Below are 57,671 nucleotides of genomic sequence, written 5' to 3'. Positions count from 1 at the left end.
TTAGCGTAGCACAGCAACTGCGCCATTGGTTTTATGAAAATTTAGCTCTGGGTCTTCCTTTTAAAAGTGCTGACGAAGTGAAAGAGTGCTTGTATCTCCTACTTTTCCAAGAAATTGTGCAATTCATGCAGTTTTACTGTAAGACATGGGGTATTCAAATTGCAGGGAATAAAAGCTTTCAAGTGTTCTGTTATCGCCTACTCGACCATCTAGCGGTTGGGCAGATTTACTATATGATTCAGTCAGCACTCGAATACCTACACAAACAAAAAGCTCTGCAAGTACGTAATGAAAACTTCATTAATACTAATCTGTTAAAAAAGACCTTACAGCAATACCGTGAACGTGGCTTACAGGAAAAATGGGAAACCTTTACCCTCCCTCGTCCGCCACAATTACCGTTTAGTAAAATGAGTGAAATTTTGCTCTTTAACTTTTTAGGACTCGATGAAAGTATCTTTGTGCAACCGATACGCCATGCTTGGAAAAAAATCGAACCTCGATTAAATTTTTATTCCACAAAGCGCTGCATGTACTGTGGTTCACAAGAGCTCTCTGTCGATTATGATGCCGCAGATTATGTGACCCTGTTCTGCCGTAATTGTAAACATCAAGACCATTACTTCACCCGCTAAGGGAGAAAACGATGAATCAATCTGAAAATTTCGAAACGACCATGAACAGTGAATTAACTGACTTAAATAGCCCGCTTTTACAAAGCGTCATTAATGCGTGGATTGAACTTCAATCCAAACAACCTTTGGTGCATATCCTCACCAATGCAGTTGCGAGCAATTATGTCGCCAATGTCCTTTTAGCTGCGGGTGCTTCTCCTGCAATGATTGATAATCCCTTTGAAGCCGAAAGCTTTGCCTCTATTGCCAGTGCATTGAATATCAATTTAGGTACGCCAACGTCTGAACAAATGCAGGCCATGCAAATTGCTGCACAAACAGCACAAAATTTAAATAAACCTTGGGTGCTTGACCCTGTCGGTTATGGCCCCGTTTTGCCGTGGCGATCTGAAATGGTTGATCAATTACTCCAGTACAAGCCAAGCATAATCCGTGGCAATGCATCAGAAATCAGTGGTCTTGCAGGGAATCAAGGTGAATCACGCGGTGTCGATAGCACGCTAAATAGTGCCGAGATTTATTTAAATGCCGTACCCTTATTAGAACACTGTGAATGTGTGGCAATTTCAGGCGAATCAGATTTCATCTTGTCGAAAGAAATGAATGCGGTGATACAAATTAATGGTGGATCTTACTTACAACCCAAAGTAACGGCTTCTGGCTGCGCTTTAGGTGCGTTAACAGCAGCGTATTGCGCCGTGAGTGAAACACTAACTGCCGGTACAGTCGCAGCGCATTTGCACTTTGCGATTGCGGGTCAAAAAGCCTATGAACTTAGCTCAAGTGTCGGCAGTTTTAATGTTGCATTTTTAGATGAAATTTATAATCTCAATGAAGACGATTTCAATCAACTTGCCAACATGCAAATTTATGCACTATGAAGCTATGATAACTTGAGGAAAACAAAACAGCTTGAGTAAAGCACTCAAGCTGTTCAGGGTTTCATGCTGTTTTTGAATAATTAGAACGCGTCAAAAAGTTTAATGTGCCGTACTGTCACTTGCAGCATTGGCATCAAACATTTCTGAATCTTCGATCGTTTCTGTTGGATTACTCAAAATCATGTCGAGGTCATAGTCCCCCGCATAAACAATATTTTTGATTTTTGAACAGTCGCCATCACTCATTTCATAATTTAAGACTTTGGCTTCATCACCAATTTTAAACTCAGCACGAACGACGTTTTTATTTTCATCAAAACTCAGTTTAGGCTGAACACCTTTTTTCGAATCTTGCTGCGGATCTTGGCTATCCGTGAAAATATCAAAATCCACATTACACGCTTGTTGCGACTGCTTACAGTTAATTTCTGCTTGCATACGTTCCGCTAACGATGGCTCAAAATAGGCAGTAAGTTGATCTTTACTCAAAGCATGCAATTTCAACTCTTGATCATAAATTTGTTTGACCAGTTTTTCGGGGGCAACACATTTCTGCGATTGCTCCTGTACTTTTTGCTCTGCTGGCTGACAAGCCGTTAAAAAGATCGCCGCGCCGAAACCGAATAATCGATATATCGTCATTTGTCGCATAACACATCCATGTCCATCATTAAACTGCCCGCCCAACTGCCAGATTCATACTTGCTTCAAAAATAGTTGAAACATTTAATTTACAAATACACATTAAACCCATGCCATCAAAATAATCTGGCACGTGCTGCATAAAAAATTGAACATGTTCATCAGATTTGTTCCGTAGCCGAACCAACTGCTCAGGCGTCACCTTCGGTAAATCACAACGATGAACAAAAATATCCTCAGCCCGATGCTGCACATCATGCAGACGGATTTTATAACTATTTAAAACATCCACATACTCAGTGGGCATCGGGATACCGTGCCTTGGATAAAACTTAACAGAGCGCGAAGCAAATAATGTATATACCTTTGGTTGTGCCAATGTAGCCACAAACCACATCGGAATCGCTGGAAATCGAATCTGATGCTGCATCGCCACTTTAATCGCCGAATTTAAGGTCAGGTTTTTTCGACGATAATCAACCAATACCCCTGCCCGTGAATTAAAAATAAAAATCGGTCGATTGTTATGCATAATTTTTAATATACGCACAATGTTTTGCCCGATCAGTTTATCTTGCTCAAAATACTGAATAATTGGTAATGCGACAATATCGGGGTCGTGCATGTATTGATAGAGTTGCTCAATTTTCGAAGTCGGGAAAATACATTGATCAAACTCCCAGAGCCGTTGAAACAACTCATGTTTTTCTTCAGTCGTGAGTTTACTAAAATCAATGATATTCTCAGTGATCGCCATACCAACACCCATTTTTTTAATGGATTAACTTTGAATTTCTTCAAAGTACCTAGTTATAAAGTTTTCAAAAACGATATTTAAAATGAAATAAAATTATTAATAGATCATCTATGATGATTAAAACCCCGAGTTAAAAATGAATCGCTATTTAACCTCATGCTTTTTTAAAACCAACCCTATCAATATTTTTTACTTTTGAACCGTTTTAGCCCTCTAAAAGCTCAAAAGTTGCAGCGTTTTTTGACTGTTACATCATGTAAATATAATACGTTTTAACATCGTGAATTACAGCCCCCTTGGATAGGATTTCTTATACTTTCTAGTCATACAAAAAAGACAGCTTCGAAAAGCTGTCTTTGAGTTATTTTAAAATTTAAGCATTAAGCTTGGTAATAGATATCAACTGTTTTAATGCGGTTTTCATCCATTGCCGTAACTTTAAATTGGATGCCTTTAAAATCAACCACAGTACCCACTTCTACATTGCCGTGGGTCTGATCTAAAATAAGGCCTGAAACACTGATATAACCATCATCTTCTTCGATCAAGTCCAGCATTTCCAATTCAAGTTCTAACTGATACAGATCGAGCATGCCTGAAGCTTTCCAATGTTCATCATCGATTTTAATCAAATCAAGTTGTTCATCCGCATCAGGGAATTCACCAGCAATCGCTTCAAACACATCGAGTGGTGAAATCAGACCTTGTACCGCACCAAATTCATCCGTAACCAGTACCAAAGAACCTTTAGAAGTCCGCAAGGTATTAATCGCATCAATCACCTTCATCTTTTGGAAAATAAAGATCGGACGATGACGTTTAATCAATGCTTTTAGATCATCTTCGCTATCTAGAACATCAATAAGTTCTTTCGCGCGGACAATACTAATGACTTTATCCAAGCTACCACGACACACAGGGAATAAACTGTGCGGTACTGAAAGGACTTGCTCACGAATTTGCTCAGGTGTGTCATTTAAATCCACCCAAGAAATTTGATTACGAGGAGTCATGATCGACGCAACTGAACGCTCTGCAAGCGTCAATACACCACCAATCATGTAACGCTCTTCGTCTGCAAAGGTTTCTTGCGCTTGATTACCGACTTGATCGGCTTCTAAGCGTCCACCCATCAGCTTTAAAATACTGTCCGCAGTACGATGACGTAATGGAATTTTCGCTTCGTGTTTTTGAGCATTACGCTGACTAAATTGGTTAAAGGCTTCGATGATAATCGCAACACCAATACCTGAGTAGATATAGCCTTTCGGAATGTGGAAACCAAAACCTTCTGCAATCAAACTAATACCGATAAGCAATAAGAAGCTTAAGCATAGGATCACGACGGTCGGATGTCGGTTCACAAAAGCCGTTAACGGTTTAGATGCAAGTAACATCACTGCCATTGCCACAATCATTGCAGCCATCATGACAAAAATGTTGTCGACCATACCGATTGCTGTAATAACAGAATCCAGAGAGAAAACTGCATCTAAGACAACAATTTGCGCCACGACTGCCGTAAAGCTCGCATAAGCCACTTTTGTTGTCACTTGAACTTCTGGTTTACCTTCTAATTTCTCATGCAGCTCTGTGACCGCCTTATAGACTAAGAACAATCCACCGAACAATAAAATGAGATCTCGACCAGAGAATGTCCAATTAAAAACGGTAATCAGGGGCTTTGTTAATGTGACCAACCAAGAGATTGCAAATAACAATCCTAATCGCATAAATAATGCGAGTGAAAGACCAAGTACGCGGGCTTTATCACGTTGTTCTGGAGGGAGTTTTTCTGCCAAAATGGCAATAAAGACTAGGTTATCAATACCTAGTACAATTTCTAAAATAATTAATGTAAGTAAACCAACCCAGATTCCGGGATCTAACAAAAATTCCATTAGCTCTCTTCCTCATTCTGGATTGTAAGAATATCTTCAATCAGACCAACGCACGGCGACGGATCCATAAATTTAACCTGTGTAACTAGAGACCATTCCATTATGCACAATCTTGCGCATTTGTAATGTATTCAAGCATATTTTTTCTCATCAACTATATGACAAAATGTTAAGAAACGCTGAATGCATTACAAATCGAATGGGCGATATAAAATACACATCTAGATGTTAAAACCTACTTTTTGAGATCTCCTCTTCCACTTTAAAAAAAGTATGAATTCACCTGACTTTTAATTAAATGTGATTAACGACGTTGTAATAGATTGTATGACAAATCTAATGAATTATTTATTTCAACCTTTTGGTAAAATATATTAATATTCAATTTGAATTAAAAACTTATTTATTTTCACTACACTATCTCTCTATAGCAAAAATTACTTTTATTCTTTTTTAATCGCTTGGACAGAATATCAATATAATCTATTAAGATAATCTAAAAATGAGATATCTTCTACTTTCTATTTTTTTATTGTGAACTCTTGCTATTACCCTCTATTTTTCAATAGAATGTTAAAACATTAAATAAAATTAAAACAAATATTCAGGGGACTCCTTTATGACAAAAAAGTATTCAAAATTTTTACCATCCACCGATGACTTTAGCTTAGAAAATTTTCCTTTCTACTGGGTCACTCAGGTTCATGCTCAATACGTTTTAAACGTTGACCATGCGTTGAAAAAATATGGTGTTGATAATTCACGTCGCCGTATCCTTCTCGCACTCAAGTCTAAGCCACATGCGAGCGTTTCGGATTTATCTGAAATGGTCGTGTCTAAAATGTCGACGACAACCAAAATTGTTTATCGCTTAAAAGATGAAGGCTTAGTAGATACCTATTCTTGTGAAGATGATGCGCGTATTACCCGCGTCGTGTTAACCGATAAAGGCACTGCAATGACGCAGAAGATTAACGATCTAACGAATGTCGTTCTCGAGCAATCTTTTGAAGGCTTAACACCGCTACAAATTGAAAAAACCATGGAAAGCTTAAAGCACATCTTCAAAAACTTAGCGCGCTAAGCATTCTGCATCACCGAAGTATTAATCGAAAAAGTTCAGTTGGGGACTGATTTTTTCGATTTTTATTTTAGGTGCATGCGCGCATTCAAATTCATCAACGGGAAAACCCTGTACAAAACTTTGGATATTGGGTGATTTCCAGCTTAACCATTCCTCTAATCGCGCATGCGGAATCACAATCACCGAGCGTTTTATATTTCCTGGCTCATGAAAGTGTTTCATCATTTCATGATCGATAGCATCCATCGTAATCATGGTTGCAGAACGTACAATCTCATCACCTTGCCGACAAATGTCATATAAGGCAGCGATATAAAACGCTTCTCCATCTTTGCGTTTAACACTCCAACGCTGCGGTTTATTGTCGATATACATAGACTCATAAAATTCAGACACTGGAATTACGCCAAACTTACATTTTGAGATCGCATTGATAAAAGACGGCTTTTGATACAAAGTTTCATTTCGGGCATTATAGGTTTTTAGTGCAATAGATTTGTCTTCGGCCCATTTAGGCACCATGCCAAAACCCACTTTTCGCCACTCTAGCCCTTGCTCAGACTTAAAGAGCAGCGGCAAATCATAATTTGGATAGACTTCCTCAGGATATTCAAAACTGATTTCAGGCAAGTTTTGCGACTTTAATTGCGCTAAGGTAATCGGTTTGAAATTGGCACACATATTTGCCATAATCCGCAAAAATTCAATCTTTATAATAAATGAAAAATCTAGACCGAAGTCGCTTTATCGTTTTAATTCTCAGTTTAAGTCTATATCCAACTGCAAAGCAGCAAAAGTTTCTGTACATACCGTTTCATTTCTACCTTTTAGTCTCGACGCGCTCTATCTCAATGAATATCCATTTAAACAAAGCCTGATCAATGAAATCGAGATCCCTGCAGGCAAATACCGCATTCAATATAAGCATTTTCGCAATCAGCAAATGATCAGTACACATCATTGGGTCACGGTCAAAAATCTTCCCAACACCCAAGAGCAGCAATTCTCATTAGTCATCCTGCCCTATGGTGAAATGATCAATGTCTCTGACTTTAAAATTACATCTCCAGAAATGTTTCCTGAAATCCGTTTTGCAAAACATGCTCAAAATAGTTATCGCTTGATGCAAAATCAGCAAAGACAACGAGATCAATTTGGCGTGATTCTTCCTGACGCAGATGAAGCCCACACGACAGAATTAGAAGATCAATTTGACTGGTTTACAGTGAACGCAGATGAAGGCCGTGTCAGGACAGATTGTACAGGCACTTTTAAGATCAATCCTCTGGATGCGCTCCCCTATTTCACCACTGCAAATTCAGCTATTCAGTTTAATTATCAACAAGGAAAACAAAAACATAATGCATATTTAGCGTTTAGTGATAACAATCCGGTTATTCCAATCGAAGATCGAACAATTCATGAGGCAACGGATTACAAAAATGGCTTGAAGTTTGATGTGTATATTAACAATATCCAAAAAATGAAAACCGAGACTATTTCTTCTAATTATTCAATCTACAATTATAAAGTGCAGGTAAAGCTGTATATAACGACCTTGCAACGTAAGCCTATGCTGTTGATGAATCAGCAAATGTACTATCAGAATAATTGTTCAAGTCAGGATATTGGCGCTTTTCTGTATTACAAAACACGTTGGAGTCGTTTTTGGGACTATATACTTCCTGATATTTCATGGAAATAAACTAGAGAGGTCCTGCTCCTGCGCAACAGAACCTGTTGTGAAGTCTATTGCACAAGATAAAATAGACTTCATTTTGTGTATTTTAAGCGGGGAAAGTCTGCCAATGGGTGCGGGTAAATTCCTCAAATATCCACTCACCATTAAAACGGCCAAGGCCTGAATTACGTTCACCACCAAAGGGTGCATTAGAATGATCCGCCACACTGATGCCATTGATATGCGTCATGCCTATATCGAGTTTGGCAGCAAACTCTCCGCCGCGCGCTAAGTTTGACGTACATACCGCACTCGATAAACCAAATCGGGTTGAATTCGCCAATTCTAGTGCATGTGCTTCATCTCGCGCTTTTAAAATCGGCAAGATTGGCCCAAAGTTTTCTTCCAATGCAATATCAGCGTGTGCATCCACATGGGTGAAAATATGCGGTGCAACCAATTGACCTTCAATACCCCCCGCGTAGGCTAAAATTGCATCTTGCTGAATGGCATTTTGAATAATAGTTTTTAATTTATCGATTTGCGACTTATTGATAATGGGCCCTATCAGGGTTTCAGCATCATTCGGATCACCGACCACAATGCTTTTTACCCGTTTAATTAATTTTTCAACATAAGCATCGTGCAAGGATTCATCCACAATCACTCGATTGGTACTCATGCAAATTTGTCCTTGATGCAAAAAACGCCCCATCACGGTCAGTTCAACGGCTAAATTTAAATCTGCATCATCTAAAATGACCAAAGGCGCATTGCCGCCAAGTTCCAGCGCTAAACGCTTAATCCGTGAACTTCCTAGCGCTTTCACCCCCACCTGTTGACCCACTTCAGTTGAACCTGTAAATGAAATCAATTTAGGTACAGGATGCTCTACAAAATAGTCGCCAATTTCACTGCCGCTGCCTGCAACGACATTTAACACACCATGCGGTAAACCCGCTTCTTCAAATAACTTTCCGAGCAACGTTCCACCTGTGACTGGCGTGTCACTTGCAGGCTTCAGCACCACACTATTGCCGCAAGCAATCGCAGTCACCACAGAACGTATCGACAAATGAAATGGAAAATTCCAAGGGCTAATCACTGCTATGACTCCCAAGGGTTTGCGCAGTACAAAACTCTTGCGGCTAGGGTCTTTACTCTCTAGCTTCATAGTTTGCATTTTTTCAGGAAAACACAACGATTCTTGGATAATGCCGAGCGCAGCATCAACTTCAATATTGGCTTTTAAACGTGTACTCCCAGATTCATCTATCAGCCATTGAATAATTTCTTCTCTGCGTTGCTGAATGGTTTGAGCTAATTTGTTGATAACTTGCTGACGTACTTTAATAGACTTGGTCATTTCTAATTTAAAGGCAGCTTCTGCCGCACTATAAGCACTGTCTACATCGACACTGCTGGCTGCCTGCAATTCAAAAATCTCTGCTTGGCTAAAAGGATTGATATTTTTGATGTGGCGGGTTGACGTCCCTGCCCGCCACTGCCCACCAATATATTGCAAATCTAATGCGGTATATGTTGACATCGCTTCTATCCCATTTTTATCATTCATTCCAATGTAAAGGCTTCAGCATCGAAAAGCTATGAGAAAAACAGGATGAAACTTTAAGAAATAATTTCGGGTGCAGCCCTTTAATCTAAACCGGCTGATGAATCTGCCGCATCGCTTTATAGATTCGCCAATAAATATAACAGCTAATAATGACTTCAAAACTCAGGTCTTTAACTGTGGTGAGTTGCTCAAGTGCAGCCTCCTCCATGTTTAGGGTCAACATAGGTAACAGCCCTTCGACAACAACAGCGATCAAGATAAAGAGGACTAAACTCTGAATCGTTACGGGCAAATACAATGCAATAAAGCGCTTTAAAAAATCTCGGCCTTGCTCGCCGCCATTGGCTTTAAATATGGCATTTACCCAGCTAATCAGCAGACCAACTTGTAAAACAAACGAAGCCCAAGCTTCTGTAGGTTTGGATTCTGGGGTTAAGGTCAGTGCTAAGTAGCTAAAGAAAATCAATATTGAACTGGCAATATAATAGTTTTTATAATGGCTTTCAGAGACTTTATTCAGTCTTATATCATCCACTAACCGATTTACATTCCATAAATACATGGAGTTTCCTTTTCATTTTTTATGTCGACATTCTAACTTTCTCAAGCAATAAAAAAAGCCTCCGAAGAGGCTTTTTTTGATTTACAGATTAGTCACCTGTATAACCTTTTAATTTTAAACGGTAAGCATGAAGAAGCGGCTCTGTATAACCAGAAGGCTGCTCGCCACCTTTGAATACTAGGTCATATGCAGCTTTGTATGCATAGCCATCAAAGCTTGGTGCCATTGGTGTGTAAAGTGGATCGTTGGCATTTTGCTCGTCCACAACTTTCGCCATGCGCTTAAATACTTCTTCAACTTGCTCAGCAGTTACGATACCGTGACGTAACCAGTTTGCAACGTGTTGAGAAGAAATACGTAAAGTTGCACGGTCTTCCATCAAACCAACGTTGTTGATGTCTAGAACTTTTGAACAACCTACACCCAAATCAACCCAACGAACTACATAACCCAAGATACCTTGAAGGTTATTTTCGAGCTCTTTGGTTTTCTCTTCTTCAGACCAGTTTGTATCTGTCGCTAAAGGCGGTGTTAACAAGTCATCTAAAGATAGCGGTTGAGTATTCAACAACTCTTTTTGACGCTCAGAAACATTGCACTGATGGTAATGGATCGCGTGAATAACAGCGCCAGATGGAGACGGAACCCATGCACAGCTTGCGCCAGCTTCTGGATGCTCAATTTTAGTTTTGTACATATCAAGCAACATATCTGGTTTTGGCCACATGCCTTTACCGATTTGCGCTTTACCACGTAAACCTGCTTGAAGACCGATCATCACGTTACGGTTTTCATATGCAGGGAACCAGATTTGAGACTTCACTTCGCCTTTACGAACGAATGGACCTGCTTCCATGAAAGTATGGATTTCATCACCCGTACGGTCCATGAAACCTGTATTAATAAAGATCGTACGATCTTTCGCTTGCGCGATACAGTTTTTCAAGTTCACAGAAGTACGACGTTCTTCGTCCATGATACCGATTTTCAAAGTCTTCGCAGGTAGACCAAGCGCTTGTTCAGCACGCTCAAATAATTCAACTGCAAATGCAACTTCTTCTGGACCGTGCATTTTTGGCTTAACGATATACATAGAACCTTTACGAGAGTTCTTGTTTTCGTTTTCGCCTTTAATATCTGCAAACGTCAATAACGGTGTGATCAATGCATCCATGATGCCTTCGTAGATTTCAGCACCATCTACAAGGATCGCAGGGTTTGTCATCAAATGACCTACGTTACGAAGCAACATCAATGAACGACCGTGAAGCGTAGTTTCACCACCGATTAAATTTTTGTGCGTACGATCTTTATTTAATGTACGAGTAACAGTTTTACCATTTTTCTCGATAGACTCAGAAAGTGTACCTTTCATTAAGCCTAACCAGTTACGGTAGCCTTCAACTTTCTCTTCAGCATCAACTGCAGCAATTGAGTCTTCCAAGTCTTGAATGGTCGTTACCGCAGCTTCAAGTACTAAATCTTTAACGCCAGCAGCATCTGTTGAACCAATTGGGCTCGTCGCATCAACTTCAATGATTACATGTAAGCCATTGTTTAAAAGTACGATTTCAGTTGGTGCAGCTTCGTCACCATTAAAACCAACAAACTGAGCTTCTTTCGCTAAAGTTGCAGTTGAACCGTCTTTTAGGCTTACAACTAACTTTTTGCCTTCTACCGCATATTTAGTTGCATCTGCATGCGAACCATTAGCTAGCGGGAAAGTTTCATTTAAGAAGTTTTTAGCAAATTCGATAACTTTTGCGCCACGAGCTGGGTTATAGCCCTTACCTTTTTCCGCGCCGCCTTCTTCAGGGATCACGTCAAAACCGTAAAGAGCATCGTAGAGTGAACCCCAACGTGCGTTCGCAGCGTTTAAGCAGTAACGTGCATTACGCACAGGTACTACCAATTGCGCACCAGCCAATAATGCGATTTCTTCGTCTACATTTTCTGTGCTGATTTGGAAATCTTCTACTTCTGGTAATAAGTAGCCAATTTCAGTAAGGAAAGCTTTGTAAGCTTCGAGTTCAAATTTGTTGTTGCGGTGCCATTCATCAATTTTAGCTTGAATGTCGTCACGCTTAGCCAATAGTGCTTTGTTCTTTGGGCTAAGATCGACAACGACTTGTTCAAAGTTTTTCCAGTAAGTTTCACTGTCTAAACCTGAACCCGGTAGTGCTTCATTTTCGATGAAATCGTAAAGTTCTTTAGCAATCGCTAACTTGCCTTTTTGAATACGTGCAGTCATTGTCTTTCCTGATATTGCTATTTTTTATAACAAGAGATTCTAGTATACCCATTTATACTTTGCTGAATAGTACTATCACATTCCTAAATAATGATCATTTTCTATGTAATGAAATACCCTCATCATTCAACATAATAAAGATCAGAAATACGACGTCATCATCAGCCTGAATACCTTTTTACAGTGTATAAAGTTTTTGAAATGTCGAAATTAGACTTAAGTGCAGAATTTTGTTCTAAAACTGAACAAATAGACCCAAGCGTCAAACAAACTCACTCGATTAAGCCATGAAATGCTGACAATGTCGATGCTACAACTTCAACCAATCAGTTTAAATTTAACGCTTTTATCGATGAATTATTAAACAACCCTACTTCTTATTTAATGATGCTTTTATCTTGAGACTTCGCTTTAACTTCTATTGTTCGTTCCACAGCTTTTCTTAATTTATACATGTTATCTAAAACTAAAAATCAAAAAAAAAGAACGCCATCAAGACGTTCTTTTTTCATTCCAACAGAAACGCTTAATTTTCTGCGGTAGATTCTGGTGCATTGATTTGACGGTGAGAGGTATGTAGATAATCATCAGATTGCATTTCCAATAAGCGCGAACGTGTACGCTCAATTTCAAATGCCAATTTTTCACCTTGATATAATTCAATAATCGTATCTTCTGAAGTAAGCAACAACTTCACCCCACGGTCATAAAATTCATCAACCAAGTAGATAAAACGACGTGTCCCTTCAGACAAATAATCGGTCATGTGCGGCACATTACTTACCAAGACCGTATTATAAATATTGGCAATTTCAATAAAGTCCGCTGGACTACGTGGTTTTAGGCAAAGCTCAGAATATTCACACCACAGTACATCTTCCGTATGACCAATGGTTTCTACAATACGCTGATTAATAATAATTGGCTCTTGTGAAACCGTTTGGGTTTGCGTTAATGCTGTAAAACGCTGTGCCATCCACAACTTATGTTCATGTGTTAAAGGCGACTTAAACAACTGCGCTTGTTTCAATACACGTAAACGATAGTCTACGCCTGAGTCTACATTTAAAATCACACAGTTCTTTTTTACCATTTCGATGGTTGGGATAAAACGGTCACGGTGGATCCCGTTTTTATATAAACCATCTGGTGCGATGTTAGATGTTGCAACAAGGGTGATCCCACGCGTAAATAATTTTTGGAATAGATCACTCAAAATCATTGCATCCGTGACATTGGATACAAAGAATTCATCAAAGCAGATCACGACTGCTTCTTTATAAATTTGGTCGGCAACAAGGTCTAGTGGATTACGCTGACCTGAAAGCTTATTTAATTCACGGTGTACGTACTGCATAAAGTGATGGAAATGCATACGAGTTTTGCGTCGAAATGGCACAGAATCATAAAACTGATCCATCAGCCACGTTTTACCACGTCCTACACCGCCCCACATATACACCCCTTTCGGTGCAGTTTGACGACGGAAACGACGAAACGCTTTTTTAGAAGCCTTAAAACGTTGGATTAATTCTTGCCAAACTCGATCCAACTCATGCACCGCTTGCGCCTGTTCCTGATCTGGTAAAAACTGACCAGATGCTAAGGCTTGAGCATAACGCTCAGCCGGTGAAATCGGAGTAAATGCGGTGTTGTGTGGTGACTGAAAATCTGACATATCATTAAATACTTTTTTGGGCTAAATGAATTATAACGAAGAATAAACTCGAAGATATAACACTTTGGCAGTAAAGCGCATTGGCTATTTATTATATTGTCTCGGACTATGCCCAAACCAACGTTTAAACGCATGATTAAACGCCGCAGGTTCTGAATAGCCCAGCAATTCTGCAATCATTTCAATTGAATATTCATTATATTCAATCATACGGAGTGCTTTATCTTTAATAATATCTTCACGAATTTGCTTATAACTGGTATTTAACTGTTGCAGTTGATGACGCAAAGTTCTTTCAGGCAAGTTCAACGCTTGAGCAGTTGCTGCCATACTTGGCATCGCACCACTTTGTAATTCCAAATAATCTTGCACACGTTGAACCAATGATGGCGCATCTTCATCGGCGCTTAAACGTTCTAACTCCGCAATACATTTCGACTCATATAATCGAAAAGTAATAATATCTGCGGAAGGGATCCGAATATCTAAAACATCTTCATCGAACCAAAATGCCGCAAATGGCGCACCAAATCGAACTTGAGAGCCATAATAATCAGTAAACATTTTTAATTTTTCGGGATCTTTGGGTTCAGCGAACGGCAAATCAATTTGAACTTGTGGCGTAGATAGCCCCATCATTTTGTACAGATCACGGATGAATTTATACGTTCCTGAAATCTCTGAATGCGCCAATAATGCACCCAGTGTCGCATATACATCTTGTGGTTGATAGCATAAAGCCACTTTATGCTGACTGATTTGCAAACTCAAACGCCCAGTTAGATGCGTCAACTGTTGAAAGCGAATTCCCTGATTTAAAGCTTGGCGTAAAGTATCACTGGTGACCAATAACATCAGCAACGGACCATAACCCGCCAACGTATAATGCTGACCAATAAATAACCCTTGCTCAGGTTCTACATCTTTACCAATGACTTTCAGTACATCCCACTCCAAACTCGGATGAATCACCGAAGTAGGATCGAGTGCATCGACACGCAGCCCGATAGTTTGCAAACGTTGATCGACATCTACGCCTGCTTTACGCATTCCTTGTACAAGATACATCAGGCTTAGAATGGATCGTTTCATAAATCGTAAAATGACATTAAATTTCTTCTTTTTTACTACAAATTTGCAATTATGAACATTGCCGTTTCGATCAATTTTTCTGTCACCTCAATCATATTGTTCTGGTTATGAACTCAAGTATGCTTAGTTTGTAATCTCGCTTGGAATTAAAAAAATGATGCAGGAAGCGCAAACAAAAACAGTGCAAACCCCAAAACCCAATTCTGAAATACATACACAAATCGCCATCATTGGCGGTGGTTTTGGTGGTATTGCTATGGCGATACGACTTTTACAACAAGGTAATCAAGATTTTCTGATCCTCGAAAAAGCCAATGATTTTGGTGGAACCTGGCGTGAAAACCGCTACCCTGGCGCTGCGTGTGATGTGCAATCACATATGTATTCGCTTTCTTTTGCACCCAAAAAAGATTGGTCAAAACGTTACGCCGAAGCGCCGGAAATATTTGACTATATCCAACACGTTACCCGTGAATATAATTTAAAACAGTTCTGCCGCTTTAACAGTGAAGTGCTTTCAAGCCACTACAATGAATCAACCTGCGACTGGCATTTAGAACTCAAAGATGGCGTTAAAATTACCGCTCAATATGTGATTTTTGCATCTGGCCCGTTACATGTCCCACAAATCCCACATATTCCAGGCATTGAAAAATTTAAGGGTAAAGTGTTCCATTCTTCGCAATGGGATCATCAATATCCATTAGCAGGTAAAAAGGTCGCATCGATTGGTACAGGCGGCAGTGCCATCCAATACATTCCAGAAATTGCACCACAAACACAGCAACTTTATGTTTTTCAACGTACCGCAGCTTGGGTCATTCCACGAGATGAACGTAGTTATCATGGTTTAGAAAAATCATTATTTAAAAAATATGATTGGTTTCGAAAAATTCACCGTGCTCGACTGTATTGGACCAACGAATCACGTGTCGTGCCAATTGTTAAGCCGACCACCATGAAGTATGCGCAAAAACTGGCTGAACTGTATATTAAATACCAAGTCAAAGATGCTGAACTCGCCAAGAAACTAACCCCAAACTACATCATGGGTTGTAAACGCATTTTAATTTCTAATAAATACTTTCCAACCTTTAATAGACCTAATGTGGAATTGGTCAGTGATGCAATACAAGAAATCACTGAAAATGCCATTATTACCAAAGATGGAAAATCCCGTGAAATTGACTGCTTAATCTATGGGACTGGCTTTATTACTGACCCACGTATTTATCTCAAGTCCTTTGAATGTATTGGTGAAAATGCTCAAGAACTCAAACAAGTTTGGCAAGCTGGCGCAGAAAGTTTTTATGGCATTTGCACCAAAGGCTTTCCAAATCTGTTCCAATTATTAGGCCCCAATACCGTACTTGCGCATAATTCAGTGGTATTTATGATTGAGGCACAAGTCGATTACATCTTACAAATGATGCAATTGGTTTCAAAATCTAATGTTCAAGCCATCGCTGTCAAAGATCAGGTGCAAGATCAATTTAACACTCATGTACAAGACATGCTTGATGGCACGGTATGGCAATCAGGCTGCGTGAGCTGGTATCAACAAAATGGCGGTAAAAATTTTGCACTGTGGCCAACTTATACATGGAAATATTGGCTCGCTACTCGAAAAATAAATCCAGCTGATTTTCGACTCCTAAGTAAAACAAAATCTAGTCATGCAGCTTAAGCAATAACAGGTCATAATAGGCAGGTATTCATTATCTGCCTATTTTTTATGCAATCTTTCTGGCTGATTTTCCAGCTCTTGACCTGTTTAGGGCTTGGTTTTATTCTTGCACGTCGCCTACCCACTTGGCTTGAAAAAATCGCCTTTAAACTCCTGCCGTACTTTACTTATATTTTGTTATTTGCGATTGCGATCGAATTTTCTGAAACATTACACACTATTCCAGCACCTCTGCAAATCCTCTCTTCATCAGTACTTATTGCACTATTGACCTCAATGGGTGCTTTTATTTGCTGCTATATTTTGTTTAAGCTTTTAGGCTATAAACCCAGTCATGGCAAAGTGTCCATGCAGTTAGTGACAAGCTCACTCATCAATATTAGCTATGCTTTTATTGCATTAGGTTTAGGTTATGCTTTTGCCGAAATTGCAGCACATTTTAGTCTTCAGCCACATATTAGTACTTGGGATCTACTTTTAGTCTTCATGTTTCTGATTGGGCTTGATCTCGCCTACTCACCGCTCGATCGCTCTTGGTTAAATTGGAAAATTCTACTTGTTCCACTCGGTTGTATCGTCGGTTCACTTTTGGGCGCTTTTGCTGCTGCCTATCTATTGCCACAAATCAGCTTGAAAGATTTGATTATGCTGTCACAAGGCTATGGTTTCTATTCGATGACAGGTATCGTCGTAACTGAATTAAAAAATGCGCATCTAGGTAGTATTGCGTTGATGAATGATTTATTCAGAGAAATCTTTGCGATTGTGTTTATGTATATTATTGGCTGGCGTTACCCACGCTCTGCAATTTCATCTGCGGGCGCAACAGCTATGGATGTCACCCTACCTATGGTCAAACAAGCCTGTGGGAATGATTTTATTCCACATGCCATGGTCAGCGGCTTTATCCTTTCTGTACTTGCACCTATATTGGTGAGTATATTGGCGGTGCTTTAACGATTTTAATCTCCCTAAATCCCTCTTTAAAAAAGAGGGACTTTCTCCTCCCTTTTTCAAAGGGAGGTCGGGTGGGATTCTTACAAAGTCGCCAAAATATCTTTTAAAGTCTGACGCATATTGTCCGATTTGGTAATCGGACGACCAATCACCAAATGTGTAGAACCATCAAGCATGGCTTGTTTAGGTGTCACAATTCGTTTTTGATCATCAGCAGCAGAACCTGCTGGACGGATACCCGGTGTCACTAAAGCAAAGTCAGCACCCAAAGTTTCACGCAGCATTTTTGCTTCTTGTGCCGAACACACTACACCATCTAAACCACTTTCTTTCGTTAAAGTCGCAAGACGTTTCACATGTTCAAAGGGTTCAACATCTAAACCTAAATCCGCAAGATCTTCACGGCCCATCGAGGTTAATACCGTTACTGCAATCAGCTGAGTGTTATAGTTACCCGTCTTTAAACGCTCAACACAGGTTTCCATCATTTTACGACCACCTGAAGCATGAACATTCACCATCCACACACCCATATCCGCAGCTGCACAAACTGCTTGCGCTGTAGTGTTTGGAATATCGTGGAATTTTAGATCTAGAAATACTTCAAAACCTTTATCATGCAATGCCTTAACGACACTTGGACCCTCATGGGTAAATAACTCTTTACCAACCTTAACTCGACATAATGCAGGATCTAACTGCTCTGCAATTGTAAGTGCGTCATATTGGCTTTTAGCATCTAGTGCAACGATGATACTCAAGAGACTTACCCTTCATTTTGACAAAATTAGTGCATTATAGATGGATTCAACTTGATCAGAAAGTCATAAAACTCATGTCATTTGAAATGATTAATTTGAATTGAGCTATCTCATTATTTTATTTGAGATAAGCGTTTTATTTTTTCAGCCCATAAAAAAACACCCCGATGATCCACCGGAGTGTTAAATATAAAATTTAAATCTACTCATAAAAGTAGTTAATTTACTTCTAAAACCCAATTATAACGGGTTAGAAGGACGCTCATTCGCATCAATATCTAAAACTGTCTTTTCATGACGCGTATGTGCAGCCGCTTCAGCAGCAGCCAGTTGAGCAGTTTGAATTTGCTCTTTACGTAGGCGGTCAATATCTTTACGTAGACGTTTAATTTCCCAGTTATTTTGAAATACTCGAAATACTTGCACTGCCAATAAAAGACCTAACACCAAACCTAATGACAAGGTTAATAGCAATAAAAGCCCTAAACGCATTGCAGGCACTTGTGTAAACAACAAATCGACCGAAAGTTCAGTTCCGTTTTGTAGAACCAAAGCCAATGAGTATCCAAATAGGACCAGTAGAATTACGACCAATACGTAACGCATAAACACCCCTAACAATGTTTTGAATTAGTTTGCAGATTCGTTTACCGCATCACGTAAAGCTTTACCAGGTTTAAAGTGCGGTACAGCTTTTGCTGCCACTTCAACTGATTTACCTGTTTTTGGGTTACGACCCACACGTGGTTCACGGTGATGTAATGCAAAACTACCAAAACCACGGATTTCTATTCGGTTGTCTGTAGACAAAGCTTCGATCATTTGATCGATCATTATCTTAACGGCCTCTTCCACTAAGGGTTCAGCTAAGTGTGGGTTTTTAAGAGAAATACGCTCTATTAAGTCAGACTTATTAAGTGCTTCAGTAGTCATCTGCGACCTCTTTAATTATCAAGCTACCTAGGATCAGTTTCCTGATAATAACCTGTTTAAATACAAAACGGTAGCGTAATAATCACTTACTACGCTACCGTTACAGTAATTGTGTAAAATATATTAATTAATTTACATTAACAATACAATTCAAACACTTACTTAGTGGTTCATTTGAGCTTTGATCAAATCACCAATAGTCTTAGGACCATTGTCTGAAGTTGCTGTAGCTGTCTTGTTCAAGTTAGCTACTGCTTCTTTTTCTTCAGCTTCGTCTTTCGCTTTGATAGACAAGTTGATAGAACGTGATTTGCGGTCTACGTTGATGATTTTAGCTTCAACTTCTTGACCAACTTCAAGGAACTTAGTTGCATCTTCAACGCGGTCGCGGTTGATTTCAGATGCTTTAAGAGTCGCTTCAACTTCGTCAGCTAACTTAACAGTAGCGCCTTTAGCGTCAACTGCAGTTACAGTACCTTTAACAAGCGCACCGCGTTCGTTAGCAGCTAAGAAATCGTTGAACGGATCGCTGTTCATTTGTTTGATGCCAAGGCTGATACGGTTGCCTTCAGCGTCTACTGAAAGGATAACCGCTTCAACTGTGTCACCTTTCTTGTAACGACGGATAGCTTCTTCGCCTTGTTCGTTCCAAGAAATGTCAGACAAGTGAACTAGACCATCGATACCGCCTGGTAAACCGATGAAGATACCGAAGTCAGTGATTGACTTGATCGTACCTGAAACTTTTTCACCTTTGTCGTGTTCTTTAGCAAACTCTTCCCATGGGTTAGCACGAGTTTGTTTGATACCAAGAGAAATACGACGACGCTCTTCATCAACTTCAAGAACCATAACGTCAACTTCGTCACCGATCTGAACAACTTTAGATGGGTGGATGTTTTTGTTAGTGTGGTCCATTTCTGAAACGTGTACTAAGCCTTCAACGCCTTCAGCGATTTCAGCGAAGCAACCGTAGTCAGTTAAGTTAGTTACACGAGCTTTAACGATAGAACCTTTAGGGTAACGGTTCATGATCGCTAACCATGGATCTTCGCCTAATTGTTTAAGGCCTAAAGATACGCGGTTACGTTCGCGGTCGAATTTAAGTACTTTAACAGTAACTTCTTGACCAACTTCAACAACTTCTGAAGGGTGCTTGATACGTTTCCAAGCCATGTCAGTGATGTGAAGAAGACCATCAATACCGCCAAGGTCAACGAACGCGCCGTAGTCAGTAAGATTTTTAATAGTACCAGTAACTGTTTGACCTTCTTCAAGCTGAGCAAGAAGAGCTTCACGGTCAGCTGAAGATTCAGCTTCCATAACAGCACGACGAGATACAACAACGTTGTTACGTTTAGCATCAAGTTTGATTACTTTAAATTCTAACTCTTTACCTTCTAAGTGAGTAGTATCACGAATAGGACGAGTATCAACTAAAGAACCTGGAAGGAACGCACGAACTGGACCGATGTCAACAGTGAAACCGCCTTTAACCTTACCAGAGATAACACCAGTAACGATTTCGCCGTCTTCAAAGATTTTTTCAAGTTTAGTCCAAGTTTCAGCACGTTTAGCTTTTTCACGTGATAAAACTGTTTGACCCATACCGTTGTCAAGAGCTTCAACAACTACGTCAACAGTGTCGCCAACTTGAACTTCAAGTTCACGTTGTTCATTTAAGAATTCAGCGCGGTCAACAATACCTTCTGATTTAAGGCCAGTGTCAACTGTTACCCAGTCAGAGTCGATATTTACTACAACGCCTTGGATGACAGCACCCTTTTCAACGTTGAGGTTTAATTCGCTTTCTTCAAAGAGGGCTGCAAAAGATTCGGTCATGATATACCTAGTAAAGTCAGCGGTCTTGGATCAGACAAGGCCGGTTTAATTAAGCGTCTACATAGTCCGTATAAGACTGATCAAGCTATGCTTCTGCTGAAAATTCTTTAGTTTGCTAATTGCTGATCGATGTAATTCGTCATCAGCGTGAATACTTCATCAATACTCAAAGTTGAACTATCAATGAAATAAGCATCTGGCGCAGGCTTGAGTGGAGCGACTGTGCGTTCCATATCTCGCTTATCACGCGCTTCGATATTAGCTAAAATGTCGTTTATTTTAACATCCACGCCCATAGCCTGCAACTGATTTACACGGCGCTCTGCACGGGACTGAGCAGAAGCCGTTAAATAAATCTTGGCTTGAGCATTGGGAAAAATCGTAGTTGCCATGTCACGGCCATCTGCAACCAAACCAGGTGCTTGGGCAAAGGCATGCTGACGTTCTAAAAGCGCAGTTCTAAGTGCAGGAATTGCAGCAACTTTTGAGGCAAACTCTCCGACTCTCTCAGTACGGATAACTTTTGAGACATCTTCACCATCTAAAAGCACCGAAACACCTGCTTCATTTGTCACAAATTGTATGTCTAAATTTGTTGCAATTTTTACGCATTCATCGAGCTTTGAGTCTAATGCATCAATTAAGTCTTGCTTATGCAATGACAATCCCAACAGACGATATAACGCACCTGAGTCGAGTAAGTGGAACTGATAATGTGCCGCAATTTTTGCTGCCAATGTTCCTTTACCTGAGCCACTTGGGCCATCAATTGTAATGATTTGAACTGTCATTGCTCTTCCATTTTTGTTTATACGGTTTTTGCAAGTTTTGAAAAACCAATTTTAATCGCTGACTTCAGTTGCGCAAGGATTAATTGACTAACGAATGGCGCACGCGCCTGTAATTCAATCGTATAAGTGACTAAAGTACGCGCAGCATCGATCGCTTCGAATTGAATCACACCCAAATGATGTTTCACCAATGGGTTTTTAATAATCTTATATTCAATGCGTTGGTTTGGCTCAAGTAAGGTAATTTGCTCTTGTAACGGCTTCACTGGCCCAAAGCCCATTCGGCGCACTGAACCCACACCATCAGGACGCTCAGGATCTGCTGAATCTTTGACACGCACCACTTGAATCGGTGCAAAAGCCACGTTATAGGTCGAATGTTTTGAAAGTAAGTCAAAAACCTGCTCGACTGGTGCATTAAATTCTTTTTTTACTTGGATCGATTTCATGGCGTACCCTATTTTATTTGACAATATTAATTGTCAGTAGAGTTTACTTGATTTTTTAAATGAAGTTCAGTCAAAGTGGCTTTTTCCTGTAACTTCATCAGTCGTTTTTGTTCACGACGCATTTTAAAAAAATCACTTAATTGTTGGGAGCATTGCGCTTGCAGGCAACCATGCTCAAACTCAAAGATATGGTTATAGTAGCCTGAATTTAACAATTGACGCGAACTCACTAAAGAACCTGCTTTAGGCTCAGTCGTCGCAAATACCACGCGTTTAATTCTTGAATGGACCAAAGCACCCACACACATTGTGCAAGGCTCCAAGGTCACATATAAAGTTGCATCATCAGGTAAACGGTAATTATCGATATTTAAACAAGCTTGACGCAAAGCTTGTACTTCCGCATGCGCGGTGGGATCTTTCAAAGAAATAGGCGCATTAAACCCTGCACCTATGACTTGATTTTGACTCACAATCACTGCACCTACAGGAATTTCTTGCAATTCGGCAGCTTGCGCAGCTTGCTCGAAAGCAAGCTGCATCCAATGCTCATCACTATGTTGGTTTTGTTCAGACATCAATTAACTAAATTACACCATACTGTCTTAACAGTGCATTCCAACTGTCAATATTGGTTACAGGAGGATCGTCAGCCAAAATCCCTTTAAGGGAAAGGTCTGTACCTTTTTTCCACTCTGGGGAGAGATCTTTATCAACAAGACGTGCACGCACACCTTCCACAAAGTCCGCATGACGAATTTTCCACTCTGAAATTTGAGTTTCTAGTTCAAACACTTCATTCCAAGAATGCACTTTTTTCCCCCACTGCCACAATAACCATGTTAATGCTGCGGTTGCAGGTGAACCTTTTTGCAGATTTTCACTGGCTTGGCGTAGCCAATCACTGCGTGCATCGCTTAAACCAATAATTGATTCATAGTCATGTTCAAAATTGTGCCCACGGCACACACTCTGAATCACATCTAATGAATTTTGTAATGGGCCCGGCCCCACAGGACGATGCATACTATTTAAAGTGTCATCAATGGCACGGAAATCGCCCGCTGGATAATGATCCCAATCAATATTGATGACAGTTTCAAGTACGTTATCACGCTGTGCATCGCAAATGTGGGTTGCCCAGCCGATACCATAAGCACCTGCTGCGGTCATAATCGAGCCTGTTAATCCCGTAAACAAACCAATAGCACCACGGTCAGCTAGGAAACGCGTCGCACCTACATCTGGATACAAACCGATATTAATTTCAGGCATTGCTAAACGCGAATAAGGTGTCACCAAACGGAAAGGTGCGGCCATAAATAGACCTAAACCACCACCCATGACATAACCTTCGCCCCAAACCAAAATCGGCTTTGCATAGTTATGCAGCAGCAAATCTAGGGCATATTCTTGTTCAAAGAATTTATTCGCCGTTTCAACTTCATCATTGACCACCAATTGTCGCAATTTGCGTACATCGCCACCTGCACAAAATGCTTTCGGCGTAGTGGAATCCAACCAAATCGCTTTAACAGCATCATCATGTTGAAAGTCCTGAAAGACTTCAAGCAATGCTGTACAGATAGATTCATCTAATGCATGAAGCGATTTTGGGCGATTCAGGCGAACAATGCGCCAGCCCTTTTTCGCTTCTTCCACAATCAGATCTGGGTGATAATTTTTTGAAACGGGAGAATAAGTCATGCGTCCAGCTGCCAGTCTATTGGCTCAATGCCATTTTGTTTAAGATAATTATTACTTTTTGAGAACACCTTACAACCAAAAAAACCACCGCGGTTTGCAGCCAAAGGAGATGGATGCGCGGCTTTTAGCACCAAGTGCTTATTTGGGTCAATGCGTTGTCCCTTACGCTGTGCATATGCCCCCCATAAAATAAAGACAATATGCTCACGTTGCTCATTTAAAACATCAATCACATGGTCTGTAAAATCCTCCCAGCCACGTTTTTGATGTGAAGTTGGTTGCCCAGCCTCAACAGTCAGTACCGCATTTAAAAGCAAAACACCTTGTTCTGCCCAGCGTGTTAAGTCCCCATGTTTTGACACAGGCACCCCAAGGTCGGTATTTAACTCATGGAAAATATTACGTAAAGAAGGTGGTAATGCAACCCCCTTTTGTACCGAAAAACTCAAGCCATGTGCCTGATTTGGCCCATGATACGGATCTTGACCTAAAATCACCACCTTTACATTTGCCATAGGCGTCGTGTTTAGGGCATTAAAAATCAGCGGATTCGGTGGATAAATCACTTTATCCTGTTTCATTTGTTGTAGCAGAAAGTCTTTTAACTCATCCATGCGGGGGCTAAGCAAAAACTCACTTAGGCCATATTTCCAGCTAGCATCAAGCTGCACTTTAGCGAGTTTTGCTTGTTGCTCTTCTGTTAAAGACATCACTGTTAACCAATCCTAATAAAACCAAATATTTACTTAAATTTTAACTTGTAAATCAACTGCAGGGTTTAAAAATTTTTGACCCTGTTTTAATTTTTCATACATCTGGGTATCGTTCCATTCCGACTGAACCTGTTCGGAGAAGACGATTTGATCTAACTGCAACAGCCCCATTTGTGCATTATCGATATCTTCTAAGAAGCTTTGCGCATAACCAGTGTCTGTCTCATGTACGATCACAGAATACACTTCAACATCACCCTCACCATTTTGAGTTTCTGTTGATTTTAGAACTTGTTGTGCCAAGTAAAAGAAAATTCGTGAAAACTGTTCTGCTGAAGGCGATACGGGTAGTTCAACCCAACGTGCGCTAAACTGTTTGCAGGCACGAATGTACTCGGCATCATCATGTTGCCAAAAACAAATCGCGTGATCAAAACTGTCAAATAAGTCTTTAATTACCCCTTTGAGCAAACCGAAATCGTAAACCATTTGTCCATGGTCAAGTTTCGATGCTTTGAGTAATAGTTCGACTTTATAACTGTGTCCATGAATGGAACGTTTGCAACGGTCTGACGTGCAATTACGCACGATATGCGCGTTTTCAAACTTAAATAACTTACGAATTAACATATGTCGTAATGCAATCAAATAATCTATGGGTTCTCAGAGATTATAATGCAAAAGTCTAACAAGAGGCATTAATTTTGCTGTTCAGCACAATTGGTAAAAGGCATCATGAAAATTTAGCGATATTTAAGACCTAAAATGGTGCCATACTGCGAAAAGCTACATATACATCTTTATCTTTTCGCACTAACTCACTGGTAAATTGACGCTTTCTTTCATTTAAAATAATTTCAATTTGCGCTTTAAAATAGTTCGACTGCACACCCAATTGTGAATTTAAAACTTCCCGATTTTCTGTACTCACCTGTGCAAATGGCTCCATTGCCCATAAGTCATTGATATTTTCGAAATGTTCAAATTTGGCTGCTTTTTGTTGCAAAGCTTGTTCAACTGCATTGACATCTAAACGATTATCCAAGGTCGCCAACAAAAATGCAGAAGCGGTATTAATGTTGACCGTTGTTTCATGCGAGGGCAAGCTACTCACATAGGGCGCAATCAATTTATATTGAGCACCCTCAAAACCACGGACTGATTTCAGTTCTTCCACACTATGAAATTTTGCATTTGGCGGTAGTGCCGCATTATTTAAACCACGATAGTACGCCAGCTCTGCTCCCATCGGGCCAGAGGTCTCATCATCTTCATCTTGCCAATCAATCACGGCTTGACTTAATTCTGCGGGTAAACCAACACGCTGCAATATTTTTTCAAACCATAGCTTTGCTTTGTCATTTACCACACCCTCTTCTGAAACCAAGCTATTAAGGTTAAATTTTCCAGATTCGTCTTGGAGCACACCTGCAACAGTTCCACCTTCCACTGGAAAGGCTGGCATAGGCTGAGCCCAATTTTCTTGGAGGTGATCCACCTGCCCTGCATTTTCGGCATCATTTACCAAAAGCTCAGCAAAAAATGCTTCGGCACTTTTCGCATATAACAACGATTGATTTTGGCGCATCACATAAGCGGTATTTTCAGAAGTATTGGCTTGTTGTTTTGCGATGCCTGCTGCAACTATGGTTGCCAAAGCTACCATCATCAGGATAGTTAACAAAGCGATGCCACGTTGCTGTTTCATAAGCAACTCCGAACTTCAAATGCCTCTACTACCTGACCGTTAACCATTCTTATTTTTATCCAATAAAAAATCAGTATTTAACAAACTGAATAACCATTCGTAGTTTGTCCCATCAACTGTGAGCTGCATCCTGATACCCCGCGGTAACAGTTGTATGGTTTTTTCATTATTCAAATCAGCGGCAGCATCTGGCCAATTCTCTAACTCATTTGGATTGAGTACCGTGATTTTAAATTGCTCTACATTATCTAGTAACACACTCGAATCTGGCTGATCATGCCCCGTTTGGTTTAGATTTTTAAACTTTAGCCGATACAATTTTTTTTCATCAGCTTTGTATTGATATTCTACTCGCTCATCAGATGCAATGCCCTGATTTAATGGATCAGTGACACCAGTCTTACTGAAATTAAATCGGCCATTTTGCAACACCAACGCTGGTTGAATATCTCCATTAATATTGGCAGTTAAAGGCACAGCTTGTACCGTGTCTCTGAGTATTTGCTGATGGGCATCTTGCAACTGACTCAGCCTTGCCTCATGGGTTGCGTTTCGTTCCTTCACTTTCGAGACATAATCAAAAACCTTCCAGCCCAAAGCAGACAGCACTGCGAAAATAGCAATCGCAACCAAAAGCTCAACTAAGGTAAATCCTGCTTGATTCTTCATTCCTTGCTGCACAAGCACAGGCATATCTTGAGATGTACTATTTTTTCTAGTTATTATTTTCATCCAACGGAGCCTTATAGTTAAAGAACACCAAACTGCTAATCCCTGCTTCAAGATCGCCTGTTTCAGCATTCATCAAACTCACTTGGATATCAATCCGTTGTACATTTGGACTAATGGTGGCTTGGGCTTTTTTGTCAATTTGCCATTGTTCGCCTTGTTCAGTGACTTGTTTTGATGCAGTACCCGTCATCCATTCACGATTGATTTCCATCTTAGCGATTTCATTCAGCGCAACGAATTGTGCTTTATTTCTTAAAATTGCGTGTGCTGTCGACTGTGTATATTGCATCGCAACATTAGACAAAGCCATTGCCGCAGTCGCAAAAATCGCCAATGCCACCATGACTTCAAGTAGCGTAAATCCTTTAGCCCGCATTGACTTTCCCTAAATGATCGATTTCGATTTCATTACCAATGGCACGTTCTTCAAAATAAAACTGTATACGCACAGGCTTTACCTCACCATTACCTAACCAAATCAACTTGGGTGCATTGGTATTTAACAAATCATCATTATTGGCATTTTCATACTGCTGGTCTAAAGGCTGAATCGTAAAAGAGACATTTTCAGGTAATACTCGGGTTTCAAAGTTTTTATAGTTTTGCCATTTATTGTTCTGATTTAAAATACTATTTTCTACACGTTTTTGTTCTGGTAAATATTCTTGTACCGCATAGCTTTGGGTATTGACATCCGTTCCAGCTTTTTGCTGTAGGGCCAATATCAATGCTTGATCATTTGCATCGCGTAAAATTCGTTTCAGATCCATTACAAACACTTCACGTGCCTGCATGGCTTTGCGTTGATCTGTCCCACCGATATTTAAAAGCACCAATGAGGCCATAATGCCCATAATCACAATCACCACCATCAATTCTACGAGGGTGAATCCACGAACCGATGATGGTGATGCACTTTTCATAAGCAGCCTTTAAGCGAATTGAGCAACCGCATGCACTTGTTTTGGTAAGGCCAAGGCTTGATCAATATAAGCAACCCGCAAGGTGTCTCTTGAACCCAAATAACGCTGATAAAAACTAGAGTTCAAAATTGCTGCAGCACCATGTGTAAGTGACCAAATCGAAGCAAGATAATCACGTACTGGCATGCTACTTTGAATCGACTCCAAATAACGCTCAGTCATACGAATGATCAATCGTAGGCGTTGTTTGCGCACTTGATATAGTTCACTAAACAAGTGCTGAATACCCACACCCGTTGTCGATAAACGCTCTTCAATTTGGTGAAACAACACTGTACGTTCTGGGTGATGTAAATGATGCAACATAAAGAAAGCAAGGTGTTCAGGAAAAGCTTTATCGGTGTCTTTAATCATTTCCAATAACATGCGTTCATTACGAATAATGAGTAACATATATAGTTCATCTTTACTTTGGAAGTGTTTATATAACGTCCCTTTTGCCAAGTCGAGTTCTGCCGCTAGCGCATCTAGTGTCATCCCTGCTTCGCCATTTTCCAATAGCAGCTGCTCTGCCACTTGAAAAATTAATGCTTCTCTTGCTCTAAACTGAGCTTGACGATCCATCTTCACCCTATACTCTCTTACTCTTATATCAATTCAAATTATTTACTTAAGATTGAGGAGATTTTCAAAGTTTTGCATTGTAATGAAAGCCATCTCTTCAATTGACTTATCATATACATCACTTAAGGCTTTGGCTACATAGGGAACGTATTTTGGTTCATTAGACTTTCCTCTATAAGGCATCGGTGCAAGATATGGGCTATCTGTTTCAATCAGCACGCGATCCAATGGCACTTGCTTGGCCACATCACGCAAATCTTGCGCATTTTTAAAAGAAACAATGCCTGAAAATGACACGTAATAACCACAATCTAAGACAGCTTTTGCCGTTTCCCAATCTTCAGTAAAACAATGCAAAATACCGTGAGTGGATTTCTCTGCACGGATAATATCCACCGTATCATGCTTTGCAGAACGGGTATGAACAACCACTGGTTTTTTTACAGCTTGTGATGCGTGAATATGGCGGGCAAAGCATTCTTTTTGCTCTGCAATAAAGTCTGTACTATGAAAATAGTCCAGCCCTGTTTCACCAATCGCCCAAACCTTTTCAGGTTGTGCTAATTCAATGAGATATTCTTCTGTTGCCCGAGCCATCGTTGCAGGATCTTCACATGGGTGAACCCCAACGGAATAACCCACATCAGCATGACGTGATGCAATTTTTGAAAGTTCGATATGGTCATCTAGATCAACCGAGATACTCATAAATTTTGAGACCCCGGCTTGACGAGCCTGATCCAATGCAAGATCTAAATTACCCTCATAAGGGCTTAAGTCAAGCATGGTTAAATGGCAATGGGTATCTACAAACACAATATGTACCTACAAGTCTTCACTGTTGTAACTACATAGTGTAACTTCTACGCCCCTCAGATTTAAGCCCTGCAAGTAAACGTTCTGCTTCTGTTTTGAAATAAACGCCTTTTTCGCCGCTTAATTGAATTCCAAAGCCTTGTGGTTTAATGCCATTTTGCTTTTGCGAAATCCAAATGACTTTTCCTGTCAAAGGAATTTTTATACTTTGTTCAGGCAAAGTCGCCAATAAGAAAACCTCATCACCCATTTTCACAGCTTGCTTTGATGGTACAAATAAACCGCCACCAACGACATAAGGCATGTAGCTCGCAAAAAGTGTTTCCACATCTGGAATATTAGCGTGAACGATCCCGCCCATACGTGGTTGCATGATGTTTCCCCTTAATTAAACATTCATCAGTTTGATGCAAAGCTCATCTACGACCAGATTCCCCTGTACGTTCTGCTCGATGAACCGCTTAGACTGCTGTAATTCTGTATAAATCCCAAAGAGTGTTTCGAGCGAATATTGCTCTGCCAACACCCCAAAATCCAAATCTATATTTTTTATGGATTGATTTAGCTTGACACAAATTATATCGGACAACAAGTATTCAAACATTTGACTAAAATCACTAAAACTCAGAGCTTTATTCCACTTGGTCGCAATTGCCATCGGCATATTTTTTTGTGTCACAAGTTTTTGCCAATCTTGTAGAAACTCTTGGCGCATATTTAGCCATTCACTACTTGCCAATGAAATCGCTTGTAATGGCATTTGACTGGCTAAGTTCATGAGAACTTTGCGCTGGGTTTCACCACTATCGGGCAAATGCTGCTGTAAATATTGCTGTGATTGTTCCGGTTCAATACGATCCAATGCATAGTGCTGCATTCGACTGCGAATGGTTGCCGGCAATTTCAAATAATGCTCTGCCAATAACATAATCACAATCCGCTCGCCCGGCTCTTCCAATGTTTTCAGCAATGCATTTGATGATGCAATGTTTAATGCTTCAGCGGGCTCAATCAACACAACTCGCCAACCGTCTACGGTTTGCTGCACAAAGGGCAATAAATCACGAATTTTTTCGATTTTAATTTTGGCGTTTTGCTTTTTATTGTCTTCATCTGTGCTGATGTGGACAAAATTTGGATGTGTATCTGACTTTAACCACTGGCAACTCCCACACTCACCACATGGCTCAGTCCGCTCATCACGTTTTTGACACAGCACCCATGCAAGAAATTGTTTTGCAAATGCCTCTTTACCACAGCCTTTTTTGCCATACAAAAGCACGCCATGTCCCAGTTGTGGAAAACGGCTGGTTAATGTATTCCATGTATTTTGCTGCCAAGGGTACACTTGCGCCACAATTTCATTTCGCATAAATCGTTAAACCTTATTCGAAGTTTGAAACATCCATTTGGTTCAAACGATCAAGGTCAGCTTGAGTATCTACGCCCGGTGGTAGGTTCGCTTCTGCCACAGCAATGGCAATACGGTGACCATTTTCCAAAACGCGTAATTGTTCAAGGCTTTCTAATTTTTCTAGTACACCCATATCCCAAGTCACATATTCTTGTAGCAGTTTTACGCGGTATGCATAAAGACCTAAATGACGAAAAGCCTGATCATGCAAGGTTTGTTCAGCTTGCTTTGCACCATCACGGTCATAAGGAATAGTCGCACGGCTGAAATACAGCGCTTGATTGTGCTTTGACATTACCACTTTGACGATACTGTCACGTTGAAACTCATCTAGACTATGAATCGGCTCACAGAGCGTCGACATCGAACATGTCGGTTGATCAACAAGTAATTGTGCAACTTGTTTTACCAATTGAGCGGGAAGCAAAGGTTCATCACCTTGCACATTGACAATAATGTCATCACTCGCCCAACCTTTGATGCATGCAACTTCACTTAAACGATCTGTCCCTGATGGATGCTCTGCAGAGGTCAGTACCACATCAACCCCTTCTGCACGACACACTGCTGCAATACGCTCATCATCTGTAGCGACACAAAGATCATCAAATCCTGCAACTTTTTTGGCTTGATCGACCACACGTAAAATCATCGGACGGCCGTGAATTTCAAGCAATGGCTTACCTGGTAAACGTGAACTTGAAAAACGTGCAGGAATAACAATATGTTTCATAAATTAAATGCCTTCGGGAAGTTTCAGACCCAGTTGTTTCAACTGCGCATGCAAAGTTTCATAACACGCAGGTGATAACACTGCATCTACAGGAACAACCCATATTTCTCTTTTAAAATCTGGATTATTTTTGAGGATCGCTAAAATTTTAACTGCATCTTTTTCAGTGGTAATGATGGGATTGGCATCTTCAAACTGCAAATCACTCAGTTCATATTCATAATGATCTGGAAATTCATGACATTGAAATTGATGAATCCCCATATTTTCTAAGGTTTTATAAAAGCGTTGCGGAAATCCGATACCCACCACAGCATAGAAATTTTTGTTTGCATCAAATGTCGTCACAAGATCTTTATTGAGCAAATAAGGCTGCGCCGCTTCTAGGTGCATATTCAGTGGAGAACTTGGATCTGCTGAATGCTCAATGACCGTTCCACTGGCAAGACGCTTTTTCGGTTCACGCAAATAACCTTCGGGTAATAATTTTTCATTGCCTAAACCACGGTTATTATCCAGCACGATCCACTCCAACTGACGTTGAAGCGCCCAATGCTGCAAACCATCATCGCAGATAATCAAATCCAATTCATGCTTGGATAGTAGCAACTCAATACTTTGCTGGCGGTTTGGACCGACTGCCATCGGTACACCTGTAGACTGAACAATTAAGCTCGGTTCATCACCCACGATTTCAGCCGTCGAGTCTAAATCCACATAAGCCGGAAATGGTCCTTGACCACCATAGCCACGACTGATCACACCAACACGCAGCTTTAAGCTATTTAAATAACTAACCAAGTGAATGAGCAATGGGGTTTTACCACTTCCACCCACTGTGATGTTTCCAATGACCATGACTGGAATAGGCGCTTTATAACTTTGCTTAATACCTGATTGATAGAGTTTTTTATTGAGTAAAAAGCCGCCACGATAAAGCCATGACAAAGGTCTAAACACAACGAGCCACTTTGCCTGTTCATTCCAAGCATCCTGAATCAATTGTGCAAAAGACATGTCTTAATTTTCCTCAAAATTACGCTGATGAAGTTGGTAATATGCACCACGTTGTGCCATCAATTCCGTATGAGAACCTTGTTCAATAATACGCCCTTTATCCATCACTACAATACAGTCTGCATTTTCAATGGTCGATAAACGATGCGCAATCACGATCGTGGTACGATCTTGCATCGCAGCGTCAAATGCTTGCTGAATAAAAAATTCAGATTCGTTATCTAGCGCACTGGTCGCTTCATCTAAAATTAAGATCGGTGCATTTTTCAAAATGGCACGTGCAATCGCAATCCGTTGACGTTGACCACCTGATAGATTTAAACCTTGGGCACCCAATGGGGTGTCATAACCTTGCGGTAAATCCATAATAAAATCATGTGCAAATGCAGCTTTGGCAGCAGCAATGACTTGCTCATCAGTTGCATGCTCGAGCTGACCATAAGCGATATTTTCACGCACAGTACGGTTAAACAAAACCACTTGCTGATTGACCATTGAAATCTGAGTACGCAAGCTATTGAGTTCTATGTCGTGAATATCATGCTGATCAAGCAACAATTGTCCTGATGATACCTCTTGATAACGCACCAACAGATTGACCAGTGAGGTTTTACCTGCACCTGAACGCCCAACTAATGCAATGGTTTGCCCTGCATTAACTTTTAAATTGAAGTCATGAATCGCATGGTGACCATCGGCATAGATCAAATTGACATTTTTAAATTCGACATCACCTTTTAAAGCAGGCTTCAGCGTGCCGTTATTTACTTCTTCAGGCATATCAAGCAATTCAAAAACTGAATAAGCTGCTGCCATGCCTCGTTGTAGTTTTTCGTTGACATCCGTCAAGGTTTTAATTGGCTTACTCAGCATACCTGCGGCAGTGATATACGCTACAAACTCACCCGCTGTTGTATCTTGTAAAATCTCAGGGCGTAGCGCGATATACATCACGATACTGAGCGCGATCGACATAATCAGCTGAACAATTGGGCTATTGAGTTGCTGCACCACAACCATTTTTAAGCCGCGGCGTAAGTTCTCCATTGAGCTTTCATAAAAACGTTTTTGTTCATAATCTTGCCCTGCAAAGCCCTTCACTACCAAGTTGCCTTGTACTGTCTCTTGCACCACATGGTTAACGTCACCCATGGTACTTTGTACTTGCATGGATAATTTACGCATGCGTTTCGACGCTTTACGAATGATCAGCCCAATAATTGGGCCAAAAATTAAAATACATAGAGTTAAACGCCAGTTGGTATACAGCAAATAACCCAATAATGCGATGGTAATCAGACCCTGTTGTACAATCGTTTTCAGTGACTCAGATGATGCTGCCGTCAACTGTTCAACGTTATACATAATTTTTGCAGTGATATGACCGCTCGAATTATCTAAATAATATTGCGAAGGCAAACGCATGAGTTTTGCGAACACTTGCTGACGAATATTAAAGATTAAGTTTCGAGAAATCACTGCGGTAAAGTATCCCCCCATGAACAAACCGAGTCCACGGAAGAACATCAATAAAACCACCAAGAGTGGAAATAAGGTTGTAAAGCTTTGATCTTTGTTTTGAATGGCTTCAATAATGCGTTCCAATAATTTTGCGACAGAAACTTCTGTCGCAGCATTAATACCGAAACCAAGCAAAACCAGCAGGCCGATTCCCCAAAAAGGTTTTAAATAACTTAATAGGCGTAAATAGACCTTAAAATCGTGCTTCACTAATAACCTCGAGTTGGAACTTTAGTACTGATGTTGACATTCACAAATCCAAGTTGACCTGCAACATCCATCACCCGAATCACATCTTGATGTGTTGCTTTTGCATCTGCGGCAATCACAAACATTAAATCACGACGATCATTGGCTGTCTGTTTAATTGCAGTATTCAAATCAGAAACTTCTTTACTGGCCAATGACTGACCATTGACAGAATAATGGCCTGATGAATCCACCACAACTTCAATTTTTTGATCATAGTTTTTAGGTGGAACACCTTGTGCATCTGGCAAAGTGAGGTTCATTCGACTCATCTGATTAAAGGTAGTCGAGAGCAACAAGAACACCAAAATAAACATCAAACAGTCAATCATCGGTGTGAGGTTGATATGAATATCTTCAACCTGACGACGTTTAAATTTCATGCGCAGTCTCCACTCAGCTGGCTTTCTGAATGTCCTGACTTTCTACTTCAGGTGTTTTTTTATAAAACAAAGCGGCATGAAATAATGTCGACTGCTGTTCTAACTCAGCCACATATTCCTGAACCAAACGTTGGAAATAACGATGCGCAAATAATGCAGGCACAGCAATTAACATACCTGCAGCAGTGGTAATCAAGGCTTTTGAAATACCCGGCATCATTAACACTGGATCACTATTAGTACCAATATCAATCATTAAGAATGCTTCAATGATACCGATCACCGTACCCAATAAACCCAGTAACGGTGCAACAGCACTTAACGTTCCCAAAAAGTTGATATTTTTTTCTAAATAACCAATTTCTTGTGACGCTGTGACTTCCATTTGCGCACGTGCATATTGCTCGTTTTGATCTTTACTGGCAAAACCTGCATCCAAGACACGACCCAATGTACTTTGCTGTAAAGTTGGACTTTGCTTTAGCTGCTGCACCACATCTTTCACTGATGTGTTCACATTCATCATCAAGTCTTTTGGCAACACCATTGATTTCTTTAAACGAATAAAGCGCTCAATGGTAATGGCTACCGTAAAGATCGAACAAATGACGAGCGGGATCATTAACCACCCGCCCGCTTTGACTAATTCCCACATTTGATTTTCCCCAATAAATCGAATTTAAAAATTATTCAGCTAGACAAATATTTAAAATGCCATCTAGCTCTTCAAGAGTATGGTAGCTAATCACCAGCTTGCCTTTCCCTTGTTTATTATGATCAATTTTCACATCTGCACTGAAACGATCAGAGAGACGTTGTGTCAGTTGCTGAATGTCTGATGAAACACTTGGTTTCGCTTTTTGTTGTTTTGGTGCATTCAAATCACGAACAAATTGTTCGGTTTGACGTACAGACATACTTTTTTCAATCACCATTTCAGCAACTTTAAGCTGATCTTTGGCTTTTAACGTCAAGATCGCACGTGCATGCCCCATATCGAGCAAACCTTGCTGCATAAAGTCTTTGACTTGATCTGCTAAAGACAACAGGCGTAGTAAGTTACTAATTGTGGTACGTGCTTTACCAACCGTATCGGCAATCTCTTGATGACTTAAACCAAACTCATCATGGAAACGTTGCAAAGCCATGGCTTGATCGATTGGGTTCAAATCTTGACGTTGAATGTTTTCAATCAATGCCAAAGCAATGGCAACTTGGTCACTCAAGTCACGAACTATGGCAGGTACTTCAGTTAAACCTGCAAGCTGAGCTGCACGCCAACGACGCTCACCAGCAATAATTTCGTAGGGATGCTTTTCATCTTCGACAGGACGAATGACGATTGGTTGCATGACACCATGCTTTTCAATCGATGCAGCAAGTTCTTGTAAATCTTGTTCTTTAATGAAACGACGCGGTTGATACTCACCACGTTTCAATAAATGCACATCAATTTGTTTTAACTGTCCATGATCTAAAGCTTTTGCTTCGAGCTGTAGTTTTTCTTTTTGGATTGAGCCGAGTAAGGCATCCAGACCACGACCTTTAGCCAGTCCGCGTTTTTTTACGGTCATGCTTTAGTTCCTTTTTTTACTTTGGTTTTTTTTAACATCTCAGCTGCCAAGTTCAAATAAGCAACTGCACCCTTCGAGCTTTTTTCAAAATAAATCACTGGTAAACCGTGCGCAGGCGCTTCAGCCAAACGAATATTACGCGGAATGACCGTGTCATAAAGTTTCTGACCGAAGTATTGTTCAAGCTCAGCAGACACATCACGTGTTAAGGCATTACGCGCATCGTACATGGTACGAAGCACACCCACGATCTCTAGATCTGGGTTTAAAGCTTGCTGAATACGGTCAATGGTTTGGGTTAGGTCAGCCAAACCTTCTAGGGCATAATATTCACACTGCATTGGAATCAGCACAGCACGTACCGCTGCAAGTGCATTGACAGTGATCAAACTTAAACTTGGTGCACAATCGACAATAATATAGTCGAAGTCTTTTTCGACGCTTGCCAATGCTTCACGTAAAATAAACTCACGACCGTCTTGATCTGCAATTGCAAGCTCAACGCCAGCTAAGTCACGGTTTGCACCTAAAACCTTATAGCCCACTTCCGCTTTATAAATAGCGGTTTCAATCGGCACTTCACCAAGTAAGACATCCGTGACTGAATACAACAAATCATTTTTTTGAATGCCCGAACCCATCGTGGCATTGCCTTGTGAATCCATGTCCACAAGTAAAACTCGTTTTTTTAATATGGCTAAAGATGCAGCCAAGTTCACAGCCGTTGTGGTTTTACCTACGCCACCCTTTTGGTTTGCAATCGCAATAATTTGAGCCATGGTAACCCCAGTCCTTTGAAAATTTTAAATACGTTTAAGAAAAATTAAATGACGCTGCTCATCAAGTCGTGGAACTTTTAATGCAACGATATCAATCTTGAAATCACTTTTTAGTGTTTCAACTTCTTCTTCAGGAATTAAGCCTTTCATCGACGCGATAATACTTTGCGCATGCATATACGGTTTAGACGCATCCACAAAATCCGTTAACGATGCAAAAGCACGACTGGTGATCACATCAAACTGCCCCAGTTCATGAATGCTGTCTTCATTTTCGACACGTGTTTGTACCGCAATGACATTTTTTAGTTTTAAGTCAGCAATAAATTGTTTTAAGAATCGAATTTTTTTACCGTTGGCATCTAAAAGCACACATTCACGTTCAGGCTGACACAGTGCAATGATCATGCCCGGCATGCCACCACCCGTACCGATATCCAATAAACGACCTGCAGGCAAATCATTTAGGATACTTAAGCTATCCAATAAATGCTTAACCAACATTTCTTTAGGATCACGAATAGCAGTCAAGTTATACGCTTTGTTCCACAGCACTAGGGCATCTTGGTATTTCAGCAATAGATTTAATGCTTCTTCACTCAAATCTAAGCCAAGCTTTTGACTACCTTGCTTTAAGTCTTGAAAAAAAGGATGCATAAAGAAGACATCTCAATAAAAATTAACTGAAGTATACCGATTTCTAAGCCGTGGAACAGTAGCTAACGCTTAGCGAATATGCACTTAATCGTACATGCCTTGGCGAATCTGTAGATCTAGATCACTTAAACGCTCAGGTGTGCCAACATCAACCCACGCAGTTTGCATTTTCTCTGCAGAAATTTTTCCATCCAACATAGCTTGTTTCAATAAAGGTGCGAGCGGACGCTTACCAGCTTCCAATCCATTAAACATGTTTGGATGTATAACTGCGATCCCGCTATAGGTGAGTGCCTCGCCTGTATGTTCTTGCTCAAAGGTATAACTACGCCCTGCATCCAAGATAAAATCACCCTTTGGATGTTGCGTTGGGTTAGTCACATAGACCAAGTGTGCCAAGTCATCTTTTAGCTCAACATTGAGCAAGGCTGAAAAATCGTAGGTCGTCCAAACGTCACCATTGACTAAAATAAACGGTTCTGTTCCAAGCAAAGGTAAGGCATTAATAATACCACCGGCTGTTTCCAAGCCTTCTGCTTCACGTGTCCAGCGAATATCCACACCAAACTGCGAACCATCACCCAATGTACCAATCAATATATCTGCAAGCCATGCAGAATTGATGATGATTTCAGTGACACCAATTTTTTTTAGCTTTTCTATATGCCAAACAATCAGTGGTTTTCCACCCACTTCAAGCAACGGCTTTGGCTTATACAATGTTAAAGGGCGCATCCGATTTCCGAGACCCGCCGCTAAAATCATGGCTTTCATTATGCAACAACCTCATAAGTGCCGTATTTGGCTTCAAATTTCGGCAATACTTTAGCCTGAATAAATTGCATAAAAGGTTGTAATTCTGCATACGGTTTACTTTCTTCAAGTAAATACCACATCACACGCGGCAAATCTTTGAGATAACCTGACTTACCATCACGCTCAAATAAGCGCACAAAAATACCTAAAATTTTGATATGACGTTGAATCGCCATGAGGTCTGCGTCTTGTTTGAATTGCTCAAAGCTACGACCTTCTTTTGCCGATGCAGGTAGCAAATCATAGAATGTTTTAAACCATGCATAAACGCGATCTGCATTCCACTGCACATAAGCATCACGTGTGATTGAGATCAAATCATAAGTATCTGCACCAATCACAGCATCTTGGAAATCAATCACGCCCTGATCTTGCTCACCGTCAAGTACCATCAAATTACGGCTATGAAAATCACGATGCACAATCACTTGAGGCTGAGCCAATGCAGCATTGGCTAAGATAGCAAAGGTACGTTTAATGAGTGCCGATTCTTCTGCAGTTGGCTGCACTTGTAGAGATGGCAATAACCAATCGGTTAACAGCTCCATTTCAGAAATCAGCTTTTCATAGGCATATGCAGGAAAATGAGCAGCACCATCAATTGACTGTAATTGAATCAACTGTTTAAAACTTTGAGCATAATGTGCGTCTACTGTTTGATCATTTAACAATGTCGACAACAAAACATCACCAAAATCTTCTAACAATAAGAAGCCTTGATCAAGGTCTTTGGCCACGATATGTGGTACACGCACACCATGTGCATCAAAAAATTCATCAATCGACACAAAAGGACCACAATCTTCTTTTTCTGGTGGTGCATCCATAAGCATAAATGTTTTATTATTCAATTTGATTCGTGCATAACGACGGAAGCTTGCATCGCCTGCTAAGAAGTTAATTTCAAATTGATCTGAACCGAGTACAGATGAAATCCATGTTTGTATCAATTGTTCACGTTGTGTATTCATTTGCGATAAATTCTAATACAGGCTGAGTTTTTAAAGTGCTAAGTGTAGCTACTTATCAACTTTTTCTCTATGATGCGACAATAATTAATTGCGATTAAGCATACCTGGTTAATGAGACAAATGAAGCATCAGTTTAAATTTAATCCTTTAGCGACTGCGATCTTAACCCTTCTATGTGGTAGCTCGTTACCAAGCTATGCAGCACCTGTTTCAAACCCGTCCACGGATGACGATACAGAACAACTCAAACAAAGCATTTCAGAAGCTTATCCGGGGCAGCAGTTCTTCGAACAATATTATGTCGATAAGTCTGCACCTGAAGCACAGATTCGCAACACCAATCAATTAAGTTCAGCGTTTTGTACAGGCACGTGGATTACCCCTGTTGCGCCAACAACGAAAGCAGTCGCACCTGAAGATGCAACCTCTACCATTACCGCAGACTATGGTCATTTTGACCCGAATGGCGATTCCATTCTTGAAGGTAATGTACTGATTGACCAAGAAGGTCGTCAAATTCGTGCCGATCAAATCAAAATTGATAAAACCCAAACCTATGCCAATGCGTCTGGCCGCGTACAAATGGCACAGTCTGGGTTGATCTCTCAAAGCGATTCCATTGATTACAATTTAAAAACCCAACAGGGTGATTTAAATAACAGTTTCTTTATTGCTGAACAGCAACATGCGCATGGTCGTGCTGAAAAAATTTCACGCACTTCAACCGAAACACTTGAATTAGAAAATGCGGTTTATACCACTTGTCCACCCGATGAAAAACCAACGTGGAAAATTCAAGCAGACAAAATTAAGCTGAATCAAGAAACTGGTCGTGGCGAAACAAAAGGAACAACACTTTATGTAAAAGATGTTCCGGTCATGGCTGTACCCTACTTCAACTTCCCGATTGATGACCGCCGTACCACAGGTATTTTGACCCCAAGCTTTGGTTTTACCAATGACGGTGGTATTGAACTCGCAGTACCGGTTTATCTGAACCTTGCACCAAACTATGATGCTACAGTAACGCCGCGTTATATCGCAGATCGTGGCGCAATGATGGAAGGTGAATTCCGTTATTTAACTAAAAATTTTGGTTCAGGGATGGTTTGGGGTGGTTATTTACCATCCGACCAAAAGTATGACGATCAAGATCGTAAAGACTTACATTTCCTCCATAACTGGAAAATTAACGATCAATTCACGACAAATTTAGAATATAACTATGCATCTGATAAAGACTATTTCTCAGATCTCAATAATAATCCAAACTCAAAAACTGACCTGAACTTACGCCGTGCATGGGAACTCAATTATAAAAATGGTATCCCCGGCCTAAAAGCACAGCTTAAAGTTGAAGACTTCCAAACACTGGATAAAACTGTCAGTGATGAAGACCGTCCGTATGCGCGCTTGCCGCAATTCCTACTGAACTACAAGACTGGTAATCCGCTCGGCTTACAGTACGAATTTAACAACGATACAGCATATTTTAAAAAGAATCTGCGTGGCGATAATATTCCGCAAAACAATAGTGATGCGACAATGTATGAGCCAAGTGGTGCACGTATTTATAACGACTTTAGTGTGCGTTATAACTATCGTAACCCATGGTCTTTTGTAATTCCAGAAGTGTCTATTCGTAACGTAAACACGATTTATGATCAAGATACTGTTGATCGTGCCAATACAAATAACAATCACTCTAGTAGTGAAAGTAAATCGGTCATTGTACCGCAATTTACTTTAGATGCGGGTCTTGTGATGGAGCGCGAAGGTCGTTATCTACAAACTTTAACGCCACGTTTCTTCTACGCGTATTCTCCATACAAAAACCAAGACACTAACCCAAACTTTGACTCAACCACAGCATCAATTAACTATGACCAGTTGTTTAGCCCGCGTCGTTTCTACGGTAATGACCGTTTAGAAGACAACAACTTCGCATCTCTAGGTTTAAGCTATAGTTTATTTGATGATGTAGGTCTTGAGCGTTTAAAAGCTAGCGTTGGTCAAAGTTTCTATTTCGAAGACCGCCGCGTCACGCTAAACAACGTCTCTGATAAATTTGATACCGAACGCCATACCGGCCCTGTCGTGAGCATTTCTAGCCAGCTATCTGACAGCATCAGTGTGAATGCCAATTCTGCATGGATGGCGAATGGTGATAATGCTCAGCGCGATATTCAAATGTATTACACAGGAAATAAAGGCAATTTATACAATGTCGGTTATTTCCATCGTAAAGACATTCCGAACCGCCAAGACAGCTATGACCAAGCAATAGCATCGTTTATTCAACCTATACACAATAACTGGCGTATTATCGGTCATGCACAATATGACCTCGACAACAGTATTGCGCGTGAATATTTACTTGGTGTGAACTACGAGTCATGCTGCTGGGGTGTTTCAGTTTATGGTCGTTCGTACTATAACGATTTAGATGATGTAACATCTTCAGATGTTAAACCAAAACGTGCCATTATGGCGGAGTTCACCCTAAAAGGTTTAGGTGGCTTCAACAATAAATTAACCTCTTTGCTTGAAAACCGAGTGTTGGGTTTTAACAATATTAATCAATCTTGGACAGAACGTTAATGAAGACAAAACAGTTAAAACAAATTTTTAAAGCGTCAGCCTTGGCACTTTGCCTATCGACTTCTGTATCTGTATTTGCTGCTGCGCAACCTAAAGATGAAATTGTAGCTGTCGTTGACAATAGCGTGATTCTACGTAGTGATCTTGATCAAAGCATTGCCGAAATTACTCACCAACTTCAAGCAAAAAAACAAACCATCCCACCGACCGAATACTTGCAGCAACAAGCTTTAGAACAGCTGATTACGCGCCAAGCACAGCTTGAACAAGTGAAACGCTATAACGTCAAAGCGGATGAAAAATCACTCAATGAAGCCGTACTTAAAGTTGCGAAAAATGCCGGCTCTCCAAGCTTAGAAGCGTTTCAGCAAAAATTAGATGCTGTTGCACCAAATACCTATGCAGGTTTACGTGCACGTATCGCTGAAGACATCGCGTTACAACGCCTACGCCAACAGTTGGTCACTTCTCGCATTCAAATCAGTGATCAAGATGTGAAAAACTTCTTAAGCTCACCACAAGGTCAAGCTGCGTTAGGTAATCAAGTTCATGTCTTACATGTACGTGTAGCTAGCAGTGATAATGCCGTTAAAATCGCGGAAGACATTCGTAAGGAACTTGCAGCAAGCAACGATGTAAAAGCGATTACTAGCAAATACAGTACCAAAGATATTAAAGTTGACGGTGCCGATATGGGCTTCCGCAACTTATCTGATATTCCAGATGAACTTGCTGCACGTGTAGCTCCTTTGCAAGTTGGTCAAACCACTGAACTAATTTCAGTACGTGATGGCGTTCATGTTTTAAAATTGGTCGACCGTAAAAGTGGCGAACAAAAAGCCATTGTTCCTCAATACCAAACTCGCCATATCCTGATTCAACCATCTGAGGTCGTGAGTCCTGAAAATGCCAAGCAAATGATCGACAACTTGTATAATCGCCTGCAAAAGGGTGAAGATTTTGCAGTCTTAGCTTCAACGTTCTCGAATGACACTGGTTCTGCTGCCAATGGTGGTAGTTTAGGTTGGGTTAGCCCAGGTGTTATGGTTCCAGAATTTGAAGCAATGATGAAATCAACAGCGAAAGGTGAAATCAGCAAGCCTTTTCAGTCACAGTTTGGTTGGCACATCCTTCAAGTGACCGATACACGTCAACAAGATATGACTCATGAAGTACAAGAACGTATGGCACGTCAGATTTTAGGTGAGCGTCAATTTGACACTGAACTGGACAGCTGGTTACGTGAAATTCGCAACAATGCCTATGTTGAAATTAAAGATCCTACTCTAGATCGTAAAAAGAAATAAGTGAATAAACAAAAAACCAGCTTCGGCTGGTTTTTTTATGTCGATTCTTATCATCATTCAGCACTTTAGTAATTATTACATACCCTTTGTGAAAACAATCTACTCTTTTATAGGCAAAAAAACCTCCCATTTGGGAGGTTTTTTTTAATTCAATTAACGATTGTTGTTTTCGTCGTCTTGAGCATCTTCAAATTTAGTTTCGCCATCAAAACCAGCATTTTGACCGCCGAAACCACTTTGACCACCGAAGCCACCTTGACCACCAAAGCCACCTTGACCACCGAAGCCACCTTGACCACCGAAGCCACCTTGACCACCAAAGCCACTTTGACCACCGAAGCCACCTTGACCACCGAAGCCACCTTGACCACCGAAGCCACCTTGTTGACCGCCGAAGCCGCCTTGTTGACCACCGAAGCCAGCAGCGCCTTGAGCACCAGCAGGAGCACCAGCAGGACGTGGGTTACGTGCTGGAACAACAGTTGAAATAGCGTGTTTGTAAACCATTTGGCTTACAGTATTTTTTAATAAAACAACGTATTGGTCGAAAGATTCAATATGACCTTGCAATTTAATACCGTTTACAAGGAAGATCGACACTGGAATACGTTCTTTACGGAGAGAATTTAAGAACGGATCTTGTAAAGTTTGACCTTTAGACATGTTATAACTCCAAAAAATAATAAAAATCAGCGCAAAAGCTACCTTTACTTTTCAATTAAAAATTATCAAAAAGGTAGTCTGTAAATTTTGCTTTATCCGTAGCACTTTCGCAAGTCTTCTTGAGCCTGCTGCGCAGTTAAATATGTAGTAAATTTATGCGTTTCTTGCAAAGATCTTAACCAAGTATATTGACGTTTTGCAAGTTGTCGTGTTGCAAAAAGTGCCTTATCCTCCATTTCACTCTGTTTTTCGCTACTTTGATCACTATTTTTCAAAAAATCTAAAGCTTGACGATATCCAACTGAGCGCATAGAGGGTAAATTTTCATCTAAATCGTATTTTTCAATGAGAGCTTTCACTTCATTTAAAAATCCAATTTCCCACATTATTTTTAGACGTTGAGCTATACGCTCATGTAATTCTAATCGGTCTGGCAATAATGCGTAATTATGAAAATTGTAACGGTATGGTACGTTTTTAGGTTGCTCAGCTTGTAACTGCGTAATGGGTTTACCTGTTAATTTAAAAACTTCGAGCGCACGGATAATTCGTTGCTTATCACTCGGTTTAAATTTTTCACCTGCCAATGGGTCTACATTGCACAGTTCTGCATATACAGCGTCCCAACCTTGCGACTCAGCTTTGGCTTCAATTTCAGCACGTACAGCATAGTCTGCACTTGGTAAGTTTGAAGACAACCCTTCCAATAAAGCTTTGTAATACAACATCGTGCCACCGACTAAAATCGGTGTTTTACCTCGGGCATGCATATCATCAATCAGCACACACGCATCTTCCACAAAGTTCGCTGCCGAATACACTTCTAGCGGACTGATAATATCAATCAAATGATGTGGATATTTCTCCAACTCAGCTTTACTCGGCTTGGCCGTACCAATATCCATATCCTGAAAAACCAAAGCAGAATCGACTGAAATTAATTCGAATCCACCTTGCTCGTATAACTCACATGCCAAGGCGGTTTTACCGCTTGCAGTTGGTCCCATTAAGTTGATGACCGGCAATTGATTTGACATGTAAAACTACTCTCCCCGAGCAAAAAGTTTATCTAGCTGTGCCAATGGAAACGCACGCCACGTCGGACGTCCATGGTTACATTGGCTGGCAAATTCAGTTTGTTCCATCTGACGCAGTAATGCATTCATTTCAGATAGACTTAAAATACGGTGTGCGCGTACAGCGCCATGACAAGCCATGCCTGCCAATATTTGATCACGCTTTTGTAGTAACCCTGCAACCTGATCACTTGGGTCTAAATCATTTAATAAATCTGGAATCAGCGCATCAAAGTCTGCTTTATGCAAAATGGCAGGAACACCACGAACAATGACTTGCTCATCGCCATATTGGTCTATTTCTAAACCTAGGCGTGCCAATTGTTCTTTGAGCTCATCGACGCGCATCGCTTGCATCCGACTGATACTGACGACTTTAGGAATCAGCAATTGCTGTGATGTCCAAAACTCAGGTTTATCCCAAGCCGTTTTCATTTGTTGTAAAACAATGCGCTCATGCGCAGCATGCATATCAACAATGATTAAACCTTCGGTGTTTTGGGCCAAAATATAAATACCATGCAATTGCGCAATGGCAATCCCCAAAGGATGCTCATCGACTTTCTGCTGAATATGTTCAGCCAATGCGGTATCCGGATCATTTAACGACTCAGTTTGACGTAAAGGCGCCAAATAACTTTGCAATGCATTATTGAGCTGTCTGGAACCCGCTAAATTTGACTGATATCCAGCACTATTGTTCGACGCATTTGAATATTGCTGTGTATAAGCTTCCTGCCCTGTTGGCGCATGATTAGAAGCATATTGCACTGTTGCAGGTGAACTAAAGTCAGTGAGTCCGCCTGAGATCTCTGGACTGACAAAATTTGAGCCTTGCTCTGCAACTGGCTGAGATTGATGTAATGAAAATTGTTCCTGATGACGCGGCTGCGGAATAATATTTTCGTGTGCCTGCCCGTCGAGTTTCATTGCAGATGACAATTCGGCTGTCGCGGTTTGAAATTGCGCTAAAGTCGATTTGGCAAAATGGCGCACAAACTCATGTACTTCACGTTGATTTAGAAACCGAATTTCATGCTTGGTCGGATGCACATTCACATCGATATTTTCAGGATCAACTTCCATAAATAACAAATAAGCGGCATGTTGATGCCCATGCAAAATACCGTCATAAGCCATGCGAAGTGCATGTGAAACGGTCTTGTCTTTTACGATACGTCCATTCACATATACGTATTGCATATCGGCCTGCGCACGTGCATCTGAAGGATGGCCTAACCAACCACTGAGACGCATATTGACGCTATCAGCATCTATCCAGTACGCATTTTCAGTAAATTGACGGCCTAATAATTGTTGTACCCGCTGAAAACGGAGCGCGCCACTGTCTGCAATCGGCAAGTTCAGCTTAATACTATTGTTATGCTCAAGGACAAAACGTATATCAAAATGGGTCAGTGCCAAACGACGGACAATTTCTTCGATATGTCCAAACTCAGTCCCCGGTTTTTTGAGGAACTTACGCCGTGCAGGCACATTAAAAAATAAATCTTGCACACGGATGGTGGTGCCTTGCGTCGCTGCCACAGGCTGAATTTCTTGCGAATCAAATGCAGTGCCATTTACTTCGACCTGATAGCCTACACCGTCATCATTTTGGCTACTGGTCAAAGTCAAACGAGACACCGCAGCGATCGAAGCCAAGGCTTCCCCACGAAAACCTAGACTTACAATGGCATGCAAATCTTCAGCAGTTTGGATTTTACTTGTGGCATGGCGCATGACCGCCAAAGGTAGATCTTCAGGGTGAATACCCCGACCATTGTCTATTATTTCAATCAGTGTACTGCCGCCTTGTTCAATACGAACAATCAGCTCAGTCGCCCCTGCATCAATGGCATTTTCCAGTAATTCTTTGACCACAGAAGCAGGACGTTCAATCACTTCCCCTGCGGCAATTTGGTTGGCTAAGGCAGGATCAAGCGTTCGAATGCGGCGGGCACTGATTTCATTCAGCATGGTTAAATTTTTGCTCCAAAGCGTTTTGCAAAGTTTCTGAAGAAGAGCTTAAAGTCGCTGTACGGGTGGTTTCATCCGCAGACTTTTCAATATTAATAATTAAATCAGCCTCAGGGATTTCGTCGCCCCCTTTAGATGGCCATTCAAATAAAAATAGGGCGTTCGGCGTTTCTAAATAATCACGGATACCCATAAGTTCAAGCTCATAAGGGTCATTCAGACGATATAAATCAAAATGAAAAATATCTTGTCCTTGAATATTGTAAGGTTCAACCAATGTATAGGTTGGACTTTTTACCGCACCTTGATGACCCAAGTGTTGTAAAAAATAACGTGTTAACGTGGTCTTTCCTGCACCCAAGTCACCAATTAAATACGCTACACCCGTCGTAAAATGCGTCGCCAGTACGGTAGCTAAGTTTTGGGTATCGACTTCACTATTAAGTTCCAGACTGAATGAATACTGCATATTACTCACAACATGTACATAAGAATTAAATATGATAGCATCGCACTGGCTAAAATGGATATGTTCACACTACAGATTGAGCATTTTTCATGATGTGTTCTCTGCTTTATTTGCTCAGTTTTTAGATCTTTCTTCATGCACAGTTTTGAATTTACTCCCCCAATGATCAATGGTGTTAGTGCCAGCAAAGTCTTCCTTGACGGTCAACACACGCAAGCCTCTACCGTCTATGCATATTTGTGTGAACAATTTCCTCATATCCAAGCAGCAGAGTGGCAACAACGATTTAAGGATGGATTGGTCTATGCCGCAAATGGTGACGTTTTAACGATAGACAGTCCTTTTGAAGCCAATCGTCATGTTTATTATTATCGATTCTTAGCGCATGAAATCCATGTTCCTTTTGAGCATCAGATTTTGTTTGAAAATGATCATTTCATTGTGGTCGATAAACCACATTTTCTCACCATGAGTCCAACCGGTCAGTATGTACAAGAAACCTTATTGGTTCGACTCAAAAAACAAACGCAGCTTGAACAGCTAACGCCGATTCATCGTTTAGACCGTGAAACTGCAGGTGTGGTGCTGTTTTCCAAATGTGTCGAAAGCCGTGGGCTGTATCAACAAATGTTTGCCACTCGAAACGTTCAAAAAAACTATCATGCCATTGCAGCTTATCGAGATGAATTAAATTTCCCAATCACAACTCGCTATCGTATGGAAAAAGGTCAGCCTTTTTATACAATGCAAATAGTAGATGGTGAGCCTAATAGTGAAACCTTCATTCAGCTGATCCAGCAGCATGGAAACCGTGCCAAGTATGAATTAAAGCCACATACCGGCAAGCAGCACCAACTCCGTGTGCATTTAAATGCTTTGGGCATTCCAATTCAAAACGACCCCTTTTATCCAGTAGTGCAACATAAGGCAGAGGATGATTTCAGCCAACCTTTACAACTACTTGCGAAACATCTTGAGTTTATCGATCCTGTGACAGAGCAGGCTTTTCAATTCAGTTCTGCCTATGAATTGACACTGTAAATCGATTGTCATTACATTAAATTGATAAAATACTGCCGAACATTCTTGAATTTATGATAGTTTTGATTAGAATAAATGCGAAAAGTTAAGTATTTTAAAGCTTTCTAAGAATATGAGAAAAACTGAAGTCTACCAAATCCGCCTCGATTCACAGGAAAAGAAACAGGCCTTTGCCGTGTTTAAGCAATTAGGCATTACACCTGCACAGGCTGTACGTCTATTCTTTAAACAAGTTGTTTTAACCAAATCGATCCCCTTCTCTATTGAAAACCAAAATATCAATATTGAACAATTGATTAAGTTACGTAAATTAAAACAACAAGAAGCTCAAGCCATTTCAACCACTGAAATTAGCCCTGCGGAATTAGAAATTTTAAATAATGATCCATTATTAGATGATGATCATCTCGACTTGTTTGAAGAGCTCAATGCAATTTTGGGTGAAGGTGACAAAACTTAACACTGTCGCATTTATAAACAATTTATAAATCAACCAATTTCGAAAATTCGATATGCTTCATGCAAGACTGATAAAAATAGCATGGAGTATAGAAAAAAATGATCGTTCGACGCGCAACAGAAGCAGACCTTCATCCACTTGCTGTTTTATTTGATGAATATCGCCAATTTTATGGCACCTCTTCTAATCTTGATATTTCATATAAATTTCTAAGACAACGTTTTGAAAATAATGAAAGCGTAATTTTTATTTGCTTAAAAGATGATGTGATTACTGGGTTTATCTTACTATATTTGGGCTTTTCATCTGTGGCTTGTTCAACCTACTATATTTTAGATGATGTCTATGTCAGCCCTATATATCGTCGTCAAGGTTCAGCCAAACAATTGATCGATACTGCGGTTCTCTTTGCTCAACATGAAGGCGCGCTTCGAATCAGCCTCGAAACTCAAAAAAATAACTATCACTCACATCAACTCTATGAATCGATGGGCTTCATTAAAGATGATGAATTTCAAACCTATCATTACTTTATTCGCTAATGCATTGCTCAGCTTTAAAATACATCAACAAAGCATGTTGAAAAACGCATCTTTAGATCAGCAGACAGCAGACAGCAGACAGCAGACAGCAGACAGCAGACAGCAGACAGCAGACATATTAAAGGGCTTTAATACCGCACATTCATCCTTCAAATGATGACGTATCAAAGCCCTGTACCTATTACTGTGAATTTAGATTTTCACGAAATTTCGATTGTTCAATTTGCTCTGCATTCAAATAGATCCATTCACCCTCAGCAATATCTTCAAGCTTTAATTGTCCTATTTGAGCACGATGTAATGTTTCAACTTTATTGCCGACAGCCGCCAACATCCGTTTCACTTGATGATATACCCCTTGATGAACAGTCATTTGTAATTGCTGTGAAGCCAATAGCTGCACATCGGTTGCAGCGAAAATGCCTTTTTCGTTTCGCAGCTCCACGCCTTGTTCTAATTGTTGTATTTGCTCAGGTGTCACAGGATCTGCGGTATGCATCGAATATACTTTGGCAACATGCTTTTTAGGGTGTGTCAGCGCTTGCAGATATTGACCATCATCCGTGAGCAGCAACAGTCCAGTGGTGTCTTGATCCAGTCGACCGACGCATTGCAAACCACGATTTAACAGCACATCATCAAATAATTCAAAAACACTAAAATGATGGGTTGCCTGATGCGAACATTCATAACCTTGAGGTTTATTTAACGCGATATAAACATGCTCACGATAGGTATAGTCCTGTCCATGCACACTGTAAGTTAAATCATTCAAGTCCAGCTTTTGCTTTGGATTATCTACAATCTCACCGTGTATTTCGACCGCACCATTTTTAATCAACTGTTGGCAATATTTACGCGAACCAAAACCTTGTGATTGCAGCATTTTTTCCAAAAACATAGAACAACCTAATAAACACCATATATTGCTATTTTATACTGAACCACGAGCCAACTTGCAGGAAAAATAGCGGAAATAATCTTGAACGCCAGTTTTTAATGTTTCTGCGCTACACTATTGATTATTTATTGAAGTTTCTCACGAATATCCTATGTCTCAGTTGGATTTAAATCTGATCGTGTTATTGGTGTTATTGGCTTGTGGCATCTTTAGCCACAATACAGCGATCACCATAGCAGCAGGTGTCTTGATTATTTTCCGCATCACGCCTTTAAGTGAATTTTTCCCCTATCTGCAACAATATGGCTTAAACATTGGCATTATTATTTTAACCATTGGCGTACTCACGCCGATCGCTAGCGGAAAAATTCCTGGTGATTCGATTTTAAAATCCTTTTTAAGTTGGAAATCCCTCGTCGCAATCGCCATTGGCATCTTTGTCGCATGGCTAGGCGGACGTGGTGTCAAACTGATGTCCAATCAGCCAGATGTAGTTGCCGGACTATTAATTGGGACAGTCGCAGGTGTTGCGATGCTGCGCGGTGTACCTGTCGGCCCACTCATTGCAGCAGGCATCTTGTCGCTACTGATTGGGATTAAACAATAAAGCCGTTGCTGACATAGCGGTTTAACAAAATTTTAATTTGAGCCATGCTGCATTTGAAATAAACGTCGACTAAGCATGATTCCAACGAATGACAACGCTGACATCAAGATACCTGCCCAGAACCACGCTCCAGTCTGTGAAACTACGGTGGCAATCACAGGTGGCAGAACAAATTGTGATATGGCAGAACATTGTAAAATCATGCCGACCGTCGTACTGATTGCCGCAGGATAAGGTGCAAAATGTAGTGCTTGCGCAAAGACGGTCGCAGCAACTAAGCCACCAAATAGCGAAAAACTGAACACCGTTAAATATTGCAGTAAAAACGGTAACGCATCTTTAAAGAGATAAAATCCTAAGGAGCAAATGATCAAGACGGCAAAACCCAGTTGGACTAAAGTTTTAGCTTGAAAACCACGCTGTAATAACAGTCCACACCCCCATGTACCCACCGCATTGGCAACGGCAACGCTGGCTGTTAAAGCACCCGCCAGTTCTGCTGAAATTTGGTTTTGGGCATAAATCATCGGTAAGAAGCCTACCAATGCAAACCACTGCCCTGCATATGTCCCAAAAATGAGCGCCAAAAGCCATGCTGCAGGATGTTTCAAAGTATCTCTAATGAGACCAATAATAGGTGTTGTATTCAGCGCCACATTAGGCTGAGGAATAAACATGGCGATACAGAGTAGTAATGCTGCAGTAATCATAGCGAAACTGAGCCAAACCACACTCCAACCATATTGAGCAATTAGAAATGGCGCAACCAATAATGCTATCCCCATACCTCCGCCCATATAAGCACTCCACAGTCCCATCTTTGCGCTGATGTGCTGTAGCGGTACAAGCTGACGGATAAATGCAGGCCCTGTGAGTGTCACCAATAAGAATCCAAATCCTTCTATGACACGCAGTAGCAACAAGACATCAAAGCTTTGTGCAAAGCTCCCCCATGCACTTGCTATCGTCAATAGACTTAAGCCCAATAAGATACACAGTTTAAATCCAATTTTTTGGATATAACTACCAATCAACAATGCAAAGCACATTCCTGCACCCTGTACTAGTGAGAGCAATAAACCAGACTGAATAAAGCTAATGCCGAGTTGCTGTTGTAATACAGGTATTGCGGGCGGTAGTTTCCCGATATGCATTGCAGCAATAAAACCTGCCGCAATAATGAATAAATCTTTTGACATCCCTTTCATTGAATTGTCATGCTCTTTTCGCCATGCAATAGTGCACAGCTTAACAATTCAAAATATTATTTTGAGTCAAAAAACAAATGACCTTAGATGATTTTTCAATTATTTAATCATCTTGCACCGTCACATGCTAAGCGCACTTTGATTTAAATTAAACAACGATACTTAGTCATTTCATCTGCATTTGTTTGAGACAGGACAAGTTTTCATCAAAACGTTTTGCGATACTTTAGATAATATGAAGGTAGTGAACGAATTTACCTGCATAACTATGAGTGAATTATTTAAGCAGTGAGATATTTAGGCAGTGAGTTATTCAGGATTGATTTGTTTCCGTTCACGCTTATTGGCGTACATTTTTAAATCAGCCATTTCGACCAATTGATCGATGGATTCGGCATCCTCTGGAAATAAAGCCATGCCAATACTAGCACCAATTTTCAAGCTCATTTGCTCGAATGCAAATGGCAGTCCGCAACTTTCTGCGATTCGATTCATCGCCTTTTGCGCACGCTCTAAGTTGGCAATATTGGTTAAAATCACAGCAAATTCATCACCGCCCAAGCGTGCAACCAAGTCATCTTGACGCGTTTCACGCAAAATGCGCTGCGCGATTTCTTTCAGTGCAGCATCCCCAATGCGATGTCCAAACTGATCATTAATCGGCTTCAGACCATCCATATCAATCATCAAGATACCCAACACTTTTTTCTGCGCACGTGCTTTTTCTATCCCTTGACGTAAAAAGTCGACAAACAAAGCCCGATTAGCTAAGCCGGTTAAGCTATCTTGAGTCGCCAATTTATATAGCTCTGTCGCACCGAAACGTGTCGCATGGTACATCGCCGCAGCGATCAACTCCGACATCAAACTCAATATATGTAAATCAGCTTCCTGAAAAGCATCGACTTGGTCAGAGTAAATCTTTAAAACACCAACACCTTCATCACAGTGAATCAATGGCACCACAGCCATCGAACGCAATCCGACACGTTGACATGCCACGCGATCTACCCGTGCATCTGTTTCCGAATCTTGGCAATACAGTGTTTGTTTTTGCGCTATACATAGACCCGATAAACTATTTTCAATATGAAGTCTTAAACCCAGTAAATGGCTCGCCCCGCCAGACACTGCACGATAGACCATATCACCATCTTCAGCCAACTCTACAACTGCACCTTTAGCGTGTGTAATCTGCTGCGCCTGTTCTGCGACCACGGTCATCACTGCATTTAGATCTAAACCCAGTTTGGCAATAGCTGTCTGCGTTTGAATCACAGACATGAGTTGAGTTGGTGATGGTTCTATAGAATTGGGCATGATTGAGTTCAAACAGGGTTCAATGTGAGATACAGCTCAATTCTAAAAATTATTCATCCACTTGTATAGCAATCTTAAAGTGATTTCTGTGCATTCAAGCACTTTAGATACAACTCTTTTAGATACGGCTCTTTAAAAAATTGCACTCAAGGAAACAACAGAGCAAGCAGAATCATCGATACACATATCGAAGGTTGGGGAAAGTCATGATGTATGGCCCACGTATTTTACGACTCTCCCTCACGATATTATTTCAACGCGTAAATTTCACTCTGCATCCATTCTCCGCCTTCCAATTGCACATCTACAGCCACACGTTGGTATTCAGCCCCTTCAAATTCATCTAAAGCCGCCCAATGTGCCGCTAAATTTTCAGAGATAAAAACATAGCCTTCAATGGCTTGACCTGCCTTCGATAAACGAATACCCGGACTGCCCATCGCCGCACCCCAGCCTTTATGTTCTAATTCACCCCAAACTACACCTTTCTTCCACTCGTCACCAATACGCTCCATCACGTGTGCATTGGGCTGACCTAGACGTCATGTCCCGTATACAAAAAGACTCTGAGTCATAGATCCTCCTTAGTTGGCATAATATTGATTGCGTTTTTGTGAGAATTTGGCCAACTGTTTTAGGAAGCCTTCAAAATAGCTTTTTTCAGCCTCTTCGGTACGATAGCCGGCGTACAAAGTTCGTCTTAAACCTTCAGGTGAAACACAATCTAAGCGCCGAGAGGTCACCCAACCTTTTTGCTCATATTCATTTACCACCCAATCAGGTAATGCCGCGATACCACGACCGCTTGCAACCAACTGAATCAACATCTGGGTCAAATCTGTGGTACGGACCTGTTTAGGCTGAATATTAGCCGGTAAAAATAATTTCGCCATGATATCTAAACGATGTTTATCGACCGGATAGGTAATCAGCGTTTCTTCTGCTAATTCTTGAACAGTCACATTTGTCGCACGAACCAATGGATGTGTATTGGACAATACCAAACGAGACTCATATTCAAAGATTGGGAAATATTCCACACCTTTTAAATTAATCGGATCTGCCGTAATCAGAAGATCAAACTCGCCTGTTTGTAATAGTTCATGCGGATTGGCTTCAAAGCCAGAGGCAAAGTCCAAATCTACATCGGGGTATTGCTGACGGTAGACATTCAATAACGGCATCAGCCAGTCAAAGCAACTATGACATTCTGAAGAAAAAATAATTCGGCCGGTTTGACCATGCACAATACGTGTAATGTCCGATTGCGCAATTTGAACTTGCGGCAAAATATCATCAGCAAGGCGTAGTAAACGTTGCCCAACATTCGAAAAAGTAACAGGACGTGTGCGTCGGTTCACCACCTCTACCCCATACCAATGATCTAGCTCTTTCAACTGGTGTGAAAGTGCAGAAGGCGTTAAACACAGATCATTAGATGCAGCGACCAAAGAGCCGTGTTCTCTGAGTGCCAATAAGGTTTTGAGATGGCGTAATTCCAACATAATGAGTTCCACAAACGACATACTGAATGAGCTGAAAATCAGTATTTTTAAATTATATTTATCATATCATGATATTTATGAATCATATTCATCATAAATTTTATTTAACTATTTTTTATTCACATGAATATACTTCATCAAGTTTTACTGAATCATCTTTAGCTAATGTGTTTTTTTCACATTACAAATCAGGTAATTTTTTTCCACAATGCGGGCAATATGCATACTGCTCACGCTCCTGCTTTAATGATTCCTCTTTTTGCTCACGTAACAATTGCCAAATAATATCCTGTGTTTGCTCACGGGTTAAACCCACTGTTTTTCGGATTTCTTCGATTTTTTCAGGCTCAAGTACAAAATCAATTTCACGATTTTGAATCAACTCACGAAAACTGAGTTCTAATTGTTGTTTGCGTTGCTCCAATTCATGTGCCAAACCATTGGCTAAAATACCTGCTGGCAATGCTGCCAAGCCAACCCCTAATATCGTAATCATTGCACCTAATATCCGCCCAACAGGGGTTATCGGTGTTACATCGCCATAACCGACCGTCGTTAAAGTAACAACAGCCCACCACATGGACGCAGGAATAGAACTAAAGACCTCTGGCTGTGCTTTACTCTCAACTAAATACACCCCAGCTGCGGCCATAATAATCATAATAAATAAAATAAAAACAACAGCTTGAAATGAACCTTTTTCACGTTCAATGACACGTAACAAAATTTGCAACGACACAAAATATCGAGTTAATTTTAATAAACGCAGTAATCGTAAAATACGTAAAAAACGCAAATCAAAATGGACAAAGAAATTTAGATATGCAGGTAAAATTGCCAATAAATCAATAATTGCGCCACCACTTTTTACCCAATTCAAACGATTACGCCAAGCGGAGTAAAATGGGTCTTTATCTGCAATCGACCAAAGCCTCAATACGTATTCAACACTAAATACAATGATTGAAAAATTTTCAAAAAAATCAAAGTAAACTTGATAAGACAAATAAATATCATTGACCGATTCGAGTAAAACCGCAGCAGCATTACCTAAAATCAGCAATATCAAAGCATAGTTGAGAAAATGACTAAATTTAGTTTCATAATCATCATTATGTAAATTGTTATAGACAAATTTACGCAGTGAATACCATGCACTAAAAGTCATAATTCAAATCGTTAGCAAATTAACTTGCTACAGTGTAAACCATCGCTTAGGAAAAATACGAATCCTTTAGACAGTCTACTGTTAAATCTATTGAACGATATTAACCACACTTTATTCATCAGTATTTTTCGTATGCACCATATATCCATTATTCCACAAATAATAAAGCCAAACGAACTTGGTCATATCCCATGCGTGGACTGGTTAACTCCACAATTGGACGCAACTTAACCGTGCCGTCATCATTATAATGTGCTGGGTCTTGTCGTTTCGCCAAACGTTTATAGATTTTACGCACCTGCTCAACCACATCTTCTCCCGGATGTGCCACCGAGATATCCAAACCTTGCTCTTTTTGCAGACGAGCCAAATGATTAATAATCGTAGCTTGTGTTAAACCACGCTCCACAGCAATATCTTGAATTTCATAACCTTCCTCAAACAACTCACGAGTTTGATCTAAAGTCGCTGTGGCAAAGCTTTGTTTCACACCAGTTTTGGCAATTTTCTTTTCATTGCGCTCGATTTCCACTTCATTCAGTGTTCCGCCACAGTGGCGAATAAAGGCTTTATGTTGTACGGTTAAATCAGCCTCTGCAAAATTGGTTTCCGCTTCGTCAGAGAGTTCCTGAAAGCGTCGATCGGCTTTAATCGCCAAACTGTCGAGTTCTAAGGCTTGTTCATTAAAACCAAGTAAACGCAAACCATCTAATGTTTTTAAACGCGACAATGCCACATAACCCTGACCTTTCTCAAAAGTATGGGTCAAGTTAATTTCAGCCGCTGCAAGGGTCATCCCTTGAGATTTATGAATGGTAATCGCCCAGGCCAAACGCAGTGGAATTTGTTGGAAACTGGCAATGGTTTTACCATCATCATTATCGACAGACCATGTTTCAGGTTCGACCACTAAGGTCGTGCCGTCCGTAAGTTTTACTTTAGGCAAGATGCCATATTCATCATCTTCTTCAAAACCTATCACTTCACCGAGGCTGCCATTGATATAGCCCACGTCAAAGTTGTTTTTTACAAACATCACTTTAGCATTTTTCTTTAAGGTCAAAGTTTCCGGCGCACGCACTGAAGATTTTAAGGTTTCAATCAGTTTGTCATTACCATCGCATTGAGCATCAAACTGGCGAGATTCCTGTTCAATTTCATTTAGATGTTTATAGTTAATACTATCTACATCCATATTATGGGTATACAAGCGCGTAAAGGTTTCACCTATATTTTGTGAACTTGTCTGCCTTAAAGCATGCAAATGATCGCCCGTAATTTGCTGAGCACGAATCGCATTTAGAATATCATTGAGATAGTCATTAC

General features: G+C 40.5%; 60 protein-coding genes (2 of these 60 running past the window's edge). 12 read left to right on the top strand and 48 right to left on the bottom strand.

Annotated elements, in window-relative coordinates:
• A protein-coding gene (locus FTV04_RS03090; RefSeq protein ID WP_180088583.1) for a hypothetical protein crosses the window boundary here: on the top strand, positions 1 to 635 show its 3' portion. Its footprint begins 523 nt before the window's first position; the window shows 635 of its 1,158 coding nt (coding positions 524-1,158); its start codon lies off the left edge, out of view; its stop codon occupies positions 633 to 635.
• A gap of 11 nt (positions 636 to 646) precedes the next feature.
• Positions 647 to 1,516, top strand: coding sequence for a hydroxyethylthiazole kinase (gene thiM, locus FTV04_RS03085; protein WP_180074013.1), 870 nt, complete (start codon positions 647 to 649; stop codon positions 1,514 to 1,516).
• Positions 1,517 to 1,615: 99 nt separating this feature from the next.
• Here the strand turns inward: thiM and FTV04_RS03080 are convergent, their stop codons facing one another.
• The 3 genes from FTV04_RS03080 to FTV04_RS03070 form a co-directional block, all read right to left on the bottom strand.
• Positions 1,616 to 2,167 (bottom strand): hypothetical protein, encoded by a 552-nt coding sequence (locus FTV04_RS03080; RefSeq protein ID WP_180007324.1) that lies wholly within the window; start codon positions 2,165 to 2,167, stop codon positions 1,616 to 1,618.
• Positions 2,168 to 2,186: 19 nt separating this feature from the next.
• Positions 2,187 to 2,915, bottom strand: a complete 729-nt coding sequence (locus FTV04_RS03075) for a hypothetical protein (RefSeq protein ID WP_180088581.1) — start codon at positions 2,913 to 2,915, stop codon at positions 2,187 to 2,189.
• A gap of 380 nt (positions 2,916 to 3,295) precedes the next feature.
• Positions 3,296 to 4,816 (bottom strand): transporter associated domain-containing protein, encoded by a 1,521-nt coding sequence (locus tag FTV04_RS03070; RefSeq protein WP_180088579.1) that lies wholly within the window; start codon positions 4,814 to 4,816, stop codon positions 3,296 to 3,298.
• A gap of 619 nt (positions 4,817 to 5,435) precedes the next feature.
• Here FTV04_RS03070 and FTV04_RS03065 point away from each other — a divergent pair.
• A complete protein-coding gene (locus FTV04_RS03065; RefSeq protein ID WP_180003047.1) occupies positions 5,436 to 5,900 on the top strand; it encodes a MarR family winged helix-turn-helix transcriptional regulator in 465 nt (154 codons plus the stop codon).
• A gap of 21 nt (positions 5,901 to 5,921) precedes the next feature.
• Here FTV04_RS03065 and FTV04_RS03060 read toward each other — a convergent pair whose 3' ends face one another.
• Positions 5,922 to 6,581 carry an SOS response-associated peptidase family protein gene (locus FTV04_RS03060; protein WP_180007386.1) on the bottom strand — a complete coding sequence of 220 codons (660 nt, stop codon included), beginning with the start codon at positions 6,579 to 6,581 and terminating at the stop codon, positions 5,922 to 5,924.
• 262 nt (positions 6,582 to 6,843) lie between these two features.
• On the opposite strand from FTV04_RS03060, the gene FTV04_RS03055 reads away from it, so the two are divergent.
• Positions 6,844 to 7,605: a hypothetical protein gene (locus FTV04_RS03055; protein WP_180088577.1), complete on the top strand. Its 762-nt coding sequence runs from the start codon at positions 6,844 to 6,846 to the stop codon at positions 7,603 to 7,605.
• Between the two features lie 82 nt (positions 7,606 to 7,687).
• Here FTV04_RS03055 and FTV04_RS03050 read toward each other — a convergent pair whose 3' ends face one another.
• From FTV04_RS03050 to FTV04_RS03030, 5 genes are all read right to left on the bottom strand, one after another.
• Positions 7,688 to 9,130, bottom strand: coding sequence for an aldehyde dehydrogenase family protein (locus FTV04_RS03050; protein ID WP_180088575.1), 1,443 nt, complete (start codon positions 9,128 to 9,130; stop codon positions 7,688 to 7,690).
• 112 nt (positions 9,131 to 9,242) lie between these two features.
• Complete coding sequence (locus tag FTV04_RS03045; protein ID WP_180088573.1) at positions 9,243 to 9,719, bottom strand: hypothetical protein; 477 nt, start codon at positions 9,717 to 9,719, stop codon at positions 9,243 to 9,245.
• An 88-nt stretch (positions 9,720 to 9,807) separates the two neighbouring features.
• Entirely contained in the window at positions 9,808 to 11,970 is a 2,163-nt protein-coding gene (locus FTV04_RS03040; protein ID WP_180088571.1) for a malate synthase G, read from the bottom strand.
• A 526-nt stretch (positions 11,971 to 12,496) separates the two neighbouring features.
• On the bottom strand, positions 12,497 to 13,648 hold the full coding sequence (gene zapE, locus FTV04_RS03035; protein ID WP_111885050.1) for a cell division protein ZapE: 1,152 nt from the start codon (positions 13,646 to 13,648) through the stop codon (positions 12,497 to 12,499).
• Positions 13,649 to 13,732: 84 nt separating this feature from the next.
• Positions 13,733 to 14,740, bottom strand: coding sequence for an AraC family transcriptional regulator (locus tag FTV04_RS03030; protein WP_180007330.1), 1,008 nt, complete (start codon positions 14,738 to 14,740; stop codon positions 13,733 to 13,735).
• A gap of 157 nt (positions 14,741 to 14,897) precedes the next feature.
• Here FTV04_RS03030 and FTV04_RS03025 point away from each other — a divergent pair, with 157 nt between their 5' ends.
• Positions 14,898 to 16,427 (top strand): NAD(P)/FAD-dependent oxidoreductase, encoded by a 1,530-nt coding sequence (locus FTV04_RS03025; protein ID WP_180088635.1) that lies wholly within the window; start codon positions 14,898 to 14,900, stop codon positions 16,425 to 16,427.
• 48 nt (positions 16,428 to 16,475) lie between these two features.
• Positions 16,476 to 17,384: a lysine exporter LysO family protein gene (locus tag FTV04_RS03020; RefSeq protein ID WP_180088569.1), complete on the top strand. Its 909-nt coding sequence runs from the start codon at positions 16,476 to 16,478 to the stop codon at positions 17,382 to 17,384.
• Between the two features lie 80 nt (positions 17,385 to 17,464).
• Here the strand turns inward: FTV04_RS03020 and pyrF are convergent, their stop codons facing one another.
• From pyrF to FTV04_RS02880, 28 genes are all read right to left on the bottom strand, one after another.
• Positions 17,465 to 18,145, bottom strand: coding sequence for an orotidine-5'-phosphate decarboxylase (pyrF, locus tag FTV04_RS03015; RefSeq protein ID WP_180007332.1), 681 nt, complete (start codon positions 18,143 to 18,145; stop codon positions 17,465 to 17,467).
• 240 nt (positions 18,146 to 18,385) lie between these two features.
• Entirely contained in the window at positions 18,386 to 18,751 is a 366-nt protein-coding gene (locus FTV04_RS03010) for a lipopolysaccharide assembly protein LapA domain-containing protein (protein ID WP_078188931.1), read from the bottom strand.
• A gap of 24 nt (positions 18,752 to 18,775) precedes the next feature.
• The gene (locus tag FTV04_RS03005) at positions 18,776 to 19,078 is read right to left on the bottom strand and encodes an integration host factor subunit beta (protein ID WP_067767464.1); all 303 of its coding nucleotides are present in this window, start codon (positions 19,076 to 19,078) and stop codon (positions 18,776 to 18,778) included.
• Positions 19,079 to 19,240: 162 nt separating this feature from the next.
• Entirely contained in the window at positions 19,241 to 20,920 is a 1,680-nt protein-coding gene (gene rpsA, locus FTV04_RS03000) for a 30S ribosomal protein S1 (protein WP_078188933.1), read from the bottom strand.
• A 107-nt stretch (positions 20,921 to 21,027) separates the two neighbouring features.
• Positions 21,028 to 21,711: a (d)CMP kinase gene (gene cmk, locus FTV04_RS02995; protein WP_168378902.1), complete on the bottom strand. Its 684-nt coding sequence runs from the start codon at positions 21,709 to 21,711 to the stop codon at positions 21,028 to 21,030.
• A 17-nt stretch (positions 21,712 to 21,728) separates the two neighbouring features.
• Positions 21,729 to 22,160 carry an SRPBCC family protein gene (locus tag FTV04_RS02990; RefSeq protein ID WP_078188937.1) on the bottom strand — a complete coding sequence of 144 codons (432 nt, stop codon included), beginning with the start codon at positions 22,158 to 22,160 and terminating at the stop codon, positions 21,729 to 21,731.
• A 26-nt stretch (positions 22,161 to 22,186) separates the two neighbouring features.
• Positions 22,187 to 22,738 (bottom strand): tRNA adenosine(34) deaminase TadA, encoded by a 552-nt coding sequence (gene tadA / locus FTV04_RS02985; RefSeq protein WP_180088567.1) that lies wholly within the window; start codon positions 22,736 to 22,738, stop codon positions 22,187 to 22,189.
• Between the two features lie 7 nt (positions 22,739 to 22,745).
• Positions 22,746 to 23,867 carry an enoyl-CoA hydratase/isomerase family protein gene (locus FTV04_RS02980; protein ID WP_180026944.1) on the bottom strand — a complete coding sequence of 374 codons (1,122 nt, stop codon included), beginning with the start codon at positions 23,865 to 23,867 and terminating at the stop codon, positions 22,746 to 22,748.
• Positions 23,864 to 24,577: a uracil-DNA glycosylase gene (gene ung / locus FTV04_RS02975; RefSeq protein WP_180088633.1), complete on the bottom strand. Its 714-nt coding sequence runs from the start codon at positions 24,575 to 24,577 to the stop codon at positions 23,864 to 23,866. The genes FTV04_RS02980 and ung overlap by 4 nt, the downstream gene beginning before the upstream one ends.
• Positions 24,578 to 24,613: 36 nt before the next feature.
• The gene (locus tag FTV04_RS02970) at positions 24,614 to 25,210 is read right to left on the bottom strand and encodes a 6-carboxytetrahydropterin synthase (protein WP_180088565.1); all 597 of its coding nucleotides are present in this window, start codon (positions 25,208 to 25,210) and stop codon (positions 24,614 to 24,616) included.
• 130 nt (positions 25,211 to 25,340) lie between these two features.
• Positions 25,341 to 26,288 carry a type II secretion system minor pseudopilin GspK gene (gene gspK, locus FTV04_RS02965; RefSeq protein ID WP_180088563.1) on the bottom strand — a complete coding sequence of 316 codons (948 nt, stop codon included), beginning with the start codon at positions 26,286 to 26,288 and terminating at the stop codon, positions 25,341 to 25,343.
• Positions 26,289 to 26,327: 39 nt separating this feature from the next.
• Positions 26,328 to 26,957 (bottom strand): type II secretion system minor pseudopilin GspJ, encoded by a 630-nt coding sequence (gene gspJ, locus FTV04_RS02960; RefSeq protein ID WP_180088631.1) that lies wholly within the window; start codon positions 26,955 to 26,957, stop codon positions 26,328 to 26,330.
• A gap of 46 nt (positions 26,958 to 27,003) precedes the next feature.
• Positions 27,004 to 27,396: a type II secretion system minor pseudopilin GspI gene (gene gspI, locus FTV04_RS02955; RefSeq protein ID WP_180088561.1), complete on the bottom strand. Its 393-nt coding sequence runs from the start codon at positions 27,394 to 27,396 to the stop codon at positions 27,004 to 27,006.
• Positions 27,386 to 27,943, bottom strand: a complete 558-nt coding sequence (locus FTV04_RS02950) for a type II secretion system protein (RefSeq protein ID WP_180088559.1) — start codon at positions 27,941 to 27,943, stop codon at positions 27,386 to 27,388. The genes gspI and FTV04_RS02950 overlap by 11 nt, the downstream gene beginning before the upstream one ends.
• Before the next feature lie 9 nt (positions 27,944 to 27,952).
• Positions 27,953 to 28,567, bottom strand: coding sequence for a TetR/AcrR family transcriptional regulator (locus FTV04_RS02945; protein ID WP_168378896.1), 615 nt, complete (start codon positions 28,565 to 28,567; stop codon positions 27,953 to 27,955).
• Between the two features lie 42 nt (positions 28,568 to 28,609).
• Positions 28,610 to 29,383 (bottom strand): TatD family hydrolase, encoded by a 774-nt coding sequence (locus FTV04_RS02940; RefSeq protein ID WP_168378895.1) that lies wholly within the window; start codon positions 29,381 to 29,383, stop codon positions 28,610 to 28,612.
• Positions 29,384 to 29,414: 31 nt separating this feature from the next.
• Positions 29,415 to 29,756, bottom strand: coding sequence for a PilZ domain-containing protein (locus FTV04_RS02935; protein ID WP_111885061.1), 342 nt, complete (start codon positions 29,754 to 29,756; stop codon positions 29,415 to 29,417).
• Between the two features lie 15 nt (positions 29,757 to 29,771).
• On the bottom strand, positions 29,772 to 30,755 hold the full coding sequence (locus FTV04_RS02930; RefSeq protein WP_180088557.1) for a DNA polymerase III subunit delta': 984 nt from the start codon (positions 30,753 to 30,755) through the stop codon (positions 29,772 to 29,774).
• Between the two features lie 13 nt (positions 30,756 to 30,768).
• Complete coding sequence (kdsB, locus tag FTV04_RS02925) at positions 30,769 to 31,530, bottom strand: 3-deoxy-manno-octulosonate cytidylyltransferase (RefSeq protein WP_180088555.1); 762 nt, start codon at positions 31,528 to 31,530, stop codon at positions 30,769 to 30,771.
• 3 nt (positions 31,531 to 31,533) lie between these two features.
• Positions 31,534 to 32,547: a tetraacyldisaccharide 4'-kinase gene (gene lpxK / locus FTV04_RS02920; protein ID WP_180088553.1), complete on the bottom strand. Its 1,014-nt coding sequence runs from the start codon at positions 32,545 to 32,547 to the stop codon at positions 31,534 to 31,536.
• Positions 32,548 to 32,550: 3 nt separating this feature from the next.
• Positions 32,551 to 34,278 carry a lipid A export permease/ATP-binding protein MsbA gene (msbA, locus tag FTV04_RS02915; RefSeq protein WP_180088550.1) on the bottom strand — a complete coding sequence of 576 codons (1,728 nt, stop codon included), beginning with the start codon at positions 34,276 to 34,278 and terminating at the stop codon, positions 32,551 to 32,553.
• The gene (locus FTV04_RS02910) at positions 34,278 to 34,700 is read right to left on the bottom strand and encodes a biopolymer transporter ExbD (RefSeq protein WP_180010301.1); all 423 of its coding nucleotides are present in this window, start codon (positions 34,698 to 34,700) and stop codon (positions 34,278 to 34,280) included. The genes msbA and FTV04_RS02910 overlap by 1 nt, the downstream gene beginning before the upstream one ends.
• A gap of 13 nt (positions 34,701 to 34,713) precedes the next feature.
• On the bottom strand, positions 34,714 to 35,355 hold the full coding sequence (locus tag FTV04_RS02905; protein ID WP_168378889.1) for a MotA/TolQ/ExbB proton channel family protein: 642 nt from the start codon (positions 35,353 to 35,355) through the stop codon (positions 34,714 to 34,716).
• 31 nt (positions 35,356 to 35,386) lie between these two features.
• Positions 35,387 to 36,274, bottom strand: a complete 888-nt coding sequence (locus tag FTV04_RS02900; RefSeq protein ID WP_168378888.1) for a ParB/RepB/Spo0J family partition protein — start codon at positions 36,272 to 36,274, stop codon at positions 35,387 to 35,389.
• Positions 36,271 to 37,053 (bottom strand): ParA family protein, encoded by a 783-nt coding sequence (locus tag FTV04_RS02895; protein ID WP_078188958.1) that lies wholly within the window; start codon positions 37,051 to 37,053, stop codon positions 36,271 to 36,273. Before FTV04_RS02895 ends, FTV04_RS02900 begins: the two co-directional genes overlap by 4 nt.
• Positions 37,054 to 37,077: 24 nt before the next feature.
• Positions 37,078 to 37,710: a 16S rRNA (guanine(527)-N(7))-methyltransferase RsmG gene (gene rsmG, locus FTV04_RS02890; RefSeq protein WP_180088548.1), complete on the bottom strand. Its 633-nt coding sequence runs from the start codon at positions 37,708 to 37,710 to the stop codon at positions 37,078 to 37,080.
• Positions 37,711 to 37,794: 84 nt separating this feature from the next.
• Entirely contained in the window at positions 37,795 to 38,484 is a 690-nt protein-coding gene (gene murU / locus FTV04_RS02885; RefSeq protein ID WP_180026939.1) for an N-acetylmuramate alpha-1-phosphate uridylyltransferase MurU, read from the bottom strand.
• A complete protein-coding gene (locus tag FTV04_RS02880; RefSeq protein ID WP_180026938.1) occupies positions 38,484 to 39,497 on the bottom strand; it encodes an aminoglycoside phosphotransferase family protein in 1,014 nt (337 codons plus the stop codon). Before FTV04_RS02880 ends, murU begins: the two co-directional genes overlap by 1 nt.
• Before the next feature lie 120 nt (positions 39,498 to 39,617).
• Between FTV04_RS02880 and FTV04_RS02875 the strand changes: the two genes are divergently transcribed.
• Positions 39,618 to 42,098 (top strand): LPS-assembly protein LptD, encoded by a 2,481-nt coding sequence (locus FTV04_RS02875; protein WP_180088546.1) that lies wholly within the window; start codon positions 39,618 to 39,620, stop codon positions 42,096 to 42,098.
• Positions 42,098 to 43,405, top strand: a complete 1,308-nt coding sequence (locus FTV04_RS02870) for a peptidylprolyl isomerase (RefSeq protein ID WP_180088544.1) — start codon at positions 42,098 to 42,100, stop codon at positions 43,403 to 43,405. Before FTV04_RS02875 ends, FTV04_RS02870 begins: the two co-directional genes overlap by 1 nt.
• A 153-nt stretch (positions 43,406 to 43,558) precedes the next feature.
• Here the strand turns inward: FTV04_RS02870 and hfq are convergent, their stop codons facing one another.
• From hfq to tsaE, 4 genes are all read right to left on the bottom strand, one after another.
• A complete protein-coding gene (gene hfq / locus FTV04_RS02865; protein WP_180026935.1) occupies positions 43,559 to 44,068 on the bottom strand; it encodes an RNA chaperone Hfq in 510 nt (169 codons plus the stop codon).
• Positions 44,069 to 44,160: 92 nt separating this feature from the next.
• On the bottom strand, positions 44,161 to 45,105 hold the full coding sequence (gene miaA / locus FTV04_RS02860; protein WP_180026934.1) for a tRNA (adenosine(37)-N6)-dimethylallyltransferase MiaA: 945 nt from the start codon (positions 45,103 to 45,105) through the stop codon (positions 44,161 to 44,163).
• A 6-nt stretch (positions 45,106 to 45,111) separates the two neighbouring features.
• Entirely contained in the window at positions 45,112 to 47,124 is a 2,013-nt protein-coding gene (mutL, locus tag FTV04_RS02855; RefSeq protein WP_180007347.1) for a DNA mismatch repair endonuclease MutL, read from the bottom strand.
• Positions 47,114 to 47,593, bottom strand: coding sequence for a tRNA (adenosine(37)-N6)-threonylcarbamoyltransferase complex ATPase subunit type 1 TsaE (gene tsaE / locus FTV04_RS02850; RefSeq protein ID WP_180007348.1), 480 nt, complete (start codon positions 47,591 to 47,593; stop codon positions 47,114 to 47,116). The genes mutL and tsaE overlap by 11 nt, the downstream gene beginning before the upstream one ends.
• Positions 47,594 to 47,728: 135 nt before the next feature.
• On the opposite strand from tsaE, the gene FTV04_RS02845 reads away from it, so the two are divergent.
• From FTV04_RS02845 to FTV04_RS02835, 3 genes are all read left to right on the top strand, one after another.
• Positions 47,729 to 48,634, top strand: coding sequence for a pseudouridine synthase (locus tag FTV04_RS02845; RefSeq protein WP_180088542.1), 906 nt, complete (start codon positions 47,729 to 47,731; stop codon positions 48,632 to 48,634).
• A gap of 112 nt (positions 48,635 to 48,746) precedes the next feature.
• Positions 48,747 to 49,094, top strand: coding sequence for a type II toxin-antitoxin system RelB/DinJ family antitoxin (locus tag FTV04_RS02840; RefSeq protein ID WP_078189014.1), 348 nt, complete (start codon positions 48,747 to 48,749; stop codon positions 49,092 to 49,094).
• A gap of 98 nt (positions 49,095 to 49,192) precedes the next feature.
• Positions 49,193 to 49,636, top strand: coding sequence for a GNAT family N-acetyltransferase (locus FTV04_RS02835; RefSeq protein ID WP_180063143.1), 444 nt, complete (start codon positions 49,193 to 49,195; stop codon positions 49,634 to 49,636).
• Between the two features lie 181 nt (positions 49,637 to 49,817).
• Here FTV04_RS02835 and FTV04_RS02830 read toward each other — a convergent pair whose 3' ends face one another.
• Entirely contained in the window at positions 49,818 to 50,537 is a 720-nt protein-coding gene (locus FTV04_RS02830) for a pseudouridine synthase (protein WP_180088540.1), read from the bottom strand.
• 151 nt (positions 50,538 to 50,688) lie between these two features.
• On the opposite strand from FTV04_RS02830, the gene FTV04_RS02825 reads away from it, so the two are divergent.
• Positions 50,689 to 51,144 (top strand): DUF441 domain-containing protein, encoded by a 456-nt coding sequence (locus FTV04_RS02825; protein ID WP_180003104.1) that lies wholly within the window; start codon positions 50,689 to 50,691, stop codon positions 51,142 to 51,144.
• Between the two features lie 32 nt (positions 51,145 to 51,176).
• Here the strand turns inward: FTV04_RS02825 and FTV04_RS02820 are convergent, their stop codons facing one another.
• The 6 genes from FTV04_RS02820 to FTV04_RS02795 form a co-directional block, all read right to left on the bottom strand.
• Positions 51,177 to 52,343: a CynX/NimT family MFS transporter gene (locus tag FTV04_RS02820; RefSeq protein ID WP_257220951.1), complete on the bottom strand. Its 1,167-nt coding sequence runs from the start codon at positions 52,341 to 52,343 to the stop codon at positions 51,177 to 51,179.
• Between the two features lie 318 nt (positions 52,344 to 52,661).
• The gene (locus FTV04_RS02815; protein ID WP_180088536.1) at positions 52,662 to 53,672 is read right to left on the bottom strand and encodes a sensor domain-containing diguanylate cyclase; all 1,011 of its coding nucleotides are present in this window, start codon (positions 53,670 to 53,672) and stop codon (positions 52,662 to 52,664) included.
• A gap of 248 nt (positions 53,673 to 53,920) precedes the next feature.
• Positions 53,921 to 54,187 (bottom strand): gamma-glutamylcyclotransferase family protein, encoded by a 267-nt coding sequence (locus FTV04_RS02810; protein ID WP_233944309.1) that lies wholly within the window; start codon positions 54,185 to 54,187, stop codon positions 53,921 to 53,923.
• Between the two features lie 69 nt (positions 54,188 to 54,256).
• Entirely contained in the window at positions 54,257 to 55,177 is a 921-nt protein-coding gene (locus tag FTV04_RS02805; RefSeq protein WP_180088534.1) for a LysR family transcriptional regulator, read from the bottom strand.
• A gap of 181 nt (positions 55,178 to 55,358) precedes the next feature.
• Positions 55,359 to 56,345, bottom strand: coding sequence for an ion transporter (locus tag FTV04_RS02800; RefSeq protein ID WP_180007353.1), 987 nt, complete (start codon positions 56,343 to 56,345; stop codon positions 55,359 to 55,361).
• Positions 56,346 to 56,493: 148 nt separating this feature from the next.
• Positions 56,494 to 57,671, bottom strand: the 3' portion of a protein-coding gene (locus tag FTV04_RS02795) for an AAA family ATPase (protein WP_180063146.1). 538 nt of this gene lie beyond the right edge of the window; the window shows 1,178 of its 1,716 coding nt (coding positions 539-1,716); the start codon falls outside the window, past its right edge; the stop codon is at positions 56,494 to 56,496.

The sequence above is a fragment of the Acinetobacter sp. YH12219 genome, from assembly GCF_013417875.1.
Taxonomy (GTDB): Bacteria; Pseudomonadota; Gammaproteobacteria; order Pseudomonadales; family Moraxellaceae; genus Acinetobacter; species Acinetobacter amyesii.
This window is presented reverse-complemented; position numbering and strand designations above follow the sequence as displayed.

Excerpts from the sequence above, each read along its gene's own strand:
- thiM (WP_180074013.1), top strand. The coding sequence starts at position 647 with ATGAATCAATCTGAAAATTTCGAAACGACCATGAACAGTGAATTAACT.
- FTV04_RS03080 (WP_180007324.1), bottom strand. The coding sequence starts at position 2,167 with ATGCGACAAATGACGATATATCGATTATTCGGTTTCGGCGCGGCGATC.
- FTV04_RS02810 (WP_233944309.1), bottom strand. The coding sequence starts at position 54,187 with ATGGAGCGTATTGGTGACGAGTGGAAGAAAGGTGTAGTTTGGGGTGAA.
- FTV04_RS03030 (WP_180007330.1), bottom strand. The coding sequence starts at position 14,740 with ATGAAACGATCCATTCTAAGCCTGATGTATCTTGTACAAGGAATGCGT.
- FTV04_RS02880 (WP_180026938.1), bottom strand. The coding sequence starts at position 39,497 with ATGAATACACAACGTGAACAATTGATACAAACATGGATTTCATCTGTA.
- FTV04_RS02900 (WP_168378888.1), bottom strand. The coding sequence starts at position 36,274 with ATGACCGTAAAAAAACGCGGACTGGCTAAAGGTCGTGGTCTGGATGCC.
- hfq (WP_180026935.1), bottom strand. The coding sequence starts at position 44,068 with ATGTCTAAAGGTCAAACTTTACAAGATCCGTTCTTAAATTCTCTCCGT.
- FTV04_RS03065 (WP_180003047.1), top strand. The coding sequence starts at position 5,436 with ATGACAAAAAAGTATTCAAAATTTTTACCATCCACCGATGACTTTAGC.
- FTV04_RS02870 (WP_180088544.1), top strand. The coding sequence starts at position 42,098 with ATGAAGACAAAACAGTTAAAACAAATTTTTAAAGCGTCAGCCTTGGCA.
- zapE (WP_111885050.1), bottom strand. The coding sequence starts at position 13,648 with ATGTCAGATTTTCAGTCACCACACAACACCGCATTTACTCCGATTTCA.
- gspK (WP_180088563.1), bottom strand. The coding sequence starts at position 26,288 with ATGAAACAGCAACGTGGCATCGCTTTGTTAACTATCCTGATGATGGTA.
- FTV04_RS02875 (WP_180088546.1), top strand. The coding sequence starts at position 39,618 with ATGAAGCATCAGTTTAAATTTAATCCTTTAGCGACTGCGATCTTAACC.
- FTV04_RS02910 (WP_180010301.1), bottom strand. The coding sequence starts at position 34,700 with ATGAAATTTAAACGTCGTCAGGTTGAAGATATTCATATCAACCTCACA.
- FTV04_RS02970 (WP_180088565.1), bottom strand. The coding sequence starts at position 25,210 with ATGTTAATTCGTAAGTTATTTAAGTTTGAAAACGCGCATATCGTGCGT.
- FTV04_RS02845 (WP_180088542.1), top strand. The coding sequence starts at position 47,729 with ATGCACAGTTTTGAATTTACTCCCCCAATGATCAATGGTGTTAGTGCC.
- gspJ (WP_180088631.1), bottom strand. The coding sequence starts at position 26,957 with ATGAAGAATCAAGCAGGATTTACCTTAGTTGAGCTTTTGGTTGCGATT.
- FTV04_RS03070 (WP_180088579.1), bottom strand. The coding sequence starts at position 4,816 with ATGGAATTTTTGTTAGATCCCGGAATCTGGGTTGGTTTACTTACATTA.
- mutL (WP_180007347.1), bottom strand. The coding sequence starts at position 47,124 with ATGCTGAATGAAATCAGTGCCCGCCGCATTCGAACGCTTGATCCTGCC.
- tadA (WP_180088567.1), bottom strand. The coding sequence starts at position 22,738 with ATGTCTGAACAAAACCAACATAGTGATGAGCATTGGATGCAGCTTGCT.
- FTV04_RS03055 (WP_180088577.1), top strand. The coding sequence starts at position 6,844 with ATGATCAGTACACATCATTGGGTCACGGTCAAAAATCTTCCCAACACC.
- FTV04_RS02820 (WP_257220951.1), bottom strand. The coding sequence starts at position 52,343 with ATGTCAAAAGATTTATTCATTATTGCGGCAGGTTTTATTGCTGCAATG.
- rpsA (WP_078188933.1), bottom strand. The coding sequence starts at position 20,920 with ATGACCGAATCTTTTGCAGCCCTCTTTGAAGAAAGCGAATTAAACCTC.
- FTV04_RS02990 (WP_078188937.1), bottom strand. The coding sequence starts at position 22,160 with ATGAAATCGATCCAAGTAAAAAAAGAATTTAATGCACCAGTCGAGCAG.
- FTV04_RS02950 (WP_180088559.1), bottom strand. The coding sequence starts at position 27,943 with ATGAAAAGTGCATCACCATCATCGGTTCGTGGATTCACCCTCGTAGAA.
- FTV04_RS03050 (WP_180088575.1), bottom strand. The coding sequence starts at position 9,130 with ATGTCAACATATACCGCATTAGATTTGCAATATATTGGTGGGCAGTGG.
- FTV04_RS02815 (WP_180088536.1), bottom strand. The coding sequence starts at position 53,672 with ATGCCCAATTCTATAGAACCATCACCAACTCAACTCATGTCTGTGATT.
- FTV04_RS03025 (WP_180088635.1), top strand. The coding sequence starts at position 14,898 with ATGCAGGAAGCGCAAACAAAAACAGTGCAAACCCCAAAACCCAATTCT.
- cmk (WP_168378902.1), bottom strand. The coding sequence starts at position 21,711 with ATGACAGTTCAAATCATTACAATTGATGGCCCAAGTGGCTCAGGTAAA.
- FTV04_RS02835 (WP_180063143.1), top strand. The coding sequence starts at position 49,193 with ATGATCGTTCGACGCGCAACAGAAGCAGACCTTCATCCACTTGCTGTT.
- FTV04_RS02800 (WP_180007353.1), bottom strand. The coding sequence starts at position 56,345 with ATGACTTTTAGTGCATGGTATTCACTGCGTAAATTTGTCTATAACAAT.
- miaA (WP_180026934.1), bottom strand. The coding sequence starts at position 45,105 with ATGTCAAATCAATTGCCGGTCATCAACTTAATGGGACCAACTGCAAGC.
- murU (WP_180026939.1), bottom strand. The coding sequence starts at position 38,484 with ATGAAAGCCATGATTTTAGCGGCGGGTCTCGGAAATCGGATGCGCCCT.
- FTV04_RS03075 (WP_180088581.1), bottom strand. The coding sequence starts at position 2,915 with ATGGCGATCACTGAGAATATCATTGATTTTAGTAAACTCACGACTGAA.
- FTV04_RS02905 (WP_168378889.1), bottom strand. The coding sequence starts at position 35,355 with ATGTGGGAATTAGTCAAAGCGGGCGGGTGGTTAATGATCCCGCTCGTC.
- lpxK (WP_180088553.1), bottom strand. The coding sequence starts at position 32,547 with ATGTCTTTTGCACAATTGATTCAGGATGCTTGGAATGAACAGGCAAAG.
- FTV04_RS02980 (WP_180026944.1), bottom strand. The coding sequence starts at position 23,867 with ATGACTTATTCTCCCGTTTCAAAAAATTATCACCCAGATCTGATTGTG.
- kdsB (WP_180088555.1), bottom strand. The coding sequence starts at position 31,530 with ATGAAACATATTGTTATTCCTGCACGTTTTTCAAGTTCACGTTTACCA.
- FTV04_RS02930 (WP_180088557.1), bottom strand. The coding sequence starts at position 30,755 with ATGCGAAATGAAATTGTGGCGCAAGTGTACCCTTGGCAGCAAAATACA.
- FTV04_RS02945 (WP_168378896.1), bottom strand. The coding sequence starts at position 28,567 with ATGGATCGTCAAGCTCAGTTTAGAGCAAGAGAAGCATTAATTTTTCAA.
- tsaE (WP_180007348.1), bottom strand. The coding sequence starts at position 47,593 with ATGCAGTATTCATTCAGTCTGGAACTTAATAGTGAAGTCGATACCCAA.
- FTV04_RS02840 (WP_078189014.1), top strand. The coding sequence starts at position 48,747 with ATGAGAAAAACTGAAGTCTACCAAATCCGCCTCGATTCACAGGAAAAG.
- gspI (WP_180088561.1), bottom strand. The coding sequence starts at position 27,396 with ATGCGGGCTAAAGGATTTACGCTACTTGAAGTCATGGTGGCATTGGCG.
- rsmG (WP_180088548.1), bottom strand. The coding sequence starts at position 37,710 with ATGCATCCTTTTTTTCAAGACTTAAAGCAAGGTAGTCAAAAGCTTGGC.
- FTV04_RS02805 (WP_180088534.1), bottom strand. The coding sequence starts at position 55,177 with ATGTTGGAATTACGCCATCTCAAAACCTTATTGGCACTCAGAGAACAC.
- ung (WP_180088633.1), bottom strand. The coding sequence starts at position 24,577 with ATGTCTTTAACAGAAGAGCAACAAGCAAAACTCGCTAAAGTGCAGCTT.
- FTV04_RS03045 (WP_180088573.1), bottom strand. The coding sequence starts at position 9,719 with ATGTATTTATGGAATGTAAATCGGTTAGTGGATGATATAAGACTGAAT.
- FTV04_RS02830 (WP_180088540.1), bottom strand. The coding sequence starts at position 50,537 with ATGTTTTTGGAAAAAATGCTGCAATCACAAGGTTTTGGTTCGCGTAAA.
- FTV04_RS03040 (WP_180088571.1), bottom strand. The coding sequence starts at position 11,970 with ATGACTGCACGTATTCAAAAAGGCAAGTTAGCGATTGCTAAAGAACTT.
- FTV04_RS02935 (WP_111885061.1), bottom strand. The coding sequence starts at position 29,756 with ATGCAACCACGTATGGGCGGGATCGTTCACGCTAATATTCCAGATGTG.
- FTV04_RS03005 (WP_067767464.1), bottom strand. The coding sequence starts at position 19,078 with ATGACTACTGAAGCACTTAATAAGTCTGACTTAATAGAGCGTATTTCT.
- FTV04_RS03020 (WP_180088569.1), top strand. The coding sequence starts at position 16,476 with ATGCAATCTTTCTGGCTGATTTTCCAGCTCTTGACCTGTTTAGGGCTT.
- FTV04_RS03060 (WP_180007386.1), bottom strand. The coding sequence starts at position 6,581 with ATGTGTGCCAATTTCAAACCGATTACCTTAGCGCAATTAAAGTCGCAA.
- FTV04_RS02895 (WP_078188958.1), bottom strand. The coding sequence starts at position 37,053 with ATGGCTCAAATTATTGCGATTGCAAACCAAAAGGGTGGCGTAGGTAAA.
- FTV04_RS02825 (WP_180003104.1), top strand. The coding sequence starts at position 50,689 with ATGTCTCAGTTGGATTTAAATCTGATCGTGTTATTGGTGTTATTGGCT.
- FTV04_RS03010 (WP_078188931.1), bottom strand. The coding sequence starts at position 18,751 with ATGCGTTACGTATTGGTCGTAATTCTACTGGTCCTATTTGGATACTCA.